This window comes from Cyanobacterium sp. Dongsha4 (assembly GCF_036345015.1).
Lineage (GTDB): Bacteria > Cyanobacteriota > Cyanobacteriia > Cyanobacteriales > Cyanobacteriaceae > PCC-10605.
On sequence record NZ_CP084098.1, the window covers coordinates 2,133,846 to 2,191,516 of the forward strand.

Annotated in this window: 52 protein-coding genes (2 of these 52 cut by a window edge); 28 read left to right on the top strand and 24 right to left on the bottom strand. The window is 33.7% G+C overall.

Annotation, left to right across the window (positions count from 1 at the left end; translation table 11 throughout):
- The 4 genes from Dongsha4_RS09260 to Dongsha4_RS09275 form a co-directional block, all read right to left on the bottom strand.
- Positions 1 to 790, bottom strand: partial view of an ABC transporter permease subunit gene (locus Dongsha4_RS09260; protein WP_330202129.1) — the 5' portion only. It extends 752 nt beyond the left edge of the window; the window shows 790 of its 1,542 coding nt (coding positions 1–790); it begins with the start codon at positions 788 to 790; its stop codon lies beyond the left edge, outside the window.
- A 244-nt stretch (positions 791 to 1,034) separates the two neighbouring features.
- Positions 1,035 to 1,661, bottom strand: coding sequence for a glycosyltransferase (locus tag Dongsha4_RS09265; protein ID WP_330202130.1), 627 nt, complete (start codon positions 1,659 to 1,661; stop codon positions 1,035 to 1,037).
- On the bottom strand, positions 1,640 to 2,116 hold the full coding sequence (locus tag Dongsha4_RS09270; RefSeq protein WP_330202131.1) for an adenylyltransferase/cytidyltransferase family protein: 477 nt from the start codon (positions 2,114 to 2,116) through the stop codon (positions 1,640 to 1,642). Before Dongsha4_RS09270 ends, Dongsha4_RS09265 begins: the two co-directional genes overlap by 22 nt.
- 33 nt (positions 2,117 to 2,149) lie before the next feature.
- Positions 2,150 to 3,226, bottom strand: coding sequence for a hypothetical protein (locus tag Dongsha4_RS09275; RefSeq protein ID WP_330202132.1), 1,077 nt, complete (start codon positions 3,224 to 3,226; stop codon positions 2,150 to 2,152).
- 288 nt (positions 3,227 to 3,514) lie between these two features.
- On the opposite strand from Dongsha4_RS09275, the gene Dongsha4_RS09280 reads away from it, so the two are divergent.
- Entirely contained in the window at positions 3,515 to 3,859 is a 345-nt protein-coding gene (locus Dongsha4_RS09280; protein ID WP_330202133.1) for a nucleotidyltransferase family protein, read from the top strand.
- The gene (locus Dongsha4_RS09285) at positions 3,843 to 4,187 is read left to right on the top strand and encodes a DUF86 domain-containing protein (protein ID WP_330202134.1); all 345 of its coding nucleotides are present in this window, start codon (positions 3,843 to 3,845) and stop codon (positions 4,185 to 4,187) included. The genes Dongsha4_RS09280 and Dongsha4_RS09285 overlap by 17 nt, the downstream gene beginning before the upstream one ends.
- On the opposite strand, the gene Dongsha4_RS09290 is transcribed toward Dongsha4_RS09285, so the two are convergent.
- Positions 4,188 to 5,279: a TauD/TfdA dioxygenase family protein gene (locus Dongsha4_RS09290; protein WP_330202135.1), complete on the bottom strand. Its 1,092-nt coding sequence runs from the start codon at positions 5,277 to 5,279 to the stop codon at positions 4,188 to 4,190.
- Between the two features lie 215 nt (positions 5,280 to 5,494).
- Here Dongsha4_RS09290 and Dongsha4_RS09295 point away from each other — a divergent pair, with 215 nt between their 5' ends.
- From Dongsha4_RS09295 to ychF, 5 genes are all read left to right on the top strand, one after another.
- The gene (locus Dongsha4_RS09295) at positions 5,495 to 6,538 is read left to right on the top strand and encodes a hypothetical protein (RefSeq protein WP_330202136.1); all 1,044 of its coding nucleotides are present in this window, start codon (positions 5,495 to 5,497) and stop codon (positions 6,536 to 6,538) included.
- A 253-nt stretch (positions 6,539 to 6,791) separates the two neighbouring features.
- Positions 6,792 to 8,528, top strand: a complete 1,737-nt coding sequence (locus Dongsha4_RS09300) for a glycosyltransferase family 2 protein (RefSeq protein ID WP_330202137.1) — start codon at positions 6,792 to 6,794, stop codon at positions 8,526 to 8,528.
- Between the two features lie 36 nt (positions 8,529 to 8,564).
- On the top strand, positions 8,565 to 9,320 hold the full coding sequence (locus tag Dongsha4_RS09305) for an amino acid ABC transporter ATP-binding protein (RefSeq protein WP_330202138.1): 756 nt from the start codon (positions 8,565 to 8,567) through the stop codon (positions 9,318 to 9,320).
- 83 nt (positions 9,321 to 9,403) lie between these two features.
- Complete coding sequence (locus Dongsha4_RS09310; protein WP_330202139.1) at positions 9,404 to 10,048, top strand: viroplasmin family protein; 645 nt, start codon at positions 9,404 to 9,406, stop codon at positions 10,046 to 10,048.
- Between the two features lie 448 nt (positions 10,049 to 10,496).
- Positions 10,497 to 11,588 (top strand): redox-regulated ATPase YchF, encoded by a 1,092-nt coding sequence (gene ychF, locus Dongsha4_RS09315; RefSeq protein WP_330202140.1) that lies wholly within the window; start codon positions 10,497 to 10,499, stop codon positions 11,586 to 11,588.
- 271 nt (positions 11,589 to 11,859) lie between these two features.
- Here the strand turns inward: ychF and Dongsha4_RS09320 are convergent, their stop codons facing one another.
- The 4 genes from Dongsha4_RS09320 to Dongsha4_RS09335 all read right to left on the bottom strand — a co-directional run bounded on the left by Dongsha4_RS09320 (position 11,860) and on the right by Dongsha4_RS09335 (position 15,170).
- The gene (locus Dongsha4_RS09320) at positions 11,860 to 12,063 is read right to left on the bottom strand and encodes a phycobilisome linker polypeptide (protein WP_015219768.1); all 204 of its coding nucleotides are present in this window, start codon (positions 12,061 to 12,063) and stop codon (positions 11,860 to 11,862) included.
- A 258-nt stretch (positions 12,064 to 12,321) separates the two neighbouring features.
- Positions 12,322 to 12,807, bottom strand: coding sequence for an allophycocyanin subunit beta (apcB, locus tag Dongsha4_RS09325; protein ID WP_015219769.1), 486 nt, complete (start codon positions 12,805 to 12,807; stop codon positions 12,322 to 12,324).
- 96 nt (positions 12,808 to 12,903) lie between these two features.
- Positions 12,904 to 13,389: an allophycocyanin subunit alpha apoprotein gene (locus Dongsha4_RS09330; protein ID WP_015219770.1), complete on the bottom strand. Its 486-nt coding sequence runs from the start codon at positions 13,387 to 13,389 to the stop codon at positions 12,904 to 12,906.
- A 557-nt stretch (positions 13,390 to 13,946) separates the two neighbouring features.
- Positions 13,947 to 15,170, bottom strand: a complete 1,224-nt coding sequence (locus Dongsha4_RS09335) for a DUF790 family protein (protein WP_330202141.1) — start codon at positions 15,168 to 15,170, stop codon at positions 13,947 to 13,949.
- Between the two features lie 170 nt (positions 15,171 to 15,340).
- Here Dongsha4_RS09335 and Dongsha4_RS09340 point away from each other — a divergent pair, with 170 nt between their 5' ends.
- From Dongsha4_RS09340 to deoC, 3 genes are all read left to right on the top strand, one after another.
- A complete protein-coding gene (locus tag Dongsha4_RS09340) occupies positions 15,341 to 15,664 on the top strand; it encodes a DUF2605 domain-containing protein (RefSeq protein WP_330202142.1) in 324 nt (107 codons plus the stop codon).
- Positions 15,665 to 15,745: 81 nt separating this feature from the next.
- Positions 15,746 to 16,060, top strand: coding sequence for a DUF2973 domain-containing protein (locus tag Dongsha4_RS09345; RefSeq protein WP_330202143.1), 315 nt, complete (start codon positions 15,746 to 15,748; stop codon positions 16,058 to 16,060).
- A 118-nt stretch (positions 16,061 to 16,178) separates the two neighbouring features.
- Entirely contained in the window at positions 16,179 to 16,862 is a 684-nt protein-coding gene (gene deoC / locus Dongsha4_RS09350; RefSeq protein ID WP_330202144.1) for a deoxyribose-phosphate aldolase, read from the top strand.
- Positions 16,863 to 16,870: 8 nt separating this feature from the next.
- On the opposite strand, the gene Dongsha4_RS09355 is transcribed toward deoC, so the two are convergent.
- From Dongsha4_RS09355 to Dongsha4_RS09365, 3 genes are all read right to left on the bottom strand, one after another.
- Positions 16,871 to 19,009: a caspase family protein gene (locus Dongsha4_RS09355; RefSeq protein WP_330202145.1), complete on the bottom strand. Its 2,139-nt coding sequence runs from the start codon at positions 19,007 to 19,009 to the stop codon at positions 16,871 to 16,873.
- 266 nt (positions 19,010 to 19,275) lie between these two features.
- Positions 19,276 to 20,094, bottom strand: coding sequence for a prepilin peptidase (locus tag Dongsha4_RS09360; protein ID WP_330205413.1), 819 nt, complete (start codon positions 20,092 to 20,094; stop codon positions 19,276 to 19,278).
- Between the two features lie 150 nt (positions 20,095 to 20,244).
- Positions 20,245 to 21,483, bottom strand: coding sequence for a DUF445 domain-containing protein (locus Dongsha4_RS09365; protein ID WP_330202146.1), 1,239 nt, complete (start codon positions 21,481 to 21,483; stop codon positions 20,245 to 20,247).
- 315 nt (positions 21,484 to 21,798) lie between these two features.
- On the opposite strand from Dongsha4_RS09365, the gene prfB reads away from it, so the two are divergent.
- From prfB to Dongsha4_RS09405, 8 genes are all read left to right on the top strand, one after another.
- A protein-coding gene (prfB, locus tag Dongsha4_RS09370; RefSeq protein ID WP_330202147.1) for a peptide chain release factor 2 occupies positions 21,799 to 22,906 on the top strand; the annotation gives its coding sequence in 2 pieces (ribosomal slippage) (positions 21,799 to 21,870 and positions 21,872 to 22,906; 1,107 coding nt in all).
- 215 nt (positions 22,907 to 23,121) lie between these two features.
- On the top strand, positions 23,122 to 25,320 hold the full coding sequence (locus tag Dongsha4_RS09375) for an Hsp70 family protein (protein WP_330202148.1): 2,199 nt from the start codon (positions 23,122 to 23,124) through the stop codon (positions 25,318 to 25,320).
- Positions 25,321 to 25,383: 63 nt separating this feature from the next.
- A complete protein-coding gene (locus Dongsha4_RS09380) occupies positions 25,384 to 25,593 on the top strand; it encodes a hypothetical protein (RefSeq protein ID WP_330202149.1) in 210 nt (69 codons plus the stop codon).
- Between the two features lie 38 nt (positions 25,594 to 25,631).
- Positions 25,632 to 26,162, top strand: coding sequence for a LysM peptidoglycan-binding domain-containing protein (locus Dongsha4_RS09385; RefSeq protein WP_330202150.1), 531 nt, complete (start codon positions 25,632 to 25,634; stop codon positions 26,160 to 26,162).
- 5 nt (positions 26,163 to 26,167) lie between these two features.
- Positions 26,168 to 28,618, top strand: coding sequence for a peptidase M, neutral zinc metallopeptidase, zinc-binding site (locus tag Dongsha4_RS09390; protein WP_330202151.1), 2,451 nt, complete (start codon positions 26,168 to 26,170; stop codon positions 28,616 to 28,618).
- Positions 28,619 to 28,639: 21 nt separating this feature from the next.
- Complete coding sequence (locus Dongsha4_RS09395) at positions 28,640 to 30,790, top strand: Hsp70 family protein (RefSeq protein ID WP_330202152.1); 2,151 nt, start codon at positions 28,640 to 28,642, stop codon at positions 30,788 to 30,790.
- A gap of 51 nt (positions 30,791 to 30,841) precedes the next feature.
- Positions 30,842 to 31,324 carry a nucleotide exchange factor GrpE gene (locus Dongsha4_RS09400; RefSeq protein WP_330202153.1) on the top strand — a complete coding sequence of 161 codons (483 nt, stop codon included), beginning with the start codon at positions 30,842 to 30,844 and terminating at the stop codon, positions 31,322 to 31,324.
- Between the two features lie 202 nt (positions 31,325 to 31,526).
- Positions 31,527 to 33,161: an alpha-D-glucose phosphate-specific phosphoglucomutase gene (locus Dongsha4_RS09405; RefSeq protein ID WP_330202154.1), complete on the top strand. Its 1,635-nt coding sequence runs from the start codon at positions 31,527 to 31,529 to the stop codon at positions 33,159 to 33,161.
- A gap of 163 nt (positions 33,162 to 33,324) precedes the next feature.
- Here the strand turns inward: Dongsha4_RS09405 and ndhD1 are convergent, their stop codons facing one another.
- On the bottom strand, positions 33,325 to 34,908 hold the full coding sequence (gene ndhD1 / locus Dongsha4_RS09410) for a photosynthetic/respiratory NAD(P)H-quinone oxidoreductase subunit D1 (protein WP_155083239.1): 1,584 nt from the start codon (positions 34,906 to 34,908) through the stop codon (positions 33,325 to 33,327).
- A gap of 286 nt (positions 34,909 to 35,194) precedes the next feature.
- Here ndhD1 and Dongsha4_RS09415 point away from each other — a divergent pair, with 286 nt between their 5' ends.
- Both Dongsha4_RS09415 and cofG read left to right on the top strand, forming a co-directional pair.
- Positions 35,195 to 36,481 (top strand): pitrilysin family protein, encoded by a 1,287-nt coding sequence (locus tag Dongsha4_RS09415; protein WP_330202155.1) that lies wholly within the window; start codon positions 35,195 to 35,197, stop codon positions 36,479 to 36,481.
- A gap of 44 nt (positions 36,482 to 36,525) precedes the next feature.
- On the top strand, positions 36,526 to 37,470 hold the full coding sequence (gene cofG / locus Dongsha4_RS09420; protein WP_330205414.1) for a 7,8-didemethyl-8-hydroxy-5-deazariboflavin synthase subunit CofG: 945 nt from the start codon (positions 36,526 to 36,528) through the stop codon (positions 37,468 to 37,470).
- 253 nt (positions 37,471 to 37,723) lie between these two features.
- Here cofG and Dongsha4_RS09425 read toward each other — a convergent pair whose 3' ends face one another.
- The 4 genes from Dongsha4_RS09425 to psaK form a co-directional block, all read right to left on the bottom strand.
- Positions 37,724 to 39,688: an ATP-binding protein gene (locus Dongsha4_RS09425; RefSeq protein ID WP_330202156.1), complete on the bottom strand. Its 1,965-nt coding sequence runs from the start codon at positions 39,686 to 39,688 to the stop codon at positions 37,724 to 37,726.
- Between the two features lie 74 nt (positions 39,689 to 39,762).
- Entirely contained in the window at positions 39,763 to 40,560 is a 798-nt protein-coding gene (locus Dongsha4_RS09430) for a hypothetical protein (protein WP_330202157.1), read from the bottom strand.
- Positions 40,561 to 40,633: 73 nt separating this feature from the next.
- On the bottom strand, positions 40,634 to 41,701 hold the full coding sequence (locus tag Dongsha4_RS09435; RefSeq protein ID WP_330202158.1) for a mechanosensitive ion channel family protein: 1,068 nt from the start codon (positions 41,699 to 41,701) through the stop codon (positions 40,634 to 40,636).
- Positions 41,702 to 42,021: 320 nt separating this feature from the next.
- A complete protein-coding gene (psaK, locus tag Dongsha4_RS09440; RefSeq protein WP_199295524.1) occupies positions 42,022 to 42,285 on the bottom strand; it encodes a photosystem I reaction center subunit PsaK in 264 nt (87 codons plus the stop codon).
- A 175-nt stretch (positions 42,286 to 42,460) separates the two neighbouring features.
- On the opposite strand from psaK, the gene miaA reads away from it, so the two are divergent.
- Together miaA and Dongsha4_RS09450 are read left to right on the top strand one after the other, a co-directional pair.
- Positions 42,461 to 43,363 (top strand): tRNA (adenosine(37)-N6)-dimethylallyltransferase MiaA, encoded by a 903-nt coding sequence (gene miaA, locus Dongsha4_RS09445; RefSeq protein WP_330205415.1) that lies wholly within the window; start codon positions 42,461 to 42,463, stop codon positions 43,361 to 43,363.
- Between the two features lie 24 nt (positions 43,364 to 43,387).
- On the top strand, positions 43,388 to 44,902 hold the full coding sequence (locus Dongsha4_RS09450; RefSeq protein WP_330202159.1) for an FAD-binding oxidoreductase: 1,515 nt from the start codon (positions 43,388 to 43,390) through the stop codon (positions 44,900 to 44,902).
- A gap of 252 nt (positions 44,903 to 45,154) precedes the next feature.
- Here the strand turns inward: Dongsha4_RS09450 and Dongsha4_RS09455 are convergent, their stop codons facing one another.
- The 3 genes from Dongsha4_RS09455 to Dongsha4_RS09465 form a co-directional block, all read right to left on the bottom strand.
- Positions 45,155 to 45,277, bottom strand: a complete 123-nt coding sequence (locus tag Dongsha4_RS09455) for a photosystem II protein Y (RefSeq protein WP_015220437.1) — start codon at positions 45,275 to 45,277, stop codon at positions 45,155 to 45,157.
- A gap of 142 nt (positions 45,278 to 45,419) precedes the next feature.
- Positions 45,420 to 47,075: a hypothetical protein gene (locus Dongsha4_RS09460; protein ID WP_330202160.1), complete on the bottom strand. Its 1,656-nt coding sequence runs from the start codon at positions 47,073 to 47,075 to the stop codon at positions 45,420 to 45,422.
- A 229-nt stretch (positions 47,076 to 47,304) separates the two neighbouring features.
- Complete coding sequence (locus tag Dongsha4_RS09465; RefSeq protein WP_330202161.1) at positions 47,305 to 47,664, bottom strand: Mo-dependent nitrogenase C-terminal domain-containing protein; 360 nt, start codon at positions 47,662 to 47,664, stop codon at positions 47,305 to 47,307.
- A 313-nt stretch (positions 47,665 to 47,977) separates the two neighbouring features.
- Here Dongsha4_RS09465 and truB point away from each other — a divergent pair, with 313 nt between their 5' ends.
- The 4 genes from truB (at position 47,978) to Dongsha4_RS09485 (ending at position 51,743) form a co-directional block, all read left to right on the top strand.
- Positions 47,978 to 48,868, top strand: coding sequence for a tRNA pseudouridine(55) synthase TruB (gene truB, locus Dongsha4_RS09470; protein ID WP_330202162.1), 891 nt, complete (start codon positions 47,978 to 47,980; stop codon positions 48,866 to 48,868).
- 174 nt (positions 48,869 to 49,042) lie between these two features.
- The gene (locus Dongsha4_RS09475; RefSeq protein ID WP_330202163.1) at positions 49,043 to 49,486 is read left to right on the top strand and encodes a DUF6918 family protein; all 444 of its coding nucleotides are present in this window, start codon (positions 49,043 to 49,045) and stop codon (positions 49,484 to 49,486) included.
- Between the two features lie 286 nt (positions 49,487 to 49,772).
- On the top strand, positions 49,773 to 50,351 hold the full coding sequence (locus tag Dongsha4_RS09480) for an alpha-ketoglutarate-dependent dioxygenase AlkB family protein (RefSeq protein ID WP_330202164.1): 579 nt from the start codon (positions 49,773 to 49,775) through the stop codon (positions 50,349 to 50,351).
- A gap of 93 nt (positions 50,352 to 50,444) precedes the next feature.
- The gene (locus tag Dongsha4_RS09485; protein ID WP_330202165.1) at positions 50,445 to 51,743 is read left to right on the top strand and encodes a TldD/PmbA family protein; all 1,299 of its coding nucleotides are present in this window, start codon (positions 50,445 to 50,447) and stop codon (positions 51,741 to 51,743) included.
- A 108-nt stretch (positions 51,744 to 51,851) separates the two neighbouring features.
- Here Dongsha4_RS09485 and Dongsha4_RS09490 read toward each other — a convergent pair whose 3' ends face one another.
- The 3 genes from Dongsha4_RS09490 to Dongsha4_RS09500 form a co-directional block, all read right to left on the bottom strand.
- Positions 51,852 to 52,301, bottom strand: coding sequence for a hypothetical protein (locus tag Dongsha4_RS09490; RefSeq protein ID WP_330202166.1), 450 nt, complete (start codon positions 52,299 to 52,301; stop codon positions 51,852 to 51,854).
- Entirely contained in the window at positions 52,298 to 53,977 is a 1,680-nt protein-coding gene (locus Dongsha4_RS09495) for a glycosyltransferase family 39 protein (RefSeq protein ID WP_330202167.1), read from the bottom strand. Before Dongsha4_RS09495 ends, Dongsha4_RS09490 begins: the two co-directional genes overlap by 4 nt.
- A 253-nt stretch (positions 53,978 to 54,230) precedes the next feature.
- Positions 54,231 to 54,923, bottom strand: coding sequence for an aldehyde oxygenase (deformylating) (locus Dongsha4_RS09500; RefSeq protein ID WP_330202168.1), 693 nt, complete (start codon positions 54,921 to 54,923; stop codon positions 54,231 to 54,233).
- A 352-nt stretch (positions 54,924 to 55,275) separates the two neighbouring features.
- On the opposite strand from Dongsha4_RS09500, the gene Dongsha4_RS09505 reads away from it, so the two are divergent.
- Positions 55,276 to 55,713: a DUF4079 domain-containing protein gene (locus Dongsha4_RS09505; protein ID WP_330202169.1), complete on the top strand. Its 438-nt coding sequence runs from the start codon at positions 55,276 to 55,278 to the stop codon at positions 55,711 to 55,713.
- Positions 55,714 to 55,841: 128 nt separating this feature from the next.
- Here Dongsha4_RS09505 and Dongsha4_RS09510 read toward each other — a convergent pair whose 3' ends face one another.
- Entirely contained in the window at positions 55,842 to 56,783 is a 942-nt protein-coding gene (locus tag Dongsha4_RS09510) for a spermidine synthase (protein WP_330202170.1), read from the bottom strand.
- A 217-nt stretch (positions 56,784 to 57,000) separates the two neighbouring features.
- Between Dongsha4_RS09510 and thiO the strand changes: the two genes are divergently transcribed.
- Positions 57,001 to 57,671: the 5' portion of a glycine oxidase ThiO gene (thiO, locus tag Dongsha4_RS09515; protein ID WP_330202171.1), read on the top strand. Its footprint extends 1,279 nt past the window's final position; only the first 671 of its 1,950 coding nucleotides appear in the window; its start codon is at positions 57,001 to 57,003; its stop codon lies off the right edge, out of view.

A 57,671-nucleotide genomic window follows, 5' to 3' on the forward strand; every position in this document is an offset into this window, starting at 1 on the left:
GTTCTCCTGAAAACCATTTCTTATAAATTGCGTTATAGTTTCCGTTGCGTAAAATTTCGTACAAACCATAATTAATCAAAGCCACTTTGTCAGAATTATTGGGTAAGATTATTCCATAGTATTCTTCTTCTTCAACTGTTCCCACAATTTTTATTTTCTGTAAACCTGCATCTTTAATGGCATAAAGAGTCACAGGAGTATCGTTTAACACTGCATCTACTTTGCCATTGACTAATTCTTGTAATGCCAATACCGCAGAATCAAATGTAATTACTTGGGCATTGGGAATTTTTGAAGCTGCGATCGCACCTGTAGTTCCTATAGCAACAGCAATTTTTTTTCCTTTTAAATCATCATAATTTTTAATAATTTCATTACTTTGTTGCACGGCGATGGCTAATCCTGCCTTAAAATAAGGACTAGAAAAACGAACAGATTTTGCTCTTTCAGGAGTAATAGTAATACCACCAATAGCCGCATCAATAGTATTAGACTGTAAAGCAGGAATTAAACCATCAAAAGGCATAGACTCAAAAACAATATTTAAACCCACCTCCTTGCCAATAGCATTCATCAAATCAATATCAAAACCCTCTAAACCATTACCTGTTGCCGAAGGCATTTCCAAAGGGGGGAAAGTTGGCTCTGTCCCTACAGTAAAAGATATAGATTCATTAGCAAAAGATTTTTTCCCAAAAGGGTTAAAGGTAGTCAATAATATACAAACAAAAATCAGAAATCCAAATATAATTACTTTAGATTTTCGGTGGCGAAAAAGATATTTGAACATATTATGTTAATCTAAGTTTTGGTTAAGCAGATTGAAATAAAAGCCATTCCAAGGTGCGATCAATCCACATAAGTATATTGACACAAAAATTCATTGCTGAACCAAGGAAAGAATGTTCTATTTGTAATGCGTATTTGAGCAAGTAGTTCGAATAAACTTAAAATTTATTAACCAAAAAATTATAGAAAAACATTATGAAATTATGAAATTGTCTGGGGATGAAATTAGATATGAGTTAAATTAGTTAGTTGTTTATATAAAGACATTTGTTAACTCGAATCCAAGATGCACCCTGTTTTACCATATCTTGAATGAACAAACCGTCAGCTTCATAAATTGAGTAGTTATAGCCTACACGACGAGCTTCTTTTATGCAAACAAGTACATTTCCTCTATCCGTACCACCAATTATCGGATGTGCAACAATAACATTACTATCTGGACGATGTTTAAAATCGCATAGAACAACATCAAAGCCTTCTCTTGCTCGTTTCATCATTTCTGACAAGTAATTATCCTCGTAATAACTATCGGCGTTGAAAAAGCAAATAAAGTCAGACGTTGCTTCTTCAATAGCTTGTTTGCATTTACCATGTCCCCAATCATTTAAGTTAGGACATTTAACGATTTTCCATTCAAGAGGGGCATCTCCAAAATATTCATTACTATAGTACAAAACAATATTGTCAGGTTTTTTTATTTGACGTTCTATAATTCTTTTAATACCCTCTATATTTTGCTCATGACAAATAATAGCAATAGTAACCGTTGCACGATAGCTTACAATATAGCAAATCTTTCTGTAAAAAAAATCAATACATTTCTTAATTGCATTAACTATTTTGAGTCTCAATCTAGTGATTGTTGCCATTGTGCTATGATTCTTTTTTTTATATCTGTTGTACTAATTCCTTGATACCGTGGTACATATTTTACTACTTGATGAAATAAATCAAGATCAATATTGCTCACACCCATTTGAATTGGGTAATTCTCAGAGTTCCAATCATCTCCTATAACGATACTAAACATATTGCTATATCCCTGAGCAACAGCATGATTTTTAATGGTATAAAAACATTTTTCACACTCAACATTGGGAATAACCTGATCCACAAAGCTATTAGTTATAATAATCGCTTCTCGCTCTTCATAAGACAGAATAGGTGGTTGTCCTTTATATGTTTCAATAAAATTATCTGTATTTAGCACAACTATCAAGAAATTTCCTATTTGCTTACACTTACGAAATAACTCAACGTGTCCTTTATGTAATAAATCAAATGTCCCGGCAGTATATACTATACGTCTTGTTAATTGTTCCATTCCAACATTTCGATTAATTTACAAAATTCTTTTTTAAGACTCCCAATCAACAAAGTGTAGTTTACACCATGTATAATAAATATCCAACCAGCTTTCAAAAGATTTAAGAGATTTTAATGCAGGTCTAATGCCATCCATCAGCTTAGTATAAACGGAAACATAGTGCCTACATTCTCGGCAGTCTGTGTTAGCAATACAACATTCACTATCATCATAAGAAAAGTCTGTATGGTGTTGTCGATGATATGGCTTGTTCAAAATTACACAATCTTTAGAAATGCCTGTAGTTTCGTCAATATTCCATAATGTTTTACCACTATTGACATATTCGTTATAGTATTTGGAGTAAATTACGGTTTCAGGGTCTTGATCTATTCTTTCTTCTAAGATGTCACGAATTTTTGTTAAATCATCTTGGGTTAGCATTAGATTATCGTCTTTTGTGGACAGACGAAATGTGCTATATTCTTGGGTTTTCTCATTCAATTCAATTTTGTTTTCATATTGACGGGAAGGGCTATAGTGATTAAAGGAAATTTTAACGCCATGATCCTTACAAATTTTTACTACTTCGTTTATGTTATCAATATTTTTTTTATTAATGGTGTACATAAATATTGACTTGTTATCTCCTTGGGCATTTTGTAATGCTTTTTTAAAAACTGAAGCCCCACGAAGATATTCATCGGTTTCAAAGTTTCCCCAAACGGAAATATGCTTCATAAAAGTGATAGCAGGATCAAATTTGAATGTGCCATTGGTGTAAATTAGTCCTCTGTCCCAAAATTTGTTTGCAACTAATAACCTATTTTGTACTAACCCGGGTTCTGCACCGGCAAAGTGAGGATAAGTAATTCCACGTTTCACCTCATTAGCAAAAAAAATTTTATATTCCTCAATATTCTTAATTTCTTCGTATTTAGTTGATAATTCACCCTCAAAGAAAAAACATCCTTCACAACGAAGATTACACCGTTTTGTAATATCATATCCTGAAATTACTATATTACTGGCTTTATCCCTTATTTTAGTATATTTACATTTTAGATCTGAGCGTGAATCAAGATAGGATTGTAATTTACTTTTTTTTCCTGTTTGATGTTGTGACATTAATATACTTTAATATACTTTTTGATTATTGCTTTGATGATAAATAGAGGTAAACATAGTCTGTTTATTTTCACAGGATTATAACCCAAATGTTTGAGATCACAAATAAGTTTTATCAGAAAAAGACAGAACCTCATATAAATAGAAACTTGTTATTATTAGCATTTATTTTAATTTATAAGTAATAACAGTACAATATAACTGATGTTTAGTCGTATTTCTTGTGTAATTAAGTGGATGCAAAAAAGTTTTATCGGAAATTGATTAGATAAAATATATAAAATAAATGTGACAATAGTTTATTTAGGAGAAGAGTATATGAGGGCTTTCGTAGAGAGTAAAAACGATATTTTTCGGCAGTTACAAAATCATCAGAAAACTTTACAAAATTACGGAGTAAAGAGATGTGGTTTGTTTGGATCGTTTGTAAGAGGAGAAGCGACACCAAAGAGTGATATTGATTTGCTCGTAGAGTTTGAACCATCGTTGAAAACTTTTATTAATTTTATGGATTTATGTTTTTTTCTCGAAGAGTTATTTGAGCGTAAAGTGGATGTATTAACTCCTGAATCTTTGAGTCCTATTTTTGGGCATAGGATTTTGGCGGAGGTGGAATATGTGTCATTCTCTTGAGGATTATTTAGCTCATATTCAACTGGAAACATCTTTTATTCTGGAAGTATCTAAAGGATTGGAGAAACAAACATTCGTGAAAAACCCAACTTTAACCAGAGCTATCGTCAGAAGTCTGGAGATTATCGGCGAGGCAACAAAAAAGTTGCCTGATGATTTTAGACAACGCCACTATCAAATTCCTTGGAAACAAATGGCTGGAATGAGAGATAAGTTAATTCATCAATATTTTGGAGTTGACTATGATTTAGTTTGGAATGTGGTTATAAATCAAATCCCTAAACTAGATCAGCAAATTCAACTTATACTAAGTACAAAGACTTACTAATTATTTCTTTAGATGTTTGAATTCGTGGCTCGATTCACTAATGCCCAATTTTCCTTTATTATTCCATTCTTCAAAAATTCTTTTTCTATCTTTATCAACTAGATCAATGAAATCATCTACACTATAGAAATCTCCTTTATATCTGATATGAGTTAATCTTTGAGATTTTTGACTGTTAAAAATTTTATTTACATAAAAAATAGATCGAGCCATTGTTCTTTGGTCTCCATCCTGAATATTAGTTGGTCTTTTATGTAAGGTAATTTCTTGATCCATAAATACAATTTGTCCATCTTGCCAATTCTGGGTGTAAATATATTTTTCTTTATAAGTGACTTTTTTGATTTCATCCATGATGCGATCGCTCTCTGCCCTCGACATCCCCACAAATCCGTCAAAACTATGGCTAGGGATTTTCATTCCGGGTAAACCAGAAGCTGTTTCACTATAAAGCCTCGTTTCCATTCCATCCATGGGAATCATGTTGTAACGAAGAGTGACATTTTGGAGAGAATTGAGTCCGGGAGCCATAAAATTGTCAACCCACTTGTGTTTCACAATAAGTTCTTTAACCATACTTTGCATCTGGGAACTCAAAGATTCATAGGCATCATGAGTACACAAAAACTGTGTTTGACTATTTTCAGTTCCACTTAAACTTTGAAGTCCGATAATTCTTTGACCATCATCAAATGCACATTGATCACTATGCCAGTTCAATTCCCCATTCTGAAAAAAACCTAATGGTCTATTTTTCTTACTTTTCTTGTAACTTATAATACTTGCATATTTAGGCATATTTTCATCGATTTCTTTATTCGGATAACCTACATTAAGAAATATCTCTCTCCAGTGTCTGCCATGAACTTTTTTAGAAATAATTGCTTCATGAATAAGAGCCATACTGGGGTCTCCCCAAGCAATCATAACTTCATTGATTTTTTTTACAGGAATATTTTGATTGACAAAGACAATACATTGTGAAGCACACAATTTACCCAGTTCGATAATTTCTTCTTGACAATCCCAGTCAATATCATAGGCTTCAACTCCAACACTTGCTCCATAATTTGACAATGGTTTTGTTTTCATTTTGATAATTACTCTATATAAACAATATTTTTTATAACTGATTTAATCATAGATTGAGTGAAGAAGAATACTATGTATGCTATGCTTTTACCAAATATTAGTCAAGTAAAATCTTTTAAATCGAACATCCTATTGACGTCATCTAATGAGTCTCATATAGTTTGTTTTTTTGAATCAATCTAAAAAAAAGATAAAGTGAAGATATAAAAAATCAGGTGAAAAAAATTATTGAGTGGAATATCGCTCCAAATATTCTTAAAAAAATTAAACGAAAACTCAATCTGGTCAAGAAATTCTGCGAAGACCTTATATGGGTGTTATGCCGTCGGCTACGGTTTAAAATAGCTAGTATTGTGGCAATTTTACCATTAGATTACTCTGTGCAAAATAGCATTGCTCATCAACTCGGACGTATATTGACTCCTTTTCGTAGGTTACATCCTCTTTTGTTGTCATCCTTTCAGACTGCCCTCGGAGTTAATTTGGCTGAAGCGAAAATTATCTTAAATCAATGGGAAGCTAGTAAAGGACTTAGTACTTTAAACATATTTAGATATTCCCAAATAGATAAAGAATGGTTACAACGATATGTAGAAATTGATGACATTTCAGTTTTAGGACAAATAGCAAAGAAGGGGGGATTAGTCCTTACTTATCATACTTTTCACCAAGATATATTACCTATAATTCTTAGTTCTATAGGAATATGTTTGATAACAGTCGGGGCGAATCCATTTAAACATTTGCATTATCGTCATGTCACTCGGTATAAGTATCTTAGACATAAAGCTATAGACGAGAAATTAAAATTATCTGGGGGGAATATTATTTACACTGATGATAAACGTAATTTGATAAAAAGTGCAAAAACAGCTTTTGCTAACGGAGATGTGGTTTTGTTGGCTTGTGATACCCATCACATAAACAGCAAATTCCCTCCTCTAAATTTATTAGGACTTCCTATTCGGATAAATGCAGGAGGAATGTTACGATTAGCGAAAAAAGCGAAAGTTCCCGTCTATTTTGCCCTTTTTTATACCAATTTGACAGAAGGATATAATCTTCATCTAAAGGCTATGCCACCACTAACCAATATTGAACAAGATATGCAAGGATATTTCGATTTTTTGGAAACACATTTACAGAATGTACCATGGGCTTGGGAGGGGTGGTGGTGGTATCACAGTATGTTAGATTGGGCATTGTTTCCAGCACATCCTACTATAAAGATGATCGATATGATAAGATTGCGCCCATAAACTTAAACGAATACATTAATCTTGTATTCGTAATATATCTCGTTGCAGATTTTTAATAAATAATCAAAGATAAATATGTTACTTAATTAAATCAAAATCATATATTTTAATGCTAAGACCGTATTTTTATTTATTTCGTAATTTTTTGCAGAACTGCTTAAAATATTTAAAAAAACTTTTTCTTAACCCCAAATATTTTTTTAAAGTTGTATCTAGTCTTAAATCAAAAGAAAGTAAAAAAATTTTTCTTTCAATGTTTCAACCGAAGGAAATAACACCATTAATATATCACATTTGGCTTAAGAAATATGATATAAAATCAAAAGACTATCCAGTATTCAAAAGTATAACCAGTTCATGGCATAAACCCCCCCTTATTTCCATTATTATGCCTGTATATAATCCAGACCCAAAGCATCTCATAGAAGCAATCGAGAGTGTTAAAAAACAGGTTTATCCCCATTGGCAATTATGTATCGCTGATGATGCTTCCTCAGAAACTTCCGAGATAAAAGATATTATAAGTAGTTACGAGAAAAATGATTCACGTATCAAAGTAATTTTTCGTAGCCGTAATGGTCATATTTCTGCGGCGAGTAACTCCGCATTGAGCTTGGCAACGGGAGAATTTGTTGCATTACTAGATCATGATGATGTGTTGAATCCATTGGCTCTTTGGTTTGTTGCCGAAGCTATTATAAAAAATCCTAATGTAGGTCTAATTTACACTGACCATGATAAATTATCGCTAAATGGAAAGCATTGCGAACCATATTTTAAGTGCGATTTTAATCTTGAATTAATGTTAGCACATAATTTAGTCGCTCACTTATCCTGTTATCGTCTTAATTTAGTCAATGAAATTGGCGGTTTTAGAGAAGGATTTGAAGGAGCTCAAGATTATGATCTTGCATTGAGGTGTATTGAACGTCTCGCACCTGAGCAAATTATTCATATTCCTCGTGTTTTATATCACTGGCGAATGTCAAATACAAGTACATCTTTCAGTCCGAAAACCAAACCTTATGCGGCTACGGCGGGAATTAAAAGTGTGTCGGATTATTTGAAAAGGAACAATTTACCGGGGATAGTAGTCCCACACCCTGAACTTGAAGGAATGAATCGTATCGAACCACAGTTTTCTAGTAGTCTCCCTTTAGTTTCGATTATTATACCGACTCGGGATAGAGTTGATTTGCTCAAACCTTGTCTTGATTCAATTTACTCTATGACGACTTACCCTTCTTACGAAATAATTATTGTAGATAATGGTAGCAAAGATCCTGAAATCAAAGAGTTTTTTACACATTTAGAACAAAAAGGAGTAAATATTATTCGAGATGAAGGAATATTTAACTACTCCCGTTTAAATAATCTTGCTGCAAAAGAAGCAAACGGAGAACTTCTGTGTCTTTTAAATAATGATACCCAAATTATTACTCCTCATTGGCTCGAAGAAATGGCATTTTTTGCTATAAAATCTGATGTTGGTGTCGTCGGTGCGAAATTATTCTATACTAATGATAAGGTACAGCATGGGGGTGTTGTACTCGGTTTGGGGAAACATCGAATAGCAGGGCATTCATTTACGGGTATATCGCCTAAAAACCCAGGATATATGGGCAGAGCAGGGTTACAACAAGAATTAAGTGCAGTCACCGGTGCTTGTCAATTAGTTCGTAAATCAGTATTCTGGGAAGTCAATGGTTTGGATGATTCCCTCGCTGTTAATTACAATGATGTAGATTTATGTCTTAGAATCCGTCATGCTGGTTATCGTAATATTTGGACTCCTTTTGCACAATTATATCATATGGGATCCGCATCTCGTGGCAGAGATAGCACCCATGAAAAGTTCTTCAGATTTCAGCAAGAGATCGAGTTTATGCGACAACGCTGGGGGGAGTTACTATTAAAAGATCCATTCTATTCTCCAAATCTCAGTTTAGAAAATGACTATACTTTTGCATACCCTCCTAGAAGTTTTTAAGTAAATACAAATCAAGATATATTAAAAAGACATCTTATGACGAAATCCTCTTTGCCAATCATTATCTGTAAAAATCTCCACAAAAGTTATGGTACTTTAGAAGTTTTAAAAGGTGTTAATGTTGAATTTCATCAGGGAGATGTGGTGTCAATTATCGGACCTTCAGGTTGTGGTAAAACTACATTTATTCGTTGTTTAAATCGTCTTGAAAGTGTTACATCTGGTACTTTACAAGTTATGGGTATTGATATTTCAGATCATACTATCAGTAATAGTAAACTGCGTCAGCTAAGAAGTAAAATAAGCATGGTTTTTCAACATTTTAATTTATTCCCTCATCTGACAATTTTAGATAACCTCACACTAGCACCCCAAAAAGTATTAAAAAAATCCCCACAAGAAGCAAAAGAAATGGCTTTACACTATCTTGATAAAGTGGGATTATCTAGCAAAGCTAATTTTTATCCCCAACAACTTTCAGGGGGGCAAAAACAAAGAGTTGCCATTTCCCGCAGTTTATGTATGCAACCTGATATTATTCTATTTGATGAACCTACCAGCGCTTTAGACCCAGAGTTAGTAGGTGAAGTTCTTACCACTATGAAACAACTAGCAGAAGAAGGAATGACAATGATTGTCGTTACCCATGAAATGCAATTTGCCAGAGATGTTTCTAACTTAGTCTTATTCTTTAATCAAGGAATTATAGAAGAAATGGGAAATCCCCATCAAATTTTTTCTCAACCAAAAAGTGAGCGTCTTAAAAATTTTTTAAAACGGACTAATTTTTAAATGACTTGTGTTCAATATAAAATGTTCGATCGCATCAATGTGTCAGATTTGAGTATTGAGTTAATGTTTTAAAAATTGAGAAAATGAGTAAAAATAATAAAAAATATTATGTTGTTTGGCAAGGTAGAAAAACAGGTATTTTTAATACTTGGAAAGAATGTGAGCAACAAGTGATCAATTTTAGTGGAGCTAGATATAAGTCTTATAAAACTCTTTTAGAAGCAGAAAGTGCTTTTAATTCTCAAGGACATACTACAGGAAAATCTTTACAAAATAATAGAAACTTAAATAAACTTAGCCAAGAAAAATTAATCTCTTCTTCTATCATTATGGATAGCATTTGTGTTGATGCTTCCTGTTTAGGAAATCCTGGTATAGTGGAATATCGGGGAGTTGATACTAAAACTCATGAGGAAATTTTCCACAAAAGCCCGATGAAGAATGGAACGAATAATTTAGGCGAATTTTTGGCTATTGTTCACGGTTTGGCGTATCTCAAAAAACAAAATAAAAATATACCTATTTACTCTGATTCTCGCACGGCTATTTCATGGGTAAAAAATAAAAAAGTCAAAACAACTTTAATAAGAAATTCAAGTAATAAAGAAATATTTAACTTGTTAGATAGAGCCTTAGAATGGTTATCAAATAACAGTTATTCTAATAAAATTTTGAAATGGAATAGTAAAGAATGGGGAGAAATTCCTGCGGATTTTGGCAGAAAATAAATGGGCATTGATGACTTTAGTTATGATTTTTTGTGAGGAAAAGCCAAAATTAGGAATCAAAGGGCAAGGGGCAAAGTTAAAAGGGCAAAGGTAATTAACCATTAATTAGTAATACAAATATCTAACATCTGACCTATCTGAGTTTGATGACAAAAGTATTGAACAATAAGGAGTTGAAACTTAGAATTGGCGAAATTTTCTCTGAAAAAAAATCATTAAATTGCGAAAAAATGTATTTAAAATCAATTTAACCGTAGTTTATGTCAACTATAAGCACTATTGCCTGTTACCCTTCTTCCCTTGAAAGGAAAGATACAGAAGGGTTTTTCCTATTGCCTACCTTAATCGACAATCTTGTATCGACTCAGGTTAATTTTTGATTCTGATTGACCATTAGTCCTGAAATGCTTAATAATAAGGTTTGGATTAGTAAGAGAAAAAGAAGTTTATGTTAAGAGCGGGAATTGTAGGATTACCAAATGTGGGCAAATCAACCCTTTTTAACGCTGTGGTAGCCAATGCAAAAGCTACGGCGGCAAATTTTCCATTCTGCACTATCGAGCCGAATGTGGGGGTTGTAGCTGTACCTGATGAGCGTTTGGAAGTCTTGGCAAAATTGTCGAAATCCCAAAAAATAGTTCCTACCCGTATTGAGTTTGTGGATATTGCAGGTTTAGTGAAAGGGGCAAGTAAAGGAGAAGGGTTGGGGAATCAATTTTTAGCTAATATTAGAGAAGTAGATGCGATCGTTCATGTGGTAAGATGTTTTGACGACGATGATATTATTCATGTTTCTGGTTCGGTTGATCCTCTTCGTGATATAGATGTAATTAATTTGGAGTTGTCTTTAGCAGATTTATCTCAGGTAGAAAAACGCCTGGAGAGACAGAGAAAACAGGCGAAAAAAGAGAAAGATGCAGGAGAAGAAGTGGTAATTTTAGAGAAAATTTTGCCCATACTCAATGAGGGTAAACCTGCTCGTTTAGTAGAATTAACAGAGGAAGAAAAAGCAATTATTAAACCTCTGGGGTTGTTGACGGCTAAACCTGTTATTTATGCGGCAAATGTTAGTGATGAGGATTTGGCAACAGGTAACGACTGGGTAAACCAAGTTAAGCAACAAGCAGAAACAGAAAATGCTAAGGTAGTAGTAATTTCTGCACAAGTGGAATCCGAATTAGTGGAATTATCTCCCGAAGAAAAAACGGAGTTTTTAGAGTCTTTAGGAGTTAGTGAAGGTGGTTTGCAGTCTTTAATTCAAGCTACTTATGATTTACTAGGATTGCGTACTTATTTAACCACAGGAGAAACAGAAACCCGTGCTTGGACTATTTTGGCGGGTATGACAGCACCTCAAGCGGCAGGGGTGATTCATTCTGATTTTGAAAGAGGTTTTATCCGTGCGGAAACAGTCAGTTATCAAGATTTAGTTGGCTGTGGTAGTATGACTGCGGCAAAGGAAAAAGGTTTAGTGCGCTCTGAGGGTAAGGAATATACTGTACAAGAGGGAGATGTGATGTTATTCCGTTTTAATGTTTGATGAGGAGAAAAGGAGATGAGGAGTTTTTGGGGATTAGGGAAATATTAATTAAACGCTGTTGCCCGTTGCGTTAGAAGATTAGTTCTCAAGATGCCCTTTTAAGCCTCTCTTTCAAAACTTTTTCAAAACCGTGCATGAGATTTTCACCTCACACGGCTCTTACTTGCCTTTAATATATCTTAAATAATCAAAGCAAAAAATAAGAGCAGAATAACGAATTTCCACCCTCATTGTTAATTTAGATTCTGATTAAATCTGCCTATAAATAGGTCTATTTTAAGCCAGTATTAGTGCCAGGACGACCAGTTGCTAATTCAACCTTAACAATAGAGCCACCCATTTTTTGGATTCTTTGTTGCTCTTTGAACCAGTTTTCGTAGGGAACTAATTTGGTAAAGTAAGTATTTTGTAATTCTCTTTGAGTTCTAATTCTGGTTTGACTTGGAACACAAGCTGTTACTTTAAACATTCTCATGGGGCAAAGCTCCTTAAATAGTTATTAAAAACCTGAAACTATAATCTTAAAAAATTTTTGATTCCAGCTTTATTTCTGGATTAGTAATTTCAAAACTAAAATCTTATTTATATTATCTGACGGTCAGGAGTCAAGAGTCAATGCTAAATCAACTAAGCCAACAATTAGGTTTCAATTAAACTAGCACTCACTCTGGACATTCCTAACCTCAATAGTTAAGCCTTAAGCGGTTAATTGTGACTAAAATTTCTAGTCAAATTAGCTTAAGCCAGAGCAGATGTAGTCGAAGTAAACACCCATTTCTTTACCAGCGTCAGCACCGACTAAACTAGCGGTAACTTCTTTCATTGCTTGGATAGCTTGAATGGTGGAGCTAATGGGTACACCTAAAGAGTTGTAGGTTTCTTTTAAACCATTTAATACGCGCTCATCGAGAATAGAAGCATCACCAGCTAACATTGCATAGGTAGCATAACGGAGATAGTAGTCTAAGTCACGAATACAAGCGGCGTAACGACGGGTGGTGTACATATTTCCACCAGGACGAGTTACATCGGAGTATAATAAAGATTTAGCTACAGCTTCTTTAACGATGGTAGCAGCGTTAGCACTAATTACACTAGCTGCACGAACACGGAGTTGTCCAGTTTGGAAGTAGGTTTTGAGTTTGCCTAAAGAACCAGCGTCGAGGTATTTACCTTGTACGTCAGAAGAGTTGATTACGGCAGTAATTGCGTCTTGCATTGTTATTTCCTTTTTTACTTAAATGAACTTTTGCTTACTGTTTTAGCAGAGTAATATTATTGGTTAAATAGGAGAGAACGAAATAAAATCTCAATCCTATTGCATAGCACCGATAACGTAGTCGAAGTAAGTACCAGCTTCTGCTGCGTCTTCTGCGGACATTAAAGCGGTGGCTACTTCTTTCATTTCACGTACACTTTGAGCTACTGCACCAACGTCAGTACCTAAAGATTTGTACATTTCTTTTACACCAACTAAACCGATTTCTTCGATGGGGGTAACATCACCAGCTACTACACCATAGGAGATTAAACGTAAGTAGTAGTCCATATCACGTAAACAGGTAGCGGTCATTTCTTCACCGTAAGCGTTTCCGCCAGGAGAAACAACATCAGGACGTTTTTGGAAGAGGCGATCGCCAGCTTCTTTAACGATACGCTCACGAGCACCAGTTAAGGTTTCAGCGATGCGTAAACGAGCTTCACCGGAGGTAACGAATGCTTTGATTCTGTCTAATTCACCGGGGCTTAAGTAACGTGCTTCTGCGTCAGCATTCACGATGGATTTCGTGACAATACTCATTTATGGATTCCTCCAAATAATTTGTTAAATACTATTTATTAATTAAACCAGAAATTCCGTTAAGCTGGTCTGGAGATTTGAAAAACCCCATTCAATTTCTTGCTGAGTTTTTTCTTTTAATCAGTATAACCTTTTGAGGTTACTTTTACTGATTATTTTTTGTCAGAGGCTTAACATCTCTTCGGTGATTATTTTGCGATATGATGCTACCTTTCGCCTCATTTTCTTAATACTTTTTAACAATTTTCCTTCAATATATTTTGGTGGAGATAGAAAAAATAGCGAAAGAGATTAGGTCAAAGGGCAAAGGGCAAGGGTTAAAGGAAATATATTTTAATGGGGAAACATAAGGAGTAAGGGTTCATATTTTTATTTAACCTCAGTTCGGTTTTAGAATATCGGTTCAGGTTAGGTTTCAGGTGTCAGGTTGCAAGTGTTAGGGATAAGTTTATTAAACACTTTTGCCTTTTGCCCTCTTCATCATCACTCATAGATGAAAATTTAGCCTGAACTCAGGTTATATTGGACTCAGGAGACTTTGGCTATTTTGCAATGAATTACACCTCATCTGGCAATATGTTTAGGACTTCTTTAGGAGACAATTTATTTTTAAACCAAATAAGTTTATGGGGTAAATCTTTAAAATTGACTCCTGCTTTAGCTAGGTTTAAACGCTCGGATACTGCGAGGATTAAGTTGTTAGTTTCTGCTCGACGTACTTGATAAAACTTTTTTTGTAGATATTCAGGACGCCAATAACCAACTATTTCTAGTAAGAAATCTCTTCCATCAGGATGTACGAGACGAAAATCAGGAATCATGACACTACCGGGTAAGGGGATTAAATCGACTTCTCTTTCTAAACGCCATGGGGTTTTTAGTTTTTCCCATCCTTTAGCAAAGGATTCTTCTAGGAGACTGTCATAGGTTTTGTTGTTGGCATAGTGGGTTACTAAACCGCAGTTGTCGTCTAAAAAAAAATGACCTATTTTTTCTCGTTTACTGTAAAAGTCTTTCATCTTCAATTTGGCTTCTAGTTTCCATTTGCTTACATGGAGTAAGGCTGGTATCATTTTTGCTAGGGCTAAACCGTAACGATTACTGACTTTAAATAAACTGGTAGGTCCGTCAATGGTAATGGTAAATCCTGTGTCTGCATCTCCTTCGATGTATGCCATTAATTGAAATAATTTTAGATAACGAAACAAAAGTTTATATTCTCCGGGGTCATTACGGTGGGCATGAATGAGGATATGACTAGCACGGTAAAAAATGCCTTGTACTTGGGAGAGGTTATAGCGATGTATTAAAGTTTCTGGGGAGGGAGCATCAAATTCAGTTAAAATTCTGTTTTCTAGTAAGTCGGCATAAAGTCCTTTTTCTATTTCTTGGGGTAAAACTTCTCTATGTAGTTCTGCGGTTAAAGAAGATGCGATCGCATCTAGGATTTTAATGCGATTTTGCGGAATAGACGGTAATTTTGCCGCCGCTTCAAATACTTTTTGTCTTAATATCTGAGGTTCAAGAGGACTGATAATGTTAAATTGGGAAAAATTACTTTTGAGTAAATGAGCTAACCCTCTCTTAACTCGATAGTCTGGGCTATCCCCTTCTAATTCTTGCAGTTTTGCATCTAATTCTCCCTGAGTTTTGCCGAGATAGCTTTCAAAACAGTCTATTTGCTCCCACGCTAAATCAATAAAACGAGGCTGTAAAGGTAACTTTTTAGGAACAATAGTTTCTCCACTATAGCGGTAAATTAATAAATCACTTTTTAACATTATCTCAGTTTATACGAATTAGAATTTAACGAGTCTCTTTCCCTAACAAAAAATTGGAAATTGGGGGACTAAATTTTGTTCTGACAGATAATGAGAAATCTGTAAAATTTTGTAAATTTAGTTAAGATAACAACTAGAATAGTAGAATAAGTATCAGAAAAAATACCACTATGCAACCATCTCAACCCACTGAAAAAGAACTACTTAGGAAAATTTTATTGCCTCTGCTAGAGGACTTTAAATACTGGTTTTCCCGTTCTTCTTCCTTGTTAGAGTCGGAAAATATGCCTTTTCTTTCTGAAGAAGAACAAACACGGCTATTAACCAGATTAAAACAAGCTCAAGGAGAGGTTGAAACAGCAAGAATGCTTTTTAATGTCACCGATGGACAAGCAGGAGTTGATACTCAGGTATTATTACCTTGGCATCAATTAGTAGCAGAATGTTGGGATGTTGCTCGAAGGTGGCGAGAAATAAAACAAAAAGGTGAATGATTGATTAACAATCGGGTTGGTCTTTTTTTCTAAAATTTCGATATATAAAAACTATATAGTAACTATTGATAAGAGGTTGAAATGTTACATCTTATTTATATTTTAGCTTTTACGGTTATTGCTTTTTTTGCTATCAGCAACTTGATTCGCAGTTTAATTACCATTAGTGCTGATACTCAAAGGGGGGCTTGGACTGATACTCCTAGGCCTAGTAAATCCCGTCAAAATTCTCCATATCAGGCTAGTCATCCCGAATTATATGACGAAGAAGGTAAACCGATTAATGAGCCATTATTAGTAATTCGTTCTGTATCTGTAGAAGATGCAAGACAAAAGTTAGATTCTCTTTATGAATCATCTCCTAGTCAAACTCGCTCAACAGAAGATGAAAGTTAATTAGTAATCAAAGGGCAAGGGGCAAAGGGCAAAGATAATTAACAACTAAAAATACCTGAAACCTGAAACCCGAAACCTATCACCTCTTTCCTAACCCCTAATTATTAAAAATTGATTAATGAGAAGTAATTTTATTTCGGCTACTGATATTGATATTGCGGATTATATTGATTTTGCCATCTTACAACCAACAGCTACAACCAAAGATATTGAAAATGGATGTAAAGTGGCAATGCAATACAATTTTGCCTCGGTGTGTGTTTATCCTTCGGCGGTGAAGGTAGCGGCGGAATTGCTTCATAATCAAAAATCGAAGGTTTGTACTGTTATCGGTTTTCCTTCTGGGGGTAGCACCACTAATTGTAAGATTTTTGAAGCTCAAGAAGCTGTAGAAAATGGGGCGCAGGAGTTGGATGTTGTTATTAATCTTGGATGGTTAAGGGAGGGTAATTCTGAGTTAATTTATCAAGAGATGGCTTCTATTGTGGAAGAAACAGGACAAGTTGTTAAGGCTATTTTAGAGACTTCCATTTTAACCCCAACAGAAAAGCATTTAGCGGCTGAAATTTGTATGGATGCGGGGGTTTCTTTTCTTAAGACTAGCACAGGTTGGTTTGGTGGTGCTACGGTGGAGGATGTTAAATTTCTTCAAGAAATTACAAAGGGCAGAATTGAAATAAAAGCCTCTGGAGGTATTAAAACCTTAGAAAATGCGATCGCACTTATTAATGCCGGAGCGACTCGTTTAGGCACTTCTAAGGGAGTGGAATTAGTTAGACAACAAAAAAATCAAGAAGGTTAATTCAGGTTTCAACTAATTTCATATACATATCTAAAAGTTGCCCATTTATTCATATTAAGAGCATAAATATCATTATAGTTATTGAATAATTGTGGATTAACATCACCATTTTGATGAATGTCCTGTAATATAGATTTAGCAACTAATTCGGGATTTTCTAATATTATTATTTGTTCCATATCTTTTTTCATTTCTATCATTTTGTCTATATTTTTCAGAGTATTTTCAAAAGAGAATTGACTAACAATAATGATTAATTCTCCGATACCTTTACCTGCGTTAACAATCCATTTTAAAGGACTAGCATTTTCAGGTATAGAAATTTTATCTTGAGGGGGTATTAAAGTAGAATAAGGAGAAAAATATGCGATCGCTTCTCTGGATGAATTAATTCCTAAGAGTAAATAATATAAATCTTTTTCAGTTTCATTATTAATATTGATTGTAAATTGACTGCCTAAAGGAATATTAATTAGTAAATTATCTGGGTGAACATTGGTTGATTCATGGGGCTGATTTAACTTACTATTAAAAGTATATTTAGAATGAGTTGAAGAAATATTATCGTGAGTAATTTCTAAAGCAATATTCACTGGTAAAGTAGAAGAATATTGATTATATGTAAGGTTAAATAATTTAGAAGCAAGAGTCGTTTTTAAAGGTTTAGTTAAGCGTTTAACCGCCGTAGAAACTGCTTCATGAGGAGATTGAGGTGTTGTATTGGGATATAAAACTCCTGTGGGAGAATATAAGCCATAGCCGTCAATATTTCCCTCTTCTAAGGTTAATTTGTCAAGGATACAATCGGCAAAAGTTTCACCAATATTACTAATTGATACAACATTATCAATTACGCTCAAAGCACTTGTAGCGTCAACTTTTTCAATTTTTTCAAGAGTATCATTTAATGCAATATTTAGACCAGTATCTTGATTTATCACTCTGATATATTCCTGCAAAATGGTATTAATTTTAAGCAAGTTTTTATCCCCTTGAATAACAATTCCTTTTGCTTTGTTTCCCTGTAAAGAATTAATTTGTACAACAGCAAACTGCTCATTATGCTCAATTCTAAAACAAGAATTTAAACAATAATTAGATAATACTAATAAAGGAAGTCCTAGTAGCTCTAATTCTATGAGATTAGGTTCAATAATTTTAGTTACCATTGCTGAACCACGATTCTTTATTTCAAGGGGCAAGTGATAAGATAAAACGTCACTTTTATTGTCAGTAGTAAAATCTATTTTTTCTTTATTTCCGTGATATAAAGCCATTTGAGATGCAATATTTCTCATTAGGGCTAAGTTAGCTGTGGAAGGAAATTCTTGCCATAGGGATTGAGTTAGGTTGTATGTGAATAACCCAGATTTAAAATTGAGACTATTTATTTCAACAGAAATACTGTCTTGCGAAGGAGATAAAATTAGTCCTTGTAAAGGTTTATTTTGGTTGTTTTTAATAATTGAATTACTATTACTTTTGACTAATTTTTGATAAAATTCTTGCTCTTTTTCACTAATAATTAAGTTAGGTTGAAAATCATAAGATCTCAAAGATAATTTATTCCGAATAGTTAGGGGTGAAGGAATAAAACTGGTATCTAAAATAAGGGTATATTTAGTTGTTTTTAATGACTCTGCTAATTTGATTAAAGTATCTAACAAAATATCATCGACAAATGGATGAGGAAACTCAGAATCGGAGCGTAAACTATCATAAACTACTAAACTATCGACTAAATTGCGGTTATCATCACTGGAAAATAACTTAACCTGTCTGCCATAGCCACTAAAGTGGAAAACCACTACGTCATTAGCATTAGCTTGAAGGCAAAGATGTTCTTGAAAAGTTGTTAAAATATTTTCTCTAGTAGCTTGTCTATCAGTTAAAACAACAATATCTTCGGGAAAAAAGCCAAAACGATGAATTAACAATTGTCTTTGTAACTCAACATCCGTGACGCAACCATGAAGACTATCTCCATAGGCATACTGATTAATACCCACCAACAAGGCTAATTTACGAGTATTAGATTCAGCTAAAGTTTTACCATAGGCTGTAGTTGCTTGATATTTCCACGTATATAGAGAAGCGAGAGAGAATCCTACTCCTTGTAGAAAATTGCGTCTGGAAAAATTAATCATTGAGCTTTTTTTTGATTGGATTAGGGTGAGAAAATCTTACTAGAGAAATAAGTAAGTTAGTAATAAATGAAAACTAATGGCAATATTTGTAGTCTAATTAGCTGAAATAATCCTAGCAAAATTAGAGATATTTTTCAGCTATGGCAATTTCGATTAAAATTTTTTCCCCTCACTTTGAATATTTCTCCCAACAGACGAGGATAAATTTTTCCGATAATCTTAGATGGAAATAGAATTCAAGTTTACGGAATAGAATGTATTTTTTCTCATAAGCCGACTAATTCTAAGTAGCTAGATATTAGATAATCTCCCCAAAACATCGTGATAATTGCACCTATGACTAGATAAGGTCCGAAAGGCATGGGTTGTCCTTTTTTCATCAACCGAAATGCGATCGCACCTATGCCAACAATTGTACCTACAGCACAAGCCAAAAAACCAGTTATTAAAACTCCTTGCCATCCTAACCATACTCCTATCATACTTGCTAACTTGGGATCACCACCCCCCATTGCCGCCTTACCAAATACGATACTACCAACAATTAAAATAGTATCAAATAACCAAATTCCCACTACACCGCCAACGATAGCAGAAAACAAAGATAAAACTAAACTTTTGACACTTCCATCACTGAGGTTAAAACCCAACCATCCTTGCCAAAATAAACCCAAAACCAATCCTGATTGAGTGAGAGAATTAGGTAAAGTCATGGTATCAAAATCGATTAACGCCAAAGCAATTAACCAACTAATAAAAGTCATATAACCCAGAGTTAACCAAGAGAAACCAAAATGCTGAAAAATCAAAACGAAGAAAAAACCCGTCATTGCTTCAATCAAAGGATAGCGAGGAGAAATAGGGGTATGACACCAACGACATTTACCCTTTAACCATAACCAACCAACCACAGGAATATTCTCAGTTTTACCAAGGGGGTGCTTACATTTGGGGCATCGAGATGGAGGATAAACAAGAGAAATCTTTTCTGGGATACGATAAATTACCACATTAAGAAAACTACCAATAGATGCACCAAAACTGAATACTATTAACAGAGTCAAAAAATTAGCCACGAATTCAATCAGTAATTAGAAGTTAAAAAGGTAACGATACACAGGGCAGAAGTAATTAATTAGTTTCTCCCCAATACCCTAATACCCTAATACCCTAATACCCTAAGCCCATACTTGCCAAAACCTACCTCAACCTAACATCGTAAATAAGTGTTTAAGCTAATTACTAAACCATAATATCAAACTCTGCAATGCACCGATAAAAACTCCTAAAACACCACCTAAATTGACAATGGCTTGTAATTCACTTTTAACAATACTTTGGGTTGCTACTTCTAATTGTTCAGGGCTTGTAGCATTAACTCTATCAATGATAACCTGATCAATGGATAAAATCGGGATAGCTTCGGTGACAATTTTTTCTAAATCTTCTTCTAAATAACGCTCTAAAATTAAGGCTAATTCTTCACTGATTAATTCTAATGAACTATTAACCACACTGGAAGATTGTAAGCGATTAACGATTAATACTGAAATTTTATCCCAGTCGATACTATAACTAAATTCATGGAGTAATTCTACTCCTTTTTCCTGAAGATAATCCCTAACGGCATTATTAGTCGTTTCCCTTAATTGTTTGACGGTGGCTACGGGTAAATTTTGTAAAGATAAATCGAGGAAAAATTCTTTTAATCTCGTTCTAATTTCTAAGGATAATAATAATTCTTGAATTCTTGTATTAGCGGTTTCTTTATCATCCAAACAAAAACTTCTTAAACGACTTAGGGCATTTTTTACACCAAATAAATTGGCTACTACCCAATAAGTACCACTGGTTTTTTCTTTAAATCCTTCATCAATAACATTTATGTTTCTATCCGTCAAAAAATTAATCAATGCTTGTCTAATTAAGTCGGGGGAAAACACTACCTTTAAAAGCCAGTCTGATAGTTGTCTCGCTTGACTTTCATTCATTCTAAATTCTAACAAGATGCGATCGAATATTTGATTAATTTGAGTTTCTAAAAAATCCCCTCTTCTGGATAAAGTTTTTAAAAGTTTAGGGATTGAATCACCAAATAAATCTCTTAAAATATCTGCTAAAATTTTAGCTGTTTTTTGTTGTTTATCCTCTTTGATTTGTTTTAATGCTAATTGTAATAACCATAAAATAGCAGACTTAACTCTATCAATTTGTAAAAGTCTTTTTGCTAGTTTTTGCAATTCTTCTGGTGTTAAAAGAGAATTCATAATTGTATCGGAAACTCTTTTAGCTAACCTTTCTTGATTACGGGGAATTAATCCGGGAGTAAAAGGTAATCTTCTCCCCAATAAATGAATAGGTTTGTAAGGGCGAAATAGCATTTTTATGGCTAAATCGTTAGTAAAATATCCAATCACTCCCCCGGCAACAGGAGGGAGAATAATACGCCACCAATAATCAAATTCTATGGGCATTCCCTATGTGAGTAATATGACAACAAATTTGCAGATAAACGAAAAACAGACCAATCTTTTACCAAAAATTATTTAGCAGATGCTAAATTTTAATCTTTGAATTTATTAATTACTAATGATCGGTCACAGAATTAGTCTTTTTTAACAATTTTAACGCAAATTATAAAGATATTTCCCAATCGAAAAGTAACTTTACTATAAGTTGAATAAATTTAATATTTTTGATTCTTAAAGTTTGTTGAGATTCGACAATCGTCAGTTTTTTTGATATTATCTGGTGTTGTCGGTAATTTTTCTCACACTTATTCAATAGCAATGGAATTATCAGAACTAAAGAAAGATATAAGCACAATCTCTGAGCGCCTGGGTAAAACTCAGGACTATCTTTGACTTACCTAATCTCAACGCAAAAATTAGGGATTTAGAACAAGTTGCCGCACAACCAGAATTTTGGGAAACAGGAGAAAAGGCACAGGAAACTCTACAGCAATTAAATGATTTCAAGTCTTTATGGGATACATTTCATCAATGGCAAAGTAGTTTGGAAGATACGAAGGCGATTGTTGAGTTGTTAGAGATGGAATTAGACTCAGAATTATTTAACGAGGCTCAATGTAATTTAAAATCTCTTGCCCAAGATTTAGATAAATGGGAATTACAGCAATTATTGAGTGGAGTTTATGATCAAAAAGGTGCTATTCTAACAATTAATGCTGGTGCTGGTGGTACAGATGCTCAGGATTGGGCGCAAATGTTATTAAGAATGTACACCCGTTGGGCGGAAAATCAGAATTATCGGGTAACTTTGACGGAACTTTCCGAAGGGGATGAGGCAGGGATTAAGTCGGCAACTTTAGAGATAGATGGAAAATATGCTTTTGGTTATCTGAAGGGAGAAAAAGGGACTCATCGTCTAGTCAGAATTTCTCCTTATAATGCCAATGGAAAGCGTCAAACGAGCTTTGCTGGGGTGGATGTGATGCCTAGTTTGGGAGAGGAAGCCATTAAGGTTGATATTCCTGAAAAAGATTTAGAAATCACTACCTCTAGGGCAGGGGGGAAAGGAGGGCAGAATGTTAATAAGGTGGAAACGGCGGTGAGAATTGTTCATATTCCCACGGGTATAGCGGTCAGATGTACTCAGGAGCGATCGCAACTTCAAAATAAGGAAAAAGCCTTAGCTATTTTAAAGGGTAAACTTTTAGTTATTTTAGAGGAACAAAGGGCAAAAGCGATCGCAGATATTCGAGGGGATATAGTAGAAGCCGCTTGGGGTAATCAAATAAGAAATTATGTGTTTCATCCTTATCAATTAGTAAAAGATGTGCGCACCAATGTGGAAACAACCGCCGTCGATGATGTTTTAGATGGTAATTTAGAGGCTTTTATTGAAGCATATTTGAGGGAAGGCACAAATAATTAGGAATTGAGGTATTGGGGTATTGGAGTATTAGGAAGAAGTTCATTAAACACTTTTGCCTTTTGCCCTGTGCTGATGTTGCCCTTTTTACTATGCCCGTTACCCTTGTCTTAATTGCCGATTTAATTGTTAAATTTCAAAAAAAATTTCCATAATTTGCATAAATTTACATTTTGCCACTGATAAGTAAATAGCAAAGAAAAAATTAACTATCAATTATGGGAAACATCGTCGGAATTGACTTAGGCACAACCAACTCCGTTGCCGCCTTTAAATTTGCAGAAGCACAAGTCGTTAATGACCCTAAACATGGCACTTTAGTTAGATCTGTGGTATCTTTATCTAATAATAGTTTAATAGTAGGTCAAGAAGCCTATAATCAGCTATTACAAGATCCAGAAAACGTCATTATCTCCATCAAACGCTTAATGGGGCGTGGTTTTGGGGATGATGTGGTGCAACAACAGTTAAAAAACTTCGGTTATAAGATTACTCAATCCAGCGAAGGCACAGAAAACAGTATCTCTGTGTGGTTAGGAAGCAAAGAATATCAACCCGAAGACATTAGTGCAGAAATCCTCAAACAAGTAGTTAAAAATGCCCAAGCCTATCAGGAAAATATGGGGCAAACGGGCAATATTACTAAAGCCGTTATCACTATACCTGCTTACTTTAATGATAAACAACGTTACGCTACGGAAATCGCCTCTGTGAGGGCTGGTTTTGGAAAACCTATTTTATTACCTGAACCCACTGCGGCGGCTATTTCCTACGGTTTTAAGCCCGATAGCGATGATGTAAAAACTATCTTGGTATATGATTTTGGAGGCGGTACTTTTGACTCATCTTTAATTACGTCTGCTGGAAGTCAGTTTATCGAGTCGGGTAAAGCAGGAGATTTATGGTTAGGGGGAGATGATATTGATAACAGATTAGGGGAATTAGTTAAGCAAAAGGTAGCGAAGGAGGAGGGGTTAGATAATATAGATGGTTTAATCGCTAATATGCCCTATTATCAACAAGTTAGATTTAAAGCGGATTTGAAAATTGCGACGGAAAGGGCAAAAATTGATTTAAGCAGTAAAACCGAAGGGAAGATTAATCCTTCTACTCCTCTCCTTGATGAGTTTGGTATGGCTATCCCCATCGATGTAACCATTACAAGGGCAGAATTTGAGTACATGATTTTGCCTTTGGTGAAGCGTAGTATCGAAATTTGTCACGATGCCATTAAATATTCTGATTATCCTGCGGATATGATTGATATGGTGTTGATGGTAGGAGGTTCAAGTCAAATACCATTGGTACAAGAGGAGGTGAAAAAGGCTTTTGGAGATGATAAAGTAGTAGTGCATCCTCGCCCTATGTATGCTGTCGCAGAAGGTGCTGGTATTGTGTCTGCAGGTGTGACGGAAGTGGTTGGCACTGTATCCCGTGATTATTGTATCCAATTAGTGGATGATCCTCGTTATCAATTAATTAAGCAAGGGGATGTTTTGCCCATTCAAAAGAATCATACTTTCAAAACGGAAGGGGAAGGGCAAGAATTAATCCATTTTAAGTTTTTTAGCCCTGATGAGGTAAGGGAAGCCATTGATTTACGCAAAAATGATGAGCGTATTGGGGATATGTGGTTGGCGTTGGATAAGCCCTATCCAAAAGGAACAGAAGTTGATGTGATGGTAGAATTAGATGAGCAAAATTCTGCTTTAACCATGACTGCTTGTCTGAAAAATAATCCTTCTATTCGGGTTAGTGGTAGTTTTTCTAGGGGTAATCATGATGAAAAAATCAATCAAAAAGTGGAGGAGTTAATTCATAAACTCAATGAGGAAGGTGAATTAACGGAAATTGGGGTGCAACGTGCCAATGAATTAACAGGTGAGATTGTAAGGGCTTCAAATCAAATATATCTTAATGGGATTTTACAACGGGATAGACAACAGGTAGCCGAAGAAAAACTTAAGGAATTAGAGGCTTTTGCTTGTGGCGATCATGACACTATCTTGATGTATTTAAGAGATTTCAATTTTGCCTTAGAATTCTGTTCTCATATTATGCATGAGGATCAAGTTAACCGCCTAAAAAATTTAGTGTCAGAAATGCAGACGGCGGTTGATACCAATAATATTTCAGGGATGCAGAGATTAGCAGAAGATGGTAGTCGGGAATTTGATAATTTACCTGATTTAGTGCGTATTCTCTTGTTAATTCGTTTTGGTGTTGCCCGTGCCTGTCGTATTGCACCTGCACACGGTAAGGTTTTGGAAAGCAAGTTTATCAATCTTCTCGATGCGATGGAAAGGGGAGATGGTAATACGGGTGATCGCCTCTATCGTGAATTATTAGAGGAAATACGAGAATACATTGATCAAGATTTACCCACAGGAGTTGTTGCCACTGGCTTAACCCGTTAATTGTAAAAAAAAATTGTTGGGTTACACGTTGTTAACCCAACCTACAAAAATTATGGAGTTTTTATGACTGAGAAAATGAAGGAAAAATTTGATTATCATTCTATTGATTTAGACAAGGTAAAAATAGAGAAAGAAATACCTAATGAAAATAAAATAGTTGTTGGTAATATTACATATTCTCAAGAGACTATTTATGTTAATAGTTTTATCAAAAAGGTTTTTCCAACAATTCATTTTTTCTTGGGTATATGTGTAAGTTTTCTTTCTTTTTAAACAACAAAAAATAATCTTCTTTATTAAGATAAAATAATATGACTGAAAAATTAACTTGTCCAGTGTGCGATCGCACCGAAATTGACACGAATATTTGTCCTAATTGTGAGACAGATTTATCTACTATTAGACTGTTAAAAGAGTTGCCACAAATAGAAGAAAAAGACCAGAAAAAGTCACAAAAGTTATTGATAATTACTTTAGCTAGTGTGTTAATAATGGGTTTATTAGTAGGTAATGTAACAGGGTATTTTGTCTCAAGAAATAACTTTAATAACCGTTTACAAGTCATTAATCAGGAAAATAATCAATCCGTAGGGATAGCAGAAAAACCAGAAGTAATTAAACCCGAATTAAACTGGTGTGGAGGCTTTAATTATCGAGTTAAATCTGGTGATTCTCTTTATATGTTAGGGTTACGTTTTTATGGAGATAGTGACGGTTGGCAACTAATTTTCCACGCTAATCCCAGTATAAATGATCCTAAAAATCTACAAGTAGGGCAAGTAATTTTAATTCCGAATTTAACCGAATTATGTCAAACTAATCAATCTTATTTGCAGAGGTAATAAATATGAATATATTTAAAAGACTTAATATATTTTGGAATAATATCAAAAAAACATTTCCTTTATATAGACAATATAGATATTGTTTAACCTATAGCAATGATTTAAGACAATTACGAGAATTAGCAGTTAGTATTGAACAAATCTGGTTAAATACTAAGTATCAAAATAAATATATTTTTCTCCATAGTTTGGTTAATAAATTCATTTCAAATATTCAAAACAAGAGGTTAGAATATAGTAAAAAAATTACCACTGCAGAAAACTGGGTTGCAGAAGCAAATAGAATTTTTGAATTTATAAAAGATGATCCTTTTAACATTAATGATTTATCTCAAGCTATTAATTTATATCATAAGGCAAATGAGCTTTTCTTCGACAAAAATTTTATGATTAGTGAAGATAATTTAAGAGAAATTTTAGCGAATCGCAAAAAATTTATTAACCTTTATCAAAAGGGAAAAGAAAAAGCTAGTCAGGGATATTATAAAGAAGGATTATCATTATTAAATGAAGCAAAAAATCTTTTTTATCCTGATAAATTAGCCCGAAGAATTAGTCAATTTCAAGACAAAATAAAATTTGAGGAAGAGTATGAAGAAAATTTACTCAAAACTAAAGAATTAGCCAGAGAAGGTAATTTTCTTTCTGCTTATAATCAACTGCAATTAGCCTTAGATAAATTTCAGCGTCAAGATGGTAATGAATTGAGAGAAAAGTTACAGATAGTTATTGATGCAAAAACTGATTATCGACAGGGTTTAATGGCAGAAAAAATAGATAATTTTCTCCTTGCAAAAAAACAATATTTATCGGCTTTATCTAAATTACCTCAGTTAACTGACGCTAATTATCGTTTAGCGTTGATTGATATTAAACAACATAATTTTACTTCTGCTTTATCTTACTTAGAGAATTTAGAGGAAGAAAAGGCAAGTTATTTGAGAGGTTTTATTTATCTGCAAAAAAATGACTATCATAATGCGGTAAAAGAATGGAAATTAGTGAATAATTCTCTTGTAAATAATGACAAAGAATCACTAAAAACCCTAATTCAAAGAAACAAATTACAAATCATCAAACATATCGAAGATTTAGTTAGTGAGGAGAAGTATCAAGAAGCAAAAATTTGCTCTGAAAATCTCCTCAAACAATACGGTTATGATCCTAAAATAGACCATAATTTAAACAAGCATATTCAACCTGCTTTACAGCATCAATTATGGCAATCTCAAGATTTAATTCAGATTATAACTCAATTAGAGCAGGAATTTAAACAGAATCCTAATTTAACTACTTTACATAATATGGTGATCGCACTTTATTATCAAGCCCAATTAGATGAAAATTATATCGAAAGATGGATTAATTGTTGGATGACAGTATTGTTAAATATCAACAAAAGTGAGGTTTTTCAGAATCTATCTTGGTTGAATGTGAAAGAGATTAACTATGATAAAATGAGGGATGATTTGATTAAAATAGTAGAAGGTGCGATCGACAAATATAAAGATAATAACCTAGATAAATATTATCAATTTAGGGATATATTGAGAAGGGAAAATCTAGCTTTAGAATTAATCGGTAATCCTCCTAAGACGGGAATAAAAATCAAACAAATATTTATCACTCCCGGATTTTATCTACAACATCAAACACAATTAAAAAGCATTCAATTAAAAACAGATAAACTGTCAACTTTATTTACTGATTGGGGTTTAGCCGTTGCCGCTTGTCTGAAAAACGATACAGAAAGGGCGATTAAAATTAAACCATCTCAACAACATTCATCAGGAGTAGAAAAACTAGCCTATCATTTAATCAACTATTATGAGGGGTGTTATTATCTCCAACATCATAGCTGGAGAAAAGCAAAAAATCCCTTAGAAATTTCTCAAACAGAAATTAAAAATAATCGTGATTGGGTGACAAATATTAATAATCTCTGTGAAAAACAAAGACAAAAAATAGAGGAAAATAAAGAACATTTAGAGTTTGCTCAATTCTGGTATGATTTATTAAAATCAAATCAATCCGCTAGTTATTTAGCAGAATTTAAAGCGAGGGAAATTTCTCAACAAGTAGCTGATGATAAAATATCTTTTTCTCAAGCTATAAATAAACTAAAAGATGTACAAAATATTGATAAAAATAATCCTTTAGTTATAGATTTATTGAGTAGATTAGAATATAGTATAGAAGCCGAAGAAGTTAGTAAATTAATTCAACAAAATAAATTTGAAGAAGTAGTTAGAAAATTAAAATACTCATCTAATCAAGAATTAAAATATAATGTAGCTTCCATGTTTATTGAAGCGGTAATTAAAGGTGCAAATAAGGCTTATTTAACCTATGAAGAAAAACAGGGATTAAGGGATATTGCTTATTGGGCGTATCAAATTTGCCCCTATGAATCAGATTTTCAAGAAATTTATCGTGCTTTAGGAATTATTTAGTATATTTTTATTTGTTTAATTATGGGAAACATAGTCGGAATCGATTTAGGCACAACTAACTCCGTTGCCGCTTTCAAATTGACAGAGGCACAAGTAGTTAATGATCCTAAACATGGCACTTTAGTTAAATCTGTGGTATCTTTATCGAATAATAGTTTAATAGTAGGTCAAGAAGCCTATAATCAACTATTACAAGATCCAGAAAACGTTATTATTGGCATCAGGAATTTATTAGGGCGTAGTTTTTCCGATCAAATAGCACAGATATACATAAAGACATTTGGTTATAAAATTACCCCTTCCACAGAGAATAAGGAAAATATATCTATTTGGCTTGGCGGTAAAGAGTATCAACCAGAAGATATTGTCGCAGAAATCCTCAAACAAGTGGTTAAAAATGCCCAAGCCTATCAAGAAAACATGGGGCAACCGGGCAATATTACCAAAGCCGTTATAACTATACCTGCTTACTTTAATGATAAACAACGGTACGCCACGGAAATTGCCTCTGTGAGGGCTGGTTTAGAAAAACCCGTTTTATTACCTGAACCCACGGCGGCGGCTATTTCCTTCGGTTTTAAGCCCGATAGCGATGATGTTAAAACCATCTTGGTATATGATTTTGGAGGCAACACTTTTGACTCAACTTTAATTACGTCTGCTGGAAGTCAGTTTATCGAATCGGGTAAAGCAGGGGATTTATGGTTAGGGGGATATGATATTGATAACAGATTAGGGGAATTAGTTAAGCAAAAGGTAGCGAAGGAGGAAGGATTAGATAATATAGATGGTTTAATCGCTAATATGCCCTATTATCAACAAGTAAGGTTTAAAGCGGATTGGAAAATCTATATCGAAAGGGCAAAAATTGATTTAAGTAGTAAAACGGAAGCGAAGGTTAATCCTTCTACTCCTCTCCTCGATGAGTCTGGTATGGCTATCCCCATCGATGTAACCATTACAAGGAAAGAATTTGAGGCGATGATTTTTCCTTTAGTGAAGCGTAGTATCGAAATTTGTCACGATGCTATTAAATATTCTGATTATCCTGCGGATATGATTGATATGGTTTTGATGGTGGGAGGTTCAAGTCAGATACCATTAGTACAAGAGGAGGTGAAAAAGGCTTTTGGAAATAATAAAGTAGTAGTGCATCCTCGCCCAATGTATGCTGTTGCCGAAGGTGCAGGTATTGTGTCTGCTGGTGTCACGGAAGTGGTTGGCACTGTTTCCCGTGATTATTGTATCCAATTAGTGGATGATCCTTGTTATCAATTGATTAAGCAAGGAGAAGTTTTACCTATTCATAAAATTGTAACTTTAAAAACTGCTTCAGAAGGAAAAAGACTAATTCGTTATCAGCTATTTAGCCCCGGTGAGGTAAGGGAAGGCATTGATTTACGAAAAAATGATGAGTTTTTAGGTAATTTATGGTTTATTTTAGATCCATCATATTCCAAAGAAACCGAAATAAATTTGATATTGGAATTAGATGAAAGAAATTCTGCTTTAACTATTACTGTCACTCTCAAGGATAATCTTTCTATACCACTTAATTCTATTTTTTCTAGGGGTGATAAAAGAGATGAAATTTTATTAGAAATTGACAGAATATTAGATCAATTAAAAAAAAAGAGTTGGTATAGCTTTTTAAATTTAGCTTATGACATAGCAATTCAAACAACTAAATTATACATAAATGAAACATTACAAACAAAAATTTTACAAGAAATTGAAGAAAAATTAAAGGATTTAAAAAATATGATAACTTCCCTAAACAATAACAATAATCTAAGTCAAATGAAATCTACTTTGTACCATCTAAATATAATGCCTAATCCTTATGATGTTTTAGAAGTATCTCCTGCAGCTTCTAATGCAGAAATAACCAAAGCCTTTGCAATGGCAATGAAGAAAAAGAAATATAATCCTAAACAAATTGCCGAAGCCAGAAAGCAATTAATGGATAGTCAACAACGTTTGATAGCAGATTTTCTTCGCCCTAATTTGCCCTTAATTCAACGGTTAAAATATTATGATTTATCCCCTTTAAATGAACCTATACCTATGATTAATTTAATCCCTGAATTTGATAATTTAGATCAAGCATATCAAAATACTGAAATAATCACAGAAGAAGATAAAAAAATAGGACAAGAATTATTTAATTAAATAAACTCTTAAAACTATCAATAAAACATAAAATAACAACAAAGCAAAATTATGGAACAATATCAAGAAAACTTACAGCTATCCTTACAACAAAGAGATAAATTATTAACTGAAATAACTCAATTATTGAAAAGCAAGACAAAATTAGAGCAAACTGTCAAAATCCAGCAACAGGAAAACGAAGCAGAAAATGAGGCTTTATATAGTGAATTATTGGATATATTTGATAGTTTAGAGTTTTTAATTAATTATTTAGATAGTAATTTGCAAGAAGAAAACTTTAACCCCAAAGCCTTTAAAAGATTGCCTAAATTTGTCGGCAGTATGCAAGAAAAGTTATTAACTATTTTATCCCGTAGAGAAGTAGAAAAAATCGATTTTAATGGGGTGACTCCTGATTTTAGTATCTGTAAAGTGGTAGATAGAGAAATTCGGGAAGATATACCAGAACAAACTATCACAAAAATTGTCCGTCAAGGTTTCAAAATTAAAGAAAAAGTATTGCGTTATGTAGAGGTGATAACAGCTAAATAGTAGATGAAAAGTTGCGTTGTAGGGGTGGTTTCAAATTTTAGGTCGTTGATGTCAAGTTAAGTATCAGTCAATCAAGGATTTTTTCTACACTTCCTAAATATATCTCAATTAACCATAACAAAAAATTAGAGAAAAGGTTAGAAGTCCAGAGCAATGATATATTAATGGCAGATCAAATAGATTTAATCAAATTGCGATTGTCATGAGTATCAAAACAGTTTCTACTCAACCTTTTTTAGATCAAAAACCCGGTACTTCTGGTTTAAGAAAATCAGTACAGGTATTTCAAAAACCTCATTATTTAGAAAATTTCATTCAGTCTATTTTTGACAGTTTAGAAAATTTACAGGGTCAAACTCTTGTTTTGGGTGGAGATGGTCGCTATTATAATCGTCAAGCGATTCAAACCATTCTCAAAATGGCGGCGGCGAATGGTGTGGGTAGAATTTTAGTTGGTTGTAACGGTATTTTATCCACCCCTGCGGCTTCTTGTGTAATTCGTGGCAATGGTGCTTATGGGGGAATTATTCTTTCTGCGTCTCATAACCCCGGCGGTATTGATGGGGATTTTGGGGTTAAATATAACATTAGCAATGGTGGCCCCGCTCCGGAAAAAGTCACTGAGGCAATTTTTGCTCGTACTCAAGTTATAGATCAATATCAGATTTTAGAATCGGCAGACATTAACTTAGATCATATTGGCTCTTTTAAATTAGGCACAATGGAAGTGGAAGTTATTGATCCTGTTAAGCCTTATTTAGAGTTAATGGAGTCTTTATTTGACTTTGACTTATTACACAAATGTCTCACCAGTGGTAATTTTACCATGTGTATGGATTCTCTCCATGCGGTAACAGGTCCTTACGCTAAGGCAATTTTTGAGAATAGACTCGGTGCGCCAGAAGGCACAGTTATTAATGGTGAACCTTTGGAGGATTTTGGAGGAGGACATCCTGATCCTAATTTAGTTTATGCAAAAACCTTAGTTGATAAGCTCTTTGGCAATAATGCCCCTGATTTTGGTGCGGCTTCTGATGGAGATGGCGATCGCAATATGATTTTAGGTCGTAATTTCTTTGTTAATCCTAGTGATAGTTTAGCTATTTTAACCGCCAATGCCCATTTAGTGCCGGGTTATAAAGATGGTTTAAAAGGCGTAGCGCGATCGATGCCTACCAGTGGTGCGGTGGATAGAGTAGCAGAAAAACTAGGAATTGACTGTTATGAAACCCCTACAGGTTGGAAGTTTTTTGGGAACTTACTAGATGCAGAAAAGGCAACCCTTTGCGGAGAAGAAAGTTTTGGTACTGGTTCAAACCATGTGCGGGAAAAAGATGGTTTATGGGCGGTGCTTTTCTGGTTAAATATCGTTGCTGTCAGAGGAGAATCTGTTGAACAGATAGTAAAATCTCATTGGCAAGAATACGGACGCAATTTTTATTCTCGTCATGACTATGAAGAAGTAGCTTCCGATGGTGCAAAAGCCTTAGTAGATCATGTATATAGCCAGTTTGATAATTTGAAAGGTAAGCAATTTGGACAATATACCGTTGCCTATGCCGATGATTTCAGCTACACTGATCCAGTTGATGGAAGTGTCAGCAAAAATCAAGGGTTGCGAATCGGCTTTACTGATGGTTCAAGAATTATATTCCGTCTCTCTGGCACAGGTACAAAAGGAGCAACTTTAAGGGTATATTTAGAAAGTTATGAAGCCGATGTTAGTAAACATGATCTTGATACACAAGTGGCTTTAAGAGAATTAATTGACATTGCAGAGGAAATCGCCCAAATTAAGAAATTCACTAACAGAAATCAGCCCACTGTTATCACCTAGTTGGTAAAGGGTTCAGGGTTATGAAAGAGGTGTCAGGTGTCAGGTGTCAGGTTGCAGGTGTTTTTGTTTTTTCTTATTTACCATTGTCTTTTTTATCTTAACTCCGAACTCCGAACTCAAATGTTTGCCCTTTACCCTTCACCTAATTATTAATTGATGATTATTAATTGATGTCTGGGGCTTTTAACGCTACCCATTGGGATTGATTCTGAGCGGTTTTGGTTTCCTGCAAACTCGGTACAGACTGACGTAGTAAGGCAGTTAATTGATTGGTTGTGGCATCATAAATTTGTGTAACTATTTTGGGATATAATCCAATACCGATAATAGGAATTAAGAGACAAGCAATGATAAATACTTCTCTTGGTTCAGCATCGATTAAGTTTGTATGGGATACCAACTCTTCATTTTCTGGCCCATAAAGCATTTCTCTAAGCATAGATAAGAGATAAATGGGAGTTAGAATTACACCCACCGCCGCCAATGAAACCATAATTACTTTAAACGTGAGGTTATAAGCATCGCTGGTGGCAAAGCCGATAAATACCATTAATTCTGCTACAAAACCGCTCATACCGGGTAATGCAAGGGATGCAAGGGAACAAGTTGTCCACATAGCAAAGATTTTTTTCATTTTCTGTCCCACTCCCCCCATTTCGTCTAACATAAGGGTATGGGTGCGATCGTAGGTTGCTCCCACCATAAAGAATAAACTTGCCCCAATTAAACCATGGGAAATCATCTGTAACATAGCACCACTTAAACCAATGTCAGTGAAAGAAGCGATACCAATTAACACAAATCCCATGTGAGAGATAGAGGAATAGGCGATTTTTCTTTTTAGATTTCGTTGAGCAAAGGAAGTAAAGGCGGCATAAATAATATTCACTACCCCCAAGATAATTAGAATCGGTGCAAATACTGCGTGCGCATCAGGTAACATTCCTGCATTCATCCTAATTAGGGCATAACCGCCCATTTTTAAGAGAATACCTGCTAGTAGCATATGAGCGGGGGCGGTAGCTTCTCCGTGAGCATCGGGCAACCATGTGTGAAGGGGGAATATCGGTAATTTTACTCCGTAGGCAATTAAAAAACCTCCGTAAAGTAACAGTTGTAAATTTAAACCAAAATCCTTGGATGCGATCGCACTCATATCAAAAGTAACGGTATCGCCATAAAAAGCCATGGTTAAAGCCGCCACAAGGATAAATAAAGAGCCTCCTGCAGTATAAAGGATAAATTTGGTCGCCGCATATAAACGCTTCTTACCGCCCCATATAGATAGGATTAGATAAACAGGGACTAATTCCAATTCCCAGACCAAAAAGAAAAGTAACATATCCTGCACAGCAAAGACAGCAATCTGCCCGCCATACATTGCCAACATCAGAAAATAAAACAATTTTGGCTTGAAAGAGACAGGCCACGCCGCCATAATCGCCAAAGTGGTGATAAATCCTGTCAGAATAATTAAGGGCATAGATAAACCATCCGCCCCTACAGACCATTTTAAGTCAATGTCAGGAATCCAAGTATAACTTTCTACCAGTTGTAAATTAGGATTGCTTAAGTCATAACCTTGATAAAAAGCATAGACAATGAGGACAAAATCAATTAATCCCACTGTCAAGGCGTACCACCTAACGGTTTTGCCGTCTTTATCGGGAATAACAAATACAAATAGCGAGGCAACTATGGGGAAAAGAATAATAGTTGTTAGCCAAGGAAAATTTATTAAATCCATTCTGAAATTACTATTTTTATCTTGATTTTCTGAATATGTAAATTAATGTCTATGATTTCAACCTTAATGATTGAAAGACATCAATAACAAAATCTTGAACCTATACCAACAATCTAGCAAGATTTCTTGAAGATCTAACTATTCATAATGTTAAGTTTTGTTTTTACTAGAAAAAGAAAGTCTCTAATTTTTCTAAATTTAAGTAGAAGAAAAAAATAGTGTTCCAGATAACAATTTCTTGACCTATTAGAGTTAAGATTAAGTAAAGGTAAAATAGAGATTTTCCATGATTTTGCTAACACAACCCACAATTTCCCCTCAGCGTCAGTATAATCTTGATTTGAATGTGATTCCATTTAACAATGGACTGACTCTAATTCATCAACAAATACCCTCGAGTCAAGTGGTTGTTGCCGATGTTTGGGTGAATGCGGGAGTAACCTCAGAACCAGAATCATGGTCTGGGATTTCTCATTTTTTAGAACATATGATCTTTAAGGGAACAAAAAATATTTTACCAGGAGATTTTGATTATGTAGTGGAGAATAGTGGCGGTTGTGCTAATGCAGCAACAAGTTACGATTATACTCATTTCTTTTTAACCACTGCCCCTCAATATTTACCAAAAACCTTACCTTACTTGGCAGAAATTCTTTTACAGGCGGAAATCCCTGAAGATGAGTTTTATATCGAGAGAGATGTCGTTTTAGAGGAAATTCGCTCTAGTTATGATGATTATGACTGGATTATCTTGCAAACGGTAGCAACTATTCTTTATCAACATCACCCCTATCGTCGTTCAGTTTTAGGGGAAGAACCTTTATTATTAGAAAATACCCCCAATCGTATGCGTTGTTATCATCGCACCCACTATCAACCAGAAAATATGAATATCGTTTTGGTGGGAAATATTGATCGTCGTTCGGCTACATCCCTTGTAGAAAGATACTTCCAAGATTTTTCTATAAGATCAGAATGTCCTACCGTTAATTTTGACAGTGAGCCTCCCTTGGTGGATATTCGCCGTGAAAAACTATACTTACCACGTTTAGAAAATCCTCGACAAGTCATGGCATGGGCAGGCCCCGGTATTGAAAATTTAGAGGGTGCGATCGCACTTGATTTATTATCCATCATCTTAGCAGGAGGAAGAACATCTCGCCTAGTCAGAAAACTTAAAGATGAATTGGGATTAGTATTTGATATTTGTTGCCATTTCTCCCTGCAAAAACATTCTAGTTTATTCACTGTAACCGCTTATTTATCAGGGAATCATAATCCGAGGGTTGAAGAATTAATCAGACAGGAAATTTCTCGCTTACACCAAGAAGCAATTACAGAAAACGAGCTAAAAAATTGTCAGAGGATTTTATGTCATGACTATATATTCTCTACTGAAACACCAGAACAATTGTCCGCTTTATATGGTTATTATCAAATTTTAGATAAGGCGAATTTAGCTCTTCAATATCCCCATGTTGTCAAGAATTTAACCGCAGAGAAGTTGCAGGGGTATGCACGTCAATATCTTTCTCCCGAATATTATGCTATCTGTGACGCTTATCCTTGTTAATGACTTTTTCCCAATATGTTTCTCTCGAAAAAGTAGGTTCATCTATGGCAAAGATAATCACTTATAGTCCAGCCTACACCCTTGTTCCTACTTATGAATGTTTTAATCGTTGCAGTTATTGCAATTTTCGTACAAACCCCTTTCAAAGCCCTTGGTTAGAATTAGAAACCGCAAAACAAATTTTAACTTCTTTAGAACATCAAGGAATTATAGAAATATTGATCTTAAGCGGTGAAATTCATCCTCTATCCCCTCGTCGAAAGTTATGGATAGAAAGAATCTATGATTTAGCCAAATTAGCTTTATCTATGGGATTTTTACCCCATACTAATGCAGGTGTGTTGAGTTATGAGGAAATGGTTTTACTGAAGGAAGTCAATGTTTCTCTTGGTTTAATGGTAGAGCAAATTAGTCCTAAACTGTTAGATGATGTTCATAAACACGCACCTACCAAAATACCCCAACTAAGGTTACAACAACTACAATGGGCAGGAGAGCTAAAAATTCCTTTCACCACAGGCATTTTAATGGGTCTAGGAGAGTCCAAACAAGACCGTAAAGATAGTTTAGATGCGATCGCACTTTTACATCGACAATATGGGCATATTCAAGAAGTGATATTACAACCCTACCAACCGGGGAAAAAAGACGCATTTCAAGGAAAGCCCCTTAATGATGAAGAAATATTGGAGGTTATCGCCCTAGCAAGGGAAATTTTACCTAAAGATATAGCTTTACAAATACCGCCAAACCTACTTAAAAATAGCCAATTAATTCTCAAATCTTTGGAATTAGGAGTAACAGATTTAGGGGGAATTGTGCCAAAAGATGAGGTAAACCCAGACTATCATCATCAAAAAATTGATTTACTCCGACAGGAATTATTACAACAAGGTTATCAACTAAAACCACGTTTGCCAGTATATCCCCAATATTATTCATGGTTATCCGACTCCCTTCAATTCTCTCTCTCTCAAAAAATATCCTAGTTTCAAATAAACTTCATAGGTTTAAAGAGGTATTATCCATTTAACTTACATTTTTTTAGTTCTTGAAAATAATTCAAACGCTTCTCTATTGCCTGTTATCCATTCCCTTTCTTAAGCAGACAACTTACAGCAATTTTCATTTCCTTAAACCACACTTTGCATTCTCCTTTGCGAGAGATAAAAAATGTAGTTTATTGATTAAAAAAGTGCGGTAAATGCAAACTAGCTTGACATTTGTGCTAATAATTGAGAGCTAATTTAAGAGTGAAATATTCCATTGAGTATATGTATCTTTAGGGTTAACAATATTAATAATTGATTTATTTTTATACAGACTTAAAATGATATTACGAAAAAAATAAGGAGGAATAAAACAATCACAAAAATCAATATCTTCTTTGATGTTATCGTGAATTTCTGGAAAACTTGTTGCGTTTTTATGCTGTAATAGATTTATCAACTTTTTCTCAAAAATATTTATCTCAGGAGAATGTTTAACTAAACCTAAGCTCTTTAAAATTGAACAATTGTTTAATATTTTATATCTGAGCATATCTGATAATAATTCTTGTCTTAAAATAGGCTTAAAATTAACATTTAAATCTCCTGATATTGAGTACTTATATAATTTTTTATAAGTAAAAAGGTAATGTAAATCTTCTAAATTTAGCTTATGGTGAATACATTTCTTAGAAACAGGTTGAAATAGAGTTTGATAAATTTCTGCACCTTTTCCTGTTTTTGGTGTGTCAACATTTCTAATAAGAATTAATTGCTGACATCTATTTTTATTAATCACTTCTTCACATTGTTTCATGAAAGCAGTAAAACTATTTCCGCTACGAGTATTATTAATAATAAAACCTTTCTTCATACCTGTTTTCGGACAAGTAAAAGTAAATCCTTTTGATAAATTTTTACCTGACAAAAATTGAAAGTTAATATTTTCTACTCCCAGACATTCTAAAACATATCTAAACATTTCTAAAAATTCTTCATCGCTATAATCTAAAATAATGCTTAACTTTTGAGTTTCTTGTTGATTTTCTGCAAAGACTTGCTCCCATTTGTTCAAAAAATCTGGACGCTTTTTATTTGGAGGTGGTGGGGGGATTTTTTTTATTTTATCTATATATTCAGCAAAGAATTTACCGCCTAAATTTAAGGCATTTCTCAGATTTATTCTTTCTCCTAAAGCATTGTCGGCTAATATTTTTTTCTCCAAAGGATAAATAGCAGAATTTGGTTGAGGATGACATTGAAGATGGAGAGGTTTGAGGCGATTTATCCATAATTTTTCGGCTTCTGCGATAGTTATATCATCAAGAAAAATATTTTTATTAATACGAGCTAAATCTGATTGAACCATGGTTCTTTTATAGGTTTGCCAATTTTCTTGGGTAATGCTAATTAAAACTAAAAAATTGACTAAACGTTCATTATGAAAAATTGTGTTAGCGTTGAAAACATTACTAAAAGCTCTTTCAATTTGGTCAAAACAAATAATAATTGGTTTACTGGCATCGGTAATTCTGCCAAAATTACTTAAAATTCCTCTAGCTAGTTTTTCATTATCAATAGATTTATTTAATCCTAAAATTTGTAAGTCTTCTTCGTCTAAATCTTCTCCTGCTAACCATTCACAGGCTAAGTCATAATTATCTGTAGTTAACTGGTATAAAGCAGTAAAGAATTTTTTTGCTTCGACAATTCCAGCAGGATAACTATTTTTTAAATGACGAATAAAAGCTGTTTTTTCGCCTAATAATTTATCCAACCAGTTAGCGGAATTTAATACTGGTAAACCTTTTAACCATAACTTTAGTTGTGATTCTTTTTCCCCTTCTGGGATTTGCATTAAACTGCTGACGGTATATTGTAAAGTGTGTCGCCAAAAATAGTGATAATCTTCGATGGGTTGAATATAAACAAAGTAAGCGGATGAGTTTAATTTATCTTTTAAACGTCCTAATAAATGACTTTTTCCACACCCTGCATCCCCTGTTAATAAAATTGTTTTGGTTTGCCGAAATTTATCCTTAATAAGCAATTGTAATTGATATTCTATTTGCTCAAATGCTGGTTGATGAATGGAATCAACGTTTTCTTGATGATGCTTTTCAAACCAGAAGTTACCGTAAGTTACATCATCAAAAGGATTAGGAATTATTCCTTCTTTTGCTTTTAAATCTGATAATACTGTTTCTAAATCTACCATGTTTTACTAAGTTTAATCAATCAATTTTTTATAGTTTTTTAACAAATATTGTTTATTTTTACTTGACTATTAAATTACTTGACTATTAAATAGAAAATTGGATAGCCAATACTTTGGGGAATACCAGCATCATATTCTTCGTCAGTGTATTGGGAGGCATCCACTAAACGGCTAAGGGAAATTTTATTTTCTTTTTGTAATTCAAATATCATACTATCTAACTCATCTCTGGACAATAAGGATTTATACTCATTTCTTAGATGAAAAATTGGTAAGTAGTTATCAGTGTTTAAGGTGCGATCGAGTCTTATAATAGTTTTCAGAATATCATCAGGAGTAATTTTTTCTTTAATTTTTGGGGAGATTTTGCCAATAAAGTAATCACGAATAAAGTTTAAATAATTATTAAATGATGCTTTTGTTAAGTTAATATTTCCTAATCCCTCAGCTAAATATTCTTCAGCTAAATATTGTTTTCCTTTGTCTGTCAATTCTACATGAATAATTTTTTTATTAGTAATATTTATTAAGTTTTCCTTGACTAATTTCTCGATTAATAAGTCTCTCTTAGAAGCTGGAATAATATTTATTTTTGATATTCTAATCTCTTTATTCTTACATTTTTTGAGTATATTAATCTCTAGTTTATTTCTATTTTCTCTGTTGTTTAAAACTTGTTGTCCATCGTTATTAATTTTGATAGTGACATTTTTTTCTTTGAGATGAATCAATTGATTATTGTAGAGTTCATAGCAAAGTTTTTGAGTCTGTTCAATGTTTGTTTTTGTATTTGGTTTAATATCACCTATTTTTCCTTGGTAATTATCCTGTCCTAATAGCTTTAATAAAATTTTGATGTGTTGTATTTCCATAGGTGCGATCGCTTCTTAATTTTATTCTCAAAATAATACTATAATTTAACTAAAAATAATATTCTAACAATTTTTATTGACTATTATTATTCATAATTTCTCCAGAAGCTCCATAATATTTTAGTGGATAAGCCATAGTGATATTTTCTTCTTGATATTTGTGATGAATTGCCTTCATAAATTCATGGGTAATGATAAACTTATCAAAGTACTCATTTATCTTTAAATATACCGTTAAATTGATAGCAAAATAGTCAAAATTTTCATATCTCAAAAAAGGCTCAAATTCTTTATCTCCTCCTTCAATATTTTCTAAAACATATTTGGCAACTTTTAGGGTAACTTTTTCAACTTTTTCTAAATTACTATCGTAACTAACTCCAATTTTTATTGTTATTAAAATGGAGGAACTATCTAAAGTATAATTTTTAAAACTGGCATCAATAATTTTAGCATTAGGAATAACAATTATATTATTATAAATATCTTTAATAAGAGTATATTTTAATTCCACATCCTGCACATATCCTTCTTCTCCATCTTTTAGTTGAATATAATCTCCCGGTCTAATTTTTCGAGAAACAATAATATTAACCCCTGAAATAAGATTACTTAAAGTGTTTTGAAAAGCTAAACCAATAGATAAACTACCAATCCCAAAAGCAGTAATTAAAGCTGTAATTTTGATACCAATAGATTGGATAATTATTAAAAAACCAATACTAAAAATAAGAACTTTTGTTAAATATTCAAATAAAGAAGTTAATGAAACAGCAGTCTCATTTTCTAGGCTATAAAGTTGAATTAAATTAACTGCCAAACGGGAAACTAATATAGTTCCCATGGTTAAAGCAATAACTATTAATATCTTTTCAATGAGAATATTTAGGGTTGATGGAATACTAATACTAGGCAGTACAAGTGCGATCGCACCTACAATAGACCAAGTTAAAATAACCCCTCTAAAAGACTTAATAATAAAAGAATATTTCCCTAAAAACTTGTCAGGTTGTAATTCTAAATTTTGTCTAAATTTTTGTAATCTATTCTCTATAACAAAACCAATTAATCCTACTAATAAAACAGTTAAAAAGGGAATTAAAAAACTAGATAATAATTGCCAATTTAAAAACGACATCATAAATAATGATTATTAACATAAATTTATTACTCAAAATATAACTATAGCAATCCTATCCGAGTTGTGTTAATTATCTTGTGAAAAAAGACGATAAGTAAAAACTTATATAGCAAGAGGAATAATATCTTCGATTAATTGATTTTTTACTAATGATGTAGAGATGCTAGTAAAGAATAATTTATTTAATAATCTCCTGTTGCCTATCAGCATTGCCTGTTGCCTACCTTAACCTACAATTTTAGATCGAACTCAGGTAATAATAAAGTTAGAATCCCCCACACAATTTCTTATTTGTAGTCGGTGGGAGAATCTCAAAAGGCTTACAATGCACCTAAACTCGCTAAACCAAGAATAACTCCAGCACCGAGTAAATGTCCAAAGCTAGTAGTTGCTAATAAAGCAGGTAATCCCATACCACCAAAAAATGCTTCTCCGGGTAATTTAGGACCTGCACCGGGTTCTTTCATGGTATATTTAGCAAATGCGATCGCAACTATATTACAAACAATCATGGTTAATCCTACATTCAAATTCCATTCTAAGGTAGTAGGAACAGCAGTAGCAAGTAAAGAATTGAGATACAACATAGATTTTTAGAGAAAATAGTTCATAATGTTTTCAAAGTCTTCATTTTAAGTCTCTTAGAGAAAAAAATTCTCATTTTGTTGCAATACTTTGCATTTTTGTTAATTATTGTAAATATCTTGGTTGAATTATTCAGTTTTAAATAGTTAGAAAGATTAAATATTGATGAGAGAAATAGATCAAAAACTAATTGTAATTTGTGGAGCGACAGCATCAGGAAAATCCGCTCTAGCCCTTGAAATAGCCCAAAAACTAGACACATTGATTATCAGTGCCGATTCTCGCCAAATATATCATGATTTCGACATTGGTACAGCCAAACCCTCCTCCCTAGAACAAAAATTAGTATCACACTATTTAATTGATATTTGTCATCCCCAAGAAGTCTTGACCGTTGCTCAGTATCAAAGTTATGCTCAAGATATAATCAAAAAATCAAGCTCTATTCCTTTAATGGTAGGAGGTACAGGATTATATATAAAATCCGTCACGAGAGGGTTAAAAATACCTCCTGTTGCCCCTCAAGCAAAATTGCGATCGCAACTTGAAACCTATAGTCAACAAGAAAGATACGCTTTTTTACAAAAAATTGACCCCACTTCTTGCAAAAAAATACATCCTAATGACGATACAAGAACAATTAGAGCATTAGAGGTATATTATGTCACGGGAAAGACCATATCCGCACAACAGGGGGAAAATCCCCCATCTTACCCAATTTTACATCTAGGCTTATACTGTGAAAGAGAATTTTTGCGCCAAAGAATCGCCACCCGCACAAAAAAAATGCTAGAAATGGGTTTAGTAGAAGAAACAGAATTCTTAATTAGTAAATATGGTATTGATTTACCCTTATTAAATACTTTAGGATATGCAGAAATTAAACAATATTTGCAAGGAGAAATTAGTTTATCAGAGGCACAAGATTTAATTGTTACTCATACCTGTCAATTTGCGAAAAGACAACAAACTTGGTTTAATGGCTATCCTGAAATAGTCTGGTTAGATGTAAGTTCTTCCCAATTAGTAACAAATGCTTGGGAAAAAATCGATCCATTTATCCATAAAAAATATTAAATTTATTAAAAAATTCTCAGAATCATGAATTTTAAACTACCCAGTGAAACTGAAACCAGATTAACATTAGCAGATAAATTTTGGTCAGATTTTCGTCTTAATAATCAACCCATTAAAAATGTTGTTTATTCCAGTCAAGAAATAGTTAATAATCATGATTTTGATGTTGTCATCTGTGGTGGCACTCTTGGTATCTTTTTAGCCACAACTTTACAGCAAAAAGGTTATAAAGTAGCAATTATTGAAAAAAATATTTTACAAGGTAGAGAACAAGAATGGAATATTTCTCGCTCTGAATTAGAATCACTATTAGAATTAGATTTATTAACCTCTCAAGAATTAGAAAAAATTATTTTTACTGAATATAACCCTGCTAGAATTGGTTTTTATAAAAGTTATGAATTATGGGTGAAAAATGTTCTAAATGTAGGAGTTAGTCCAAAATTATTGATTGCTAAAATTAAAGAAAAATTTATATCTTTAAATGGAATTATTTTAGAAAATACTGCATTTTATTCCGCTCAAATAAATGATAATGGAGTAGAAATCAAAACAGATAAAAACTCCTTAAAAACAAGACTATTAATTGATAGTATGGGGCATTTTTCTCCTATTGTTAAACAGATAAGAAATGGTGAAAAACCTGATGGAGTTTGTTTAGTTGTTGGCAGTTGTGGCAAAGGATTTAAACAGAATGAAACAGGAGACTTAATTTATTCTTTTACTCCGATTATTAATCAATGTCAATATTTCTGGGAGGCTTTTCCAGCTAAAGATGGGCGCACAACTTATCTTTTCACCTATGTGGATGCTAAACCCGAAAGAATTAGCCTAAAAAACTTAATGACAGAATATTTAAGGTTACTGCCCGAATATCAACAAATAGAATTAGATAATCTTGATTTTCAACGGTTTTTATTTGGTTTTTTCCCTGCCTATCGTAAAAGTCCTTTAAAAATGCCTTGGGATAGAATTATAGCGGTGGGCGATAGTAGCGGTATGCAATCTCCCGTCAGTTTTGGTGGTTTTGGAGCGATGATGCGTCATTTACCCCGTTTAACTTCAGCCATTGATGAAGCCTTAAAAGGAGATTATTTAACCCGTGAGGATTTAGCTTTAATTCAGCCTTACCAACCAAATATTTCTGTTACTTGGTTATTTCAGAAAACCATGAGTGTGCCTATTGATAAGCAACCCCAACCAAATCAAATCAACGATTTAATGAGCGGTGTTTTTCGGGTAATGGATAAATTAGGTGACGATGTGTTAAAGCCTTTTTTACAAGATGTGGTGCAGTTTTCGGGTTTAACAAAGACTTTACCGCTAGTTAATCCGATGTTAGTTTTACCTTTACTTCCTCAAGTGGGTTTACCCATTTTGGCAGATTGGCTCAAACATTACGTTAGTCTTGGAACTTATACGGGTTTATATCCTTTCGCTAAAGGTTTAAGTGGTTTCTCTGAAAAACTTGCCCCTCGACAACAGTATTACTATCATCGTTATTTGGAATTGTTGCAATATGGAAGCGGCGATCGTTAAGATTTATTAACGATTAAAAAGAAGAAAACTTATTTATTTAACCTCATTTTGGTTTAAGAATATCGGGTAAGGGTTCGGAATTCGGAGTTCGGAGTTCGGAGTTTTTAATTCTTAATTCTTAATTTTTAATTATCAACTATTCACCCCAACACAATTCACTAATTGCTCTTTTCGTCATCATTCATAGATGAAAATTTATTCCGAACTAAGGTAAAAAAGGGGTTTTACCCCCTTGCGTTTTAGCCTCTGAAGTTAAGAATTTTGTTTGTTGAGAACTTTTTGGAATTGTGCGATCGCAGCAGCACCAATATTAAATAATGCCCAACCTGCGGCAACTCCAAGGGGTAATAATACGATTAACACTCTCCAGTCCATTTTTTTATTCTCCAGTTTTTATCTTCTTAATTTATGTAAAAGATAATAACATTTGTTGAGCATTTGTTTGATGTTGTCTGGGGTAGTTTTTCCCCTACGACTATGGTTAAATCAATTGATTCTCATTGATGACAAACACTAACTAAATACCTGCCTCAAAAGCAATGCCTTCTTCCACAAAATTGGGGAAATTCCGAAGAATATTTTGCCTTTCACTATCACCGACAAAAAGGTAAGTACCCGGTACATCAGTATTTTGAAAACGATAAAAAGGAGTAGCTTGATTTGAACCTGCACCAAAAGCATAAAAGGCGACTCCTTCTTCGATAAAGTTGGGGAAATTCTGACGAATATTTCGGCTTTCTTCTTCCCCTGCAAATAAATATGTACCAGGGCGATCGCTATTTTGAAAACGATTGAAACGAATTAAGTTATCTTGAGGGTTTTCCGCCACAGAAAAAGCAAATCCTTCTTCCACAAAGTTGGGGAAATTCTGACGAATGTTTTGACTTTCTTGCTCCCCTGCAAATAAATATGTACCGGGTTGACTGCTATTTTGAAAGCGATTTAAAGGAACATTGAGAGTATTACTAGCATCAGGAACTAGAATTTGACCATAGGGGTTAAAGCTATTGTTATTTCCAGCATCAGCGACAATTACCGCTTTATTGTTAGTTCCCACTGCCACAGCCGAGTTAGTTTCTTGATTGCCCTCTACATCAAAAGTAGTGCTATTTCCTAGAGGTTCACCGTTACTGTTAAACTGACGATATTTAACACTGTTAGAACTTTCATCGGTATAACTTATGATGATACTACCATCAAAAGCAAGATCCACATCAGGATTGTTTTGATTACCTAAAGAGCTATCAACAATAATTTCTGTGCTATCCTTAGCCGTACCATCAGAATTAAAGCGCCGGAAATGAATATCTGTGTCATTTTCTCCAAATTCATGAGTCCAAGCAATGACAAAGTTTCCCTGAGAGTCGATGGCAATAGAAGATTGGGTTTGATTTTTGTCTCGGTTAACTTCTGATACCGCATTAATTTCCGCTCCTAATTGATTTCCCTCATTTCCGAAGCGACGGAAGTAAATAGTATCATTGCCATTAAAATCAACAGTATAACTAACCACTCCAGCTAATACAGAATCGGGGTTATTATCATTAGCAATGGGTACAGATGCCACTGCACTTTCTGATTCATTACTAAAACTAGAAGAAATAGGAATATCACCAGTTAGAGGGCTTCCATCAGCATTAAAAAGCCGACCTCGAATATCAGAGTCATTAGCTTCAAATTGATGAGTCCAAACAACGGAAAAATCACCCTCTGAATCAATAGCCACTTGAGGAAAAGATTGAACTTTGTTTTGTTCAAAGGTAGCAACTAAAATCTCATTACCAACTTGACGAATACCATCGGAAGTAATGTTAAAACGACGGGCAAAAATATCATCATTCCTCGAATAAGCTACCACAAAGAAACCATCAGGAGCAACAGCGATGGAAGGATTAAACTCACTACCTACGTCACTAGAAATAAAAATCTCAGATTCAGGAAAAGGTATTTCTGCACCACTAGGATCAAAAACTGTTCCCCGAATGTCAAAATCATTAATATCATTACCAAAAGGTTCTTGCCAAACTACGACAAAGTTCCCATTACTATCAATACCCACATCAGGACGGCTAAAAGCATTAGCAGTAATAGTGTTATCATTAACTTTAAAGGGAGAGTTAAAGGGTGCAAACAAAACCATGTTTATTTCTCTTGTTAAATCTGTGTATATCATTACAGATTCATCATAGGGTTTATTTGTTCCTTCATAATAGATAATCCCATAGGTTGTAAACTTACTTTACTATCACTTAAATTTGATGCAAGAATTAAGAATAAGTTTGTAGTGAAACCTTTTGGGTTTTGTCATCTTGAAAATAACGACTAAAGTTATTACTAAGAGCTTATTTTGTATTATTGTATATATAGTTAGAGTTACTTAATTGTTATTATCGGTTTTAGACTTAATTTCCCTCCGTTTCTGCTAGATAGGTTAAACAGCGAAATTTCAAAGCCATTAAATTATCGTAAACAGGATTTAATTTGCAAAGAGGTGGAATCGTTAAAATTGTACGGTTAAAAATAGTTATTTTTCTGGCAAAAGGACATTCAGCAGGAATTAAGTTGTTAATACGATGAGCAGTAATACTATCAGCAATTTCAATATCATCTAACCAACTTTTTAGGGGGGAAAGTAAATCTATTTTGTGCCATTTAAACTCAAATTTAGGTAAATGCCATCTACTTTTTAGAGATAAATCCGAAGAATAACTTATTTGATTTTGCAACACTATTTCAGAAAAAAGATAATCAATAACACCCATTATTTTTCTCCTCAATTAAAGATAAAAAATGTAGCTTACTTCTCTATTTTTTGACTTTATGTTGATAAAAATAGTTCCAATAAATTTGAATAAGTAAACGGCAAATAATTCTTTATAGTCTCATTTCCTTACTTTTTGCAATGTTTTCCTAATAATTTACTTTTATCTTAATTTTATCGGAAAATTTAATCAGTAAAAGCCGATTTGCTACTAATTACAACTTAAATTAATCTTTACTCATAAAATGTAACTTTTGATACCTAATGTACTTTTATGCTTTAATTATATTCTAATATAATTATTGTTAGAAAAAATGAATGGTTTTCTTAACCTCAATAAGCCTCAAAATTTTACCTCTCACGATTGTGTTGCTAAATTAAGAAAAATTCTCAAGACAAAAAAAATTGGTCATGGTGGTACTTTAGATCCCTTAGCTACAGGGGTTTTACCTATCGCTGTTGGTAAGGCTACTCGTTTATTACAGTTTCTACCTTCAGAAAAAGCCTATAAAGCCAAAGTAAAATTCGGTATTCAAACAACTACGGATGATTTGGAAGGGGAAATAATTAGACAACAAGAGGTTAAAGATTTAACTCTGGCGAAAATTATGGATATACTGCCTGAATTTATGGGAGAAATTGAGCAAATTCCTCCTGCTTATAGTGCAATTAAAAAAGATGGTAAAAAATTATATAATTTAGCAAGAAAAGGGGAAGTTATCGATATACCGAAAAGAAAAGTTTTTATTGATAAAATAGACGTTTTAAACTGGCAAGAAAGTGAGTATCCAGAATTAGATTTAAAGGTTATTTGTGGTGGTGGCACTTACATAAGAGCGATCGCACGAGATTTAGGAGAAAAATTAGGAACAGGGGCAACTTTAGCTAATTTACAAAGAACTTTAAGTTGTGGAATGACACTGGAAAATAGTTTGAGTTTTGATGATATAATCAATCAACAAAAAGCAGATGAATTATCATTAATTGAATTGGACTATCCTCTGCAAAATATGCCTAAAATATACTTAAATAAAGAAGAAAGTAAAAGTTGGTTATTAGGACAAAAAATTAGTAGAATAACAAAAGAAGAATATCAATTTTATTGTACTTATAATCACGAAAATAAATTTATCGGTATTAGCGAACAAAGAGAGAATACAGAAACAAATATAAAACCAAAAATAGTTATTTATCCAAATTTGTAATATAATTTTTTCATTGCGATCGAAACTATCAAAAAAAAGCCTAAAGCCCCTACTATTCAATATTAAAGATTTTTCTCTGTGAAACAAGCATCTTGCTTGTGTTTTTCTCCTTCATTTCTGATAAACTTAGCTACGTAAATAACTGATAACTAAATCAAAATCGAGATATTACAAATGAAACTGAGTGAACAAATCCAAGATCAACAAATACGTCTAAATATAGCCCAAGATTGTGTAAAATTAATGGAAGCTCAAGTAGAAGCAAAAACAGGTGTTACTGGTATTCTTTTTAAGACTCTTTATAAAGGGATTAAAAGTATTAGCCCAAACTATACCCAAAAAGCAATATTCGGTTTGATTCCTTCTATTTCTCAGGCACTTAATCCTTTATGGGATGAAGGAATTGAAAAAGGAAATCCTGTCACTTACTTACAAAGTAATCCCACATTAACTGCTAATACTATTTTAAGTGTGACAGATGAGCGAATTAAGAAAACAGCAAATAAAATTATTAAGGTTTCCTATGAGAAAATTCGCAATTCTCTACAAGATGAAATTGAACAGGTAGTTCCCCAATTAGCTGAAATATTGGGTAAATATGCTAAAAAAGAGAAATAGGAAATGGTTTTATAAGTATTATTTTATGGAAGAATATTTATATTGTTGGTTTTTCTATATTATCTCTAATAAATTAATAGAAAATAATTGATATAAATTATAATCTATATAGTTTTAATTATCATAAAAGATTAATTTAGTTTCTATGGATTTGCTATTTTTATTTAATCTAATAACTCATAGCAGATAATGGAGAACTTTTTAAATAAGAATTGAGCATAATTATAGTAAAAAGTCAAATATTTTACCTAGTTTTTGAGCAAAAATCCCAGAATAAAAAACTATAATGATTGTCGATTTACCTCACAGTGAAATTATTTATCATGAAAATTTTTGGTCTGAAAAAGAAGCCACTTTATTGCTAGAAAAGTTGAAAGCGGAAATACAATGGCAACAAAAACAAATAACATTATTCGGGAAAACTCATTTAGAACCTCGTTTAACAGCATGGTATGGTGATGAAGGTAAAATCTATACTTACTCTCATATCACCATGTCTGCCCAAAAGTGGAATCAAACTTTGATTGCTATTAAACATAAAATTGAAAAAGTTATCAGGATTGAGTTTAATAGTGTTTTACTAAATTATTATCGTCATGGTAAAGATAGTATGGGATGGCATAGCGATAATGAGCCAGAATTAGGGAAAAATCCTGTGATAGCTTCTGCCAGTTTTGGGGGAGAGAGACGATTTTTGTTAAAACCGAGGAATAAAAGTCAATCTCTAAGAAAAGAAATTATTTTGCGTCATGGTAGTTTATTGATTATGGCAGGAGAAACTCAGCACTATTGGTTACATCAAATTCCTAAAACCAGTAAGCCTGTTTCTGAAAGAATTAATCTTACTTTTCGTTGGATTAAATAAATAATGTTTGTTGGGGTTAAGGTGATTTTATTCTTAATTACTAGGAAACGATAAAATAGTGTTTTCAACTTATCCCGAATTTAGATTAATTTTATGCAACCAGAAAACTTACTAGATTTAGTAAAAAAACAAGGAATTAAAAATGCAGAAGTTTATCAAGTAGAATCTTATTCTCGCCCGATTTGTTTTTCGGCTAATCGTTTAAAACAAATTGAGTCTTCTCAAGTTTCTGGGGTTGCGTTACGTTTATGGAGAGATAATAAACCGGGTTTAGCTTTGGCTTATGGGGAGTTTGATGCTAATGATTTAATTGCCAAAGCCCTCGCAATTTCTGATTTGAATGATCCTGAAGAGATATTTTTAAATGATGCTAATAACTTAATTTATTCTAATTATGATGGTAGCTCGGAAAGATTTATTGATCAAGATAAAAAAATTATAAAAGAAGGAGAAGATGCGATCGCATCTATTTTAGATTTATATCCTGAAGCAATTGTTAATTTGGATGTGGAATGGGAAAGAGAAACCACAACATTAATCAATACTCAAGGATTATATTGTCAACAGAAAGATATTAGTCAAAGTGCATCTCTGGGATTGGAATTAGTAAGAGAAGAAGACTTTTTAGGCATTTATGACGGAGAATACTCCCATGGGCATATTAATTTAACGAGAATCATTGAATCAGTTTTAAGACGATTAGAATGGGCAGAAAAAAACGTTGCTATCAAAACAGGCAAAATACCAGTCTTATTCACTCCTAATGCCGTCGTAACTCTCTGGGATACCGTCACCGAAGCCTTAAATGGAAAATATATTCTTGATAAATCATCCCCTTGGAGTGAATCTTTAGGAAAAACAGTTATTTCTCCTTGTTTAACTTTAAAGCAACAACCAGATTTGAAACCCTATGATTGCCCTTTTGATGATGAGGGTAGCATGACTCAAAATTTAACTTTGATAGAAGCAGGAGTCTTAAAAAGTTTTTATACGGATAAAAAAACCGCTTCTAAACTGGGCATAAATAATACGGGCAATGGTTTTCGTGGGGGTTTAGGGGCTTATCCAAGTCCAGACTTAGTAAATTTAGTAATTAGTGAAGGTAATAAATCTTTTCCAGAAATAGTGAAAGATATGAATTACGGTATTATTGTAGATCAAATTCTCGGAGGCGGTGCAGATATTTCTGGAGATTTTTCTTTCAATATTGATTTAGGTTACTTAGTTGATAATGGAGAAATTCAGGGCAGGATTAAAGACACGATGTTAGCTGGTAATGTTTATCAGTGTTTACAAGAAGTAAGTGCGATCGCATCTGATATAGTTTGGAGTGGTGCTTGTTATACTCCCTCCATAGTTATAGATAATCTCTCAGTCGTAAGTGATAGCTGATTAGCCATTAGCAATTTACCAGCCCCTTAAGAATATAAGTTTTTCCCTAACACCCTAATAAGCCCTAATCACTTTCATCAACAATTTTATAATTTTATATATAAGCAATTACTGAGTTAATCGTACAATTGTTCCTAAAAACAAGATAGTAATTAACCAAGGAATAAGCCAAGCGAAAAATTCGATAACTCTAAACCTAATGATTCTTCCTAGGGTAATAGGATTTTGAAAAATTAAATTACGATAAATAAAATTCAGAGAAAAAGAAAAAACAAAGACTAAAAACTTAACAAGAATATCATAAGATTCTGGATAGTGAAAAATAAAAATAGATAAAAATTGTATAATAATTCCTATACAAAAAAAAGTCGCTAAAGGTAAATTTAACAACATAGGAATAAATACAAATTCAGGTTGAATGAAGACACAAATACCATAAATTAGTAACCAAAAAATAAACCATAGTAAGCTAATACCAACTTTCTTGAGAGTTATATACTTTTTACGGTTAGTTGATGGTAAATGTAATTGTTTTAATAAATGGTTGATATTATTCATTGAATGGGTTTTAAAAGAGTGAAATTTGATTTAGGTTTAGTAATGGCTTCAAAACAATTAAATGAATGAGTCGATTTTTCAGAAATATTATCAGATAAATTACAGTAAATATTGTCATCATCAGAAACGAGATTTAAACTCTCTAATATGTTGTTATTAACCAGTAAATAGTTAGGTGATTTGACTAATTGTTTCAATTCTTCTTCATTGATAGCTGTGACTTGACGCTCACTATAAAAGTTTAAGGATGGGCGCTCATAATCAAAATTAATATATACCTTTTTGTTCTTAGGTACAAATTCATTGACTAAGTTTGCCACTGGTTTAACAGCAAAAGCCTCATTTAACTCCCACAACCAATGATTCGAGGAGAAAAACACCATTAAGGATACAAACATTCCCCAAAATAACACAGGAATAAATTGTTGGTCTTTTTTTCTTAACAGTATAGTTACCGATAAAAAAGTAATAAAAAGTAGAATGAAAATTGTCAGTAAATGTTGATCCTGTGGCTTTGTTATGGCAAAATAAATGAAACCCCCCATAATCGCAACTGTAAGCAAAGAGAAAAATTGTTTCCAAGCAGAAGGGTAAGAAATATAAGAGGGTAGAGATTTGACTTCTCCTAAAGCCACTCCCACTGCTAAAGCAAGAGACGGATATATGGGCATTACATACCAAGGAAGTTTTGTGCCCATTAAGGAGATTACAATAAGATAAATACTACTATTAATTAAAATAAATTTTGACCAACTCCAATTCAGATTTTCCCAAGCAAGTTTGAATCCCCACAATGCTAAGAAAATCCAAGGATAAGGATACTTGATTAATTCTACTAAATAATACCAAACCGCTCCTTGATTACCTTCTACGGCAGTAAACACCCGATTCAAAGATTGCTCTTGAATAGCAGTATGAATAAAAGTTTCTCCATAATAAAGATACTGAGCCGCATACCAAGCAACAACAGGTAAAACCCCCAAAATAATGCCACTCCAAAGATAAAAAGAAGTAAGTAGTCTCGGTGTATCCCAGAAAATAAACAAAAATGCGATCGCACCTAATAATACTCCCATCATCCATCCCTTCGTTAAACAAATTAATGCTAAACTAAGACCAACAGGAAAAGCCCACCGCAAATCCCTTCTAGTTTTTAACAAACAAAGGAATAGCAAAATTTGAAAACATAAAGTCGCACCATCCAACATCGCCAAACGTCCATGGCGTATTACAGGCATCATAGTCAGATAAGCTAATGATGAGAATAAGGCATAGTAACGGGGCAGAAATAGCTCTCTAGCCAGTAAATAGAGCAAAGGAACAGAACTAGCAGTCAAAGTTGCTCCTATGATGCGTGTGGAGAATTCACTAACACCAAAGAAATTATATACTACAGCCGTCAAACTGTGAATAAGAGGCGGTTTATTGAGATAGGGTTGATGCCAAATTGTGGGGAAAAGCCAGTGCCAATGAGAAAAAGATGATTCATAAATCTCTCTAGCCACTTGAGCAAATGTACCCTCATCCCAATCCCTTAAAGGTAACGCTCCTAAATTGAGAGAAAATAAAAAAATCGCAGCACAAAATAAAATGAGAACATAAAACCATTCCCACCAAATTTCCTTTGATTTCAGTCTATAAAGGGGAATTTCCCATGTAAATATTTGACGGTTCATAGCATAGTAGATTGTGGGGAGGTGACAGTTCTCTATTAATCTCAAAATTTCCTCAATGGCTAAATGAGAGAACTTAAATAACTACTATAGCAAATAGTTCCAAAACGAAGAACTTTAGTAATTAAGAAAAGGGCAAGGGGCAAAGGTGAAAGTTAAAAGGGCAAAGGGCAAGGGGCAAAGGGCAAAGGTAAATAGTTGATGATAATTAATAACTTCTAACTCCTAACTCCTAACTCCTAACTCCTAAACCCTATTATGCTCCTCTTAAACCATAGGAGGACATTTTCATAATGTCACGGGTAGAAAAGCCAATATTAGCTAAAGCCTCTCCATAACTAATCATAAAGTCTTCAATTAACTCCTCTTTGGGCATTCCTAAAGTTTTTGCGTCTGTTTCTACCTCATTTAACATTCTCCAGATAATAGGTAAATTTTGACGGTTAGCTTCTTCTAATTCTGCTTTAGATGCCTCAAAATTGGCTTTCAACCATTCTTCACCAAAGTTAAGATGTAAGTATTCGTCTTTTACAACACCTTCAGTAATTTTACGAGCAAAAGGATCAGCTACGGGGATATAAATATTATAGGCTGCGATCGCAAATGCTTCAATAATTAAAGCCTGAATGAGTAAACAAGTGACAATTTTTCCTTCTTCCTTAGCTTTTTGGAAATTATTGTGTAACTCGGCAAAATATTTTTGAGCAAAATCCATATCAGGAGTGACACTCAAATTTCTACCACAGGATTGAAAACCCTTTTTGTGACGAAATTCCATTTTCGCCAAACTTGTTAATTCTTTCTCATGGTTGGGAAGCATGGCTATCATATCCATATAATTATCATGGGCTTCTTGTTCACCCTCAATTACAATGGCATTAATGCGACTATAAGCATCCTTATATACGTCACTGTTGAAGTCTATGGTAGGTTCGACAAGTTGTTGCATAAATTGTTAAATCTCCTGTATAGTTTATGTGAGCAAATCTAAACTTAACGACTTCAAAGGTCGTCTTTTATGAAGACAAGATAATCACTCATTTTAATTTAGTTGTTACCTATCTTATCGGTTTTTATTCCACATTGAGGTTTGCTTCTGATTACTTTTACTGATACTTTATCCCTTCATTTATTAATAATCACTGGAAAATAGACTATCGTTAATGGTTACAATTAGTTATTAGAGTTAAGTTTTGGTGAGGGATTGGGGGAGAGGGAAAGAAACTCTTAACTCTCAATTTTTAATTGAAATCTATTTACTGTTCACTAAATTGCAATAGTCCTTTTCATTTTTAATTCTGATGAATTTACCTTCTTTTCTCTGGTTGTGGAAAATTGCCGCTTGGTCAATGGGATTAAGTATCACAGGATATTTACTCCTCGCATTTTCAGGAATATATTTATGGAAAAATCGCACAGAAAAAAAACCTCGTCCTTCTTGGTTGCGTCCTTTTCATTGGATTACAGGCACAATCTTAGTGATTCTTATTCTTGTTCTTTTATCCATCGGTTTAATCGGAACTATTGGATATTATGGTAGCTTAGGACACTCTTGGCATCTACCTGCGGGTTTAACCGTTGTTACATTAGTTTTATTATCTGCATGGACTTCAACTCAGATACATCCTTCTCGCCCTTGGGCAAGGAAACTTCATGTTAATGTAAATATTGCTTTATTTTTTGCCTTACTGACAGTGGGTTTGACAGGTTTATTTGTTGTCCAAAAATATCTGCCTTAAAACTACCTCAGTTTGACCTTAAATAGTAATTTAAGTTCGACAAGAGGCAAAAGTGTTTAATTCACACAAACCCTAACACCTGAAACCCTAAACCTTACCTTACCCAATATTCTTAAACTGAACTGAGGTTAATTACTAACTCCTTTTCCGAAGAATTTGGGCGGTTTTGTAATAGTATAAACCTCTGTTTCTTTCTCAATACATTGACGTACATAACCCGGAGCTTGTAACATTCCTAATAGGCTAATACCATCAAAAGAGCGAAAATCAGCAGTGGTTTTTTGTTCGAGTAAAAGGTCAACTTTTTCTGGGTTAGGTCTAGTTTCAAATGTTGCCTCAGAGGCGATCGCAAAGCCCCATGATGAGCCGTAAGTACAAGTTGGAGCAAAATAAGAGTGAACGTTGCTAAAAACTGTTTTAAGGGTATTTACTAAACGTCCATGAATATGTAAATTGGCAGGTGCGATCGGACCTGCTTGTATTACAACGATGCCATTTTCTCTCAAAATCTTCTTAAGACGGGCAAAATATTCTTGAGTAAATAATTGGAAAGAAGGTCCTTCTTCAATGGGGTCAGACAAATCAGAAATTATTACATCCCATTTTGCTTCACTATTATCAATAACTTCAAAAGCATCACCAATCACTAAATCTAAACGAGGGTCATCAAATGAACCTTGGTGCATTTCTGGTAAATACTCTTTACAGGCTTCTACCACATCTCCATCAATGTCCACCATTTTCGCTTGTTTCACACTATGCCAACGGAAAACTTCTCTGGTGGTTGCACCTTCTCCGCCCCCTAAAATCAAAACATTTTCAGGATTAGGATGATTTACCATCGCTGGATGCACTAATGCTTCATGGTATAAAAACTCATCTCCTGTACAAGATTGCCATTTACCATCCAATACCAAAGCCTTACCATAAGCACCACTTTCCACAATATACATTTCTTGATAAGGGGTTTTCTTATGTGCCAAAATACTGGTAATTCCGTGAGCATAAATATCGTAAGGGGTAATATACTCACTAATCCAAACATCAGCGTTGACGATTGATCCAGCCATAATTGCCGTTGTTCTCCTAATAAAATGCAAACTTATATTGTAACAATTTTTTTATCTTGAAACCAATGTTTTTATCAATTTTTTTACCTGATACTCAACACCTGTTTCACACCGAAGATTTTAGTATTGAACGGACGGTTGTATCAAAGATTTTAAAGAGATTTCTACACTCTATTTAAGTTAGACTAAGAATAATTAAGAGTAAGAAAAATAAAATATGAAAGCTACCAACGAAATTATTATCATTGGTGGAGGAATTATTGGACTGGCGATCGCCATTGAGTTAAAATTAAGGGGTATCGGTGTCACTATCCTCAGCCGAAACTATCAACAAGCCGCCACTAACGCCGCCGCAGGAATGTTAGCACCTAGGGCGGAGGGGTTGCCTCAAGGAGAAATGTTAGATTTAGCTTTAGCGAGTTTAGCTCTTTATCCTGAATGGGTAGCAAAATTAGAGCAAATTAGTGGAGAAGATACCGATTTTAACCCCTGTGGTATCATTGCCCCTGTGTATCAAGCTCCCCAGAAAATAGAGCAGGATTATCATAGTGCTTGGTTAGATAAAAAAACCCTCCAATATTATCAGCCTAACCTGAGTGAAGATATTGTCGGCGGTTGGTGGTATCCCGAAGAAGGACAAGTTGATCCTCGTCGCTTAGGTAAAATGTTGTTACAGGTAGCTCAATCCCTTGGTGTGGAAATAAAAGAAGGAGTAGAGGCGATCGCATTTAGTCGGGAACACGGCAAAATCAAAAATGTTTTAACCAAATCAGGTATATTTTCAGCAGATATTTATATTCTTGCCGGAGGTGCATGGAGCGGTAAACTTAACCCTTTACCTGTAAAACCCATAAAAGGGGAAATGTTAAGCCTAAAAATGCCCTTAGA

Coding starts and splice junctions, on each gene's coding strand:
- Dongsha4_RS09265 (WP_330202130.1), bottom strand. CDS start 1,661: ATGGCAACAATCACTAGATTGAGACTCAAAATAGTTAATGCAATTAAG.
- Dongsha4_RS09270 (WP_330202131.1), bottom strand. CDS start 2,116: ATGGAACAATTAACAAGACGTATAGTATATACTGCCGGGACATTTGAT.
- Dongsha4_RS09275 (WP_330202132.1), bottom strand. CDS start 3,226: ATGTCACAACATCAAACAGGAAAAAAAAGTAAATTACAATCCTATCTT.
- Dongsha4_RS09285 (WP_330202134.1), top strand. CDS start 3,843: ATGTGTCATTCTCTTGAGGATTATTTAGCTCATATTCAACTGGAAACA.
- Dongsha4_RS09290 (WP_330202135.1), bottom strand. CDS start 5,279: ATGAAAACAAAACCATTGTCAAATTATGGAGCAAGTGTTGGAGTTGAA.
- Dongsha4_RS09300 (WP_330202137.1), top strand. CDS start 6,792: ATGTTTCAACCGAAGGAAATAACACCATTAATATATCACATTTGGCTT.
- Dongsha4_RS09305 (WP_330202138.1), top strand. CDS start 8,565: ATGACGAAATCCTCTTTGCCAATCATTATCTGTAAAAATCTCCACAAA.
- Dongsha4_RS09310 (WP_330202139.1), top strand. CDS start 9,404: ATGAGTAAAAATAATAAAAAATATTATGTTGTTTGGCAAGGTAGAAAA.
- ychF (WP_330202140.1), top strand. CDS start 10,497: ATGTTAAGAGCGGGAATTGTAGGATTACCAAATGTGGGCAAATCAACC.
- Dongsha4_RS09320 (WP_015219768.1), bottom strand. CDS start 12,063: ATGAGAATGTTTAAAGTAACAGCTTGTGTTCCAAGTCAAACCAGAATT.
- apcB (WP_015219769.1), bottom strand. CDS start 12,807: ATGCAAGACGCAATTACTGCCGTAATCAACTCTTCTGACGTACAAGGT.
- Dongsha4_RS09330 (WP_015219770.1), bottom strand. CDS start 13,389: ATGAGTATTGTCACGAAATCCATCGTGAATGCTGACGCAGAAGCACGT.
- Dongsha4_RS09335 (WP_330202141.1), bottom strand. CDS start 15,170: ATGTTAAAAAGTGATTTATTAATTTACCGCTATAGTGGAGAAACTATT.
- Dongsha4_RS09340 (WP_330202142.1), top strand. CDS start 15,341: ATGCAACCATCTCAACCCACTGAAAAAGAACTACTTAGGAAAATTTTA.
- Dongsha4_RS09345 (WP_330202143.1), top strand. CDS start 15,746: ATGTTACATCTTATTTATATTTTAGCTTTTACGGTTATTGCTTTTTTT.
- deoC (WP_330202144.1), top strand. CDS start 16,179: ATGAGAAGTAATTTTATTTCGGCTACTGATATTGATATTGCGGATTAT.
- Dongsha4_RS09355 (WP_330202145.1), bottom strand. CDS start 19,009: ATGATTAATTTTTCCAGACGCAATTTTCTACAAGGAGTAGGATTCTCT.
- Dongsha4_RS09365 (WP_330202146.1), bottom strand. CDS start 21,483: ATGCCCATAGAATTTGATTATTGGTGGCGTATTATTCTCCCTCCTGTT.
- Dongsha4_RS09375 (WP_330202148.1), top strand. CDS start 23,122: ATGGGAAACATCGTCGGAATTGACTTAGGCACAACCAACTCCGTTGCC.
- Dongsha4_RS09380 (WP_330202149.1), top strand. CDS start 25,384: ATGACTGAGAAAATGAAGGAAAAATTTGATTATCATTCTATTGATTTA.
- Dongsha4_RS09385 (WP_330202150.1), top strand. CDS start 25,632: ATGACTGAAAAATTAACTTGTCCAGTGTGCGATCGCACCGAAATTGAC.
- Dongsha4_RS09390 (WP_330202151.1), top strand. CDS start 26,168: ATGAATATATTTAAAAGACTTAATATATTTTGGAATAATATCAAAAAA.
- Dongsha4_RS09395 (WP_330202152.1), top strand. CDS start 28,640: ATGGGAAACATAGTCGGAATCGATTTAGGCACAACTAACTCCGTTGCC.
- Dongsha4_RS09400 (WP_330202153.1), top strand. CDS start 30,842: ATGGAACAATATCAAGAAAACTTACAGCTATCCTTACAACAAAGAGAT.
- Dongsha4_RS09405 (WP_330202154.1), top strand. CDS start 31,527: ATGAGTATCAAAACAGTTTCTACTCAACCTTTTTTAGATCAAAAACCC.
- ndhD1 (WP_155083239.1), bottom strand. CDS start 34,908: ATGGATTTAATAAATTTTCCTTGGCTAACAACTATTATTCTTTTCCCC.
- Dongsha4_RS09415 (WP_330202155.1), top strand. CDS start 35,195: ATGATTTTGCTAACACAACCCACAATTTCCCCTCAGCGTCAGTATAAT.
- cofG (WP_330205414.1), top strand. CDS start 36,526: ATGGCAAAGATAATCACTTATAGTCCAGCCTACACCCTTGTTCCTACT.
- Dongsha4_RS09425 (WP_330202156.1), bottom strand. CDS start 39,688: ATGGTAGATTTAGAAACAGTATTATCAGATTTAAAAGCAAAAGAAGGA.
- Dongsha4_RS09430 (WP_330202157.1), bottom strand. CDS start 40,560: ATGGAAATACAACACATCAAAATTTTATTAAAGCTATTAGGACAGGAT.
- Dongsha4_RS09435 (WP_330202158.1), bottom strand. CDS start 41,701: ATGATGTCGTTTTTAAATTGGCAATTATTATCTAGTTTTTTAATTCCC.
- Dongsha4_RS09450 (WP_330202159.1), top strand. CDS start 43,388: ATGAATTTTAAACTACCCAGTGAAACTGAAACCAGATTAACATTAGCA.
- Dongsha4_RS09455 (WP_015220437.1), bottom strand. CDS start 45,277: ATGGACTGGAGAGTGTTAATCGTATTATTACCCCTTGGAGTTGCCGCA.
- Dongsha4_RS09460 (WP_330202160.1), bottom strand. CDS start 47,075: ATGATATACACAGATTTAACAAGAGAAATAAACATGGTTTTGTTTGCA.
- Dongsha4_RS09465 (WP_330202161.1), bottom strand. CDS start 47,664: ATGGGTGTTATTGATTATCTTTTTTCTGAAATAGTGTTGCAAAATCAA.
- truB (WP_330202162.1), top strand. CDS start 47,978: ATGAATGGTTTTCTTAACCTCAATAAGCCTCAAAATTTTACCTCTCAC.
- Dongsha4_RS09475 (WP_330202163.1), top strand. CDS start 49,043: ATGAAACTGAGTGAACAAATCCAAGATCAACAAATACGTCTAAATATA.
- Dongsha4_RS09480 (WP_330202164.1), top strand. CDS start 49,773: ATGATTGTCGATTTACCTCACAGTGAAATTATTTATCATGAAAATTTT.
- Dongsha4_RS09485 (WP_330202165.1), top strand. CDS start 50,445: ATGCAACCAGAAAACTTACTAGATTTAGTAAAAAAACAAGGAATTAAA.
- Dongsha4_RS09490 (WP_330202166.1), bottom strand. CDS start 52,301: ATGAATAATATCAACCATTTATTAAAACAATTACATTTACCATCAACT.
- Dongsha4_RS09495 (WP_330202167.1), bottom strand. CDS start 53,977: ATGAACCGTCAAATATTTACATGGGAAATTCCCCTTTATAGACTGAAA.
- Dongsha4_RS09500 (WP_330202168.1), bottom strand. CDS start 54,923: ATGCAACAACTTGTCGAACCTACCATAGACTTCAACAGTGACGTATAT.
- Dongsha4_RS09505 (WP_330202169.1), top strand. CDS start 55,276: ATGAATTTACCTTCTTTTCTCTGGTTGTGGAAAATTGCCGCTTGGTCA.
- Dongsha4_RS09510 (WP_330202170.1), bottom strand. CDS start 56,783: ATGGCTGGATCAATCGTCAACGCTGATGTTTGGATTAGTGAGTATATT.